Source organism: Endozoicomonas sp. ALD068 (assembly GCF_049310145.1).
Taxonomy (GTDB): Bacteria; Pseudomonadota; Gammaproteobacteria; order Pseudomonadales; family Endozoicomonadaceae; genus Endozoicomonas_A.
Window position 1 is genome coordinate 519,043 of the sequence record NZ_JBLYNU010000004.1, and the last position, 57,671, is coordinate 576,713.

The window sequence follows — 57,671 nt, forward strand, 5'->3', positions numbered from 1 at the left end:
TATTGACCGAAGCTATATCTCGCTTGCCTTCTGTGGCCGGTGTTTTTGCTTTTACAGCTTCTTCATCAGGCTTAACTTCAAAGACAGCCAGTCTTTTCGGGACTTTCTCATTGGTTACTTGTATGTCTTGTTGCAGCAGTTGTCGAATGAACTGAAGGTAACCCAGACCGTTTTCATCGATCGAAACAATACTGCACTCGCCTTCAGTGGCTACCGCTTTTGCTTTGACAGCTTCTTCATCAGACTGCCCTGTTACGGTAAATAGTGCGGCAACCAATTGGTTGATTTTGAGCACTTTTTTTTTGATGAGTCGGTCTTGTTCTCTAAATGGCTGGATATCATCCCAGTCATCAATACCAAGCTCTGCCGCCATTTGAGCGTTGCGAGCTGTTGTCAGGTCAAAACGCATTTGTTGTTTCTGCTCTGGAAATCGTTCAACTTCCGGCTGAAGTTTCTGTAACAGGTTGTTCTGTTGTTGCTGCTCATAACGAAGCTGCATAAGCTCTTCATCAATTCGTTTTTTGAGTTGAGCTATTCTGAGATGTTCTTTTTCACTGGTAGTGGTTTTTTCTATTTTAAACAGCACTTGCCGTCTAAGATGGGTGAGACCGTATTCTTTTAACAGCAATATTTTCTGATTGTTTTCCGTCTCAATTATCTGTCTGGTAGTCTCGCTTCCGACCTTGAAAACAAGCTTTTTTTTAGTCTCAGGAGTATCACCCAGCTCTTGGTTGATACGATTACAAGCAGGCATCAGGTCATGAATGTCCTGAATAAAGCGCTGGTTATTCAGAAGATTTTCAATTGCAGGTTTAAAGTTGAAGTTTTTTTCGAGTTGATTAAACATCAAGGCAGGCGTGAAGGCCGACGAAGCGACTCTAATCTGTCCTATTGAGAGGTCGAATTCATCTGCTCTATCTTGCATAGCAACGATCAACGCTTGCTGAAGATATTCATAGTATAAAAGCGTCGTCAGTTGCTGCTTGTATGAAAGCATTGACAGTTGCTTATTGATGGCAAGTGTCGTTTTTCCACCTTTGGCAGGTTCAGGGTTGTGCTGTTCAGCTATCCTCTCCAGCAGAGCCATTTGCTTGCTTCGAATGATTTTTTCGTAGCTTTTGACTTTGTCTTTTTTAACTCGTGTTATTGCTTCAGAAGGGGGGCAATTGCAGTCATACCATTGCAACCAGATGTCATATAGAAGCTCTACAAAAGCGACATCAGCCGGGTTCTGCTTCTGACCATGGAAAACAATAACCTCTCCCTGAGCCTCAGTCACTTCCAGTTTTGGACAATTCTCAGGCACAGCATAAGCCTGTGTGTCATCCTCGACGTGTATAACGTATCCGACGGGTTTATGGAATGATAACAGATCGTTCAGAGCTTCCTGTTGTAATTCTTTTCCCAGAACATGAACCTGGGTATAGGCAGAGGAAGCTGCTGCTAAAAGTGCTTCATCATTGATAAAGAGCGTTTGACCCAGACGCTGCAGCCCGGGAGGTTGATCGCCGACAGCGACAAGACGCATGAAGGTACGCCCATTCACTTCAACCCGGTCTACTTCAACTGTGGCAAGGGCAACATAGTCATCAACTTCGCCAAGCTTTCCTGCTCTTCCATGGGCCCCCTTCAGCACTGCAGCCAGTTGTTCGGGGCTGGCGATTTTTGTTAACGGATCTAATGGTTGAATGTCACCTGACTGAGTTCGAACAGCCTCAATTGAGCCCTGATCGGTCATTCCGTTTCTGACTTCAATGACCAGTTTCTTTTCTGCAAGGTTGTGGATGAACCTGAAGACCCCCTCATCACCCACCTTCAGGACTTTGGTGTATTTCCGGGCAGCGTCATTCTTGCCTGTTTCAAACTGATCAACGCTGGAAACGCCGCCATCAATGCCGGGAAGAACATCCGTGAAGCACTCATAAGGAAAATGATAGCCCGTTACGGTCTGAGTCTGGTAAGGGTAGATGGTTGTGAAAGATTTGGGTATTGGTTGCCGGTCGTCACCTACCGTTGGCTGAACTATGACCTCGCGCTGGGTAAACTCCACAGGTATTTTGGCATAAATACCGACAGATCTTGTCTGCAGTCGGCGTTCGGCCATTGCCTGTGCAGTAATGATGGAAGAGCTGATTGCAACGGCCACTGCAAGTCTTAACGCATTGGGGCGAACATTTGTCATTCTACTACCTCAGAGCTGCCAAACGCTCATGGCTGTTCTGTTAAACTGTTGAGTGAATTTAGTTCAGGATGGCAAAGTTGGATATTCCCGGTTTTACTCCCGTCATTCCCGGTTTCACTCCCGTCATTCCCGGTTTCACTCCCGTCATTCCCGCGAAGGCGGGAATCCACACTGACTCACCACCAGAACCATACTGCCTGGTTCCCCTGGCCTCGTCATTCCCGAGAAGGCAGAGATTCACCGTTGGCGCTGGATTCCCGCCTTCGCGGGAATGACGACCTTAGAGCATGAGAACGAGCTGTTGGAGTTTTGCGACACCCGCCTTCGCGGGAATGACGACCTTAGAGCATGAGAACGAGCTGTTGGAGTTTTGCGACACCCGCCTTCGCGGGAATGACGACCTCAGAGTGACTCGAAGAAGACACCCAGAGTGTAGGAGTAAGGAATACTTTCTGTATGAGAGAACGACCATTTAGGTACATTTTCCCTGAAGTATTTCTCCCAGCCATCCGCAAACAGTTTTATGGTGCGATCACGGCGTTCACGAAATTGCAGATAATTTTCGTGTCGCGTCCAGCCATACATCCTGTTGTTTGCTTTAACGCGGCTTGCATACTCTTCATCGGTTTCACTGAAGCCTTGAGGTGATGCAATAGCGGTACGTTTTAAATACGCATTGTCCGTTTCGCCAAGACCCCGCCAGCGATTAATTTTGTCAAGACTGCGTCCAAGAGGTCCAGCCAGCCATTGAGTGAGCATCTTGTTGTCGTTCATAAAAAAGTCGAAAGTGAGACTCGACGCCAGGGCGAATCCGAAGGTTTGGGCATAGGTGAACCCGGATATAAGACCATGGGCGTATGCTCCGACAGTGGCTACCGGACCCAGCACAAGCCCGGCGGTGGCAGAAGCCAGAGTTTTTACTTTTTGTGGTTTCACTCTGTGTAGCAGCGGTACCTGAACCCCTTGTCCGGAACCCATGGATTTCACTATTTCGGGCACCAGACGGGAAATACTGCGATACCTCCGGGGGTTGGCGTTGTGCTGTCTGGCAAACAGCATAGAGCCGGTTTTCAGCAGAATGACTGAGGATGCAGCTTTACCTAATGGCATGGCCAGTCCGCCCACTTCAGAGATTTGTTCAATGCTACTGTGATAGGCATATTGGCCGGTTCGGTCAAGATCAACTCGGTAGCGTTCCAGCCAGTACTGGAAAGGTGTGAGCATTCTGTGCAGATAATCCCCCTTGTTGGTCAGGTCCAGCAAATAGAGGAACGCCATGTTTGAGAGGGACAGCGTGGTAGCCTGCGAGGCGGTATGAGTCGCCAGTAACGGTTTGTAGCTGGAGAAGTACCAGGCGACAGCCTGTACCAGGAAGGCAGAAGGTTTGACCCAGTAATCCTTTAGCTGCTGCTCAACCGCTGCGGCATGGGCCTGCATCAATGCGTTATGGATAACCTTGATCAGGTCTGATTCAGACAGGTCGGCAGCATTAGCATAAGGTGTCAGGGTATCCTGAACATGGCTCAGGAAAGCTGCTGTCCTGCGGCCATTATCAAAGGCAATATCGTCAAGCACGTAGTTGGCGATGACTGCCGCTGCGTACTCTTGCATGCCGACAACCGATTCTTTCATTCCCGCCGGACCGGATGCCATTACGGTCACAGGCATAAAGGCACGCTGCATAAGTGCCTCAGCACCCTCATCGGACAGTTTCCAGACATGGCTCTCGAACTCAGACAATCTGACGCCATGTTGGTAACCAAGAAAGTGTTTAAATTCATCCACTGTCTGATAACTGTCGATTCTTTTGACGGCTTTTATGTAGTTCTCAAGTTCAACCTTGCTGATCAGACCTTCACGCAGCAGAGTGATGATCTTGTTACCAGTGGCAGAATGGCTGGCGAAGTATTCCGAGAAGCCTTTCAGGTCAACCGGTTCATGCTCGACGGAGTGAATACCTGCTGAGCCTGTTCTTTTAATCAGGTCGTCGTATTGTTGAGCCCCTGTTTTTATCTCATTCCGTGCTCTTTGAACCAGATTCTGAATTTCTTCCAGGATATTCACGTGCCGATCTTCTGAAGGCTCTGAGGGGTTTACCGGAAAGTTCCTCTTCAGACTTTTGAAGAATTCCACTACCCGGCTGGCCTGGTCAAACGTCAGATCTTTGCCAACCTCTGCCTGCAAGAGGATGGTTGCAAATTCATCGTCAAAATCGAAACCCTTGAGATATACCAGCCTCTTGCTGTTTGCTGCAAATATTTCCAGGCCTATTGCGACTTCCAGAGCTTGTTTCCTGAGAGGGTGCTGCTGCATGAATGTGTGGATGGCGTCCAGAACTTTTACCTGTTTCGGTGTGTACTGGAAGGGGCCACCGTCATTTTCGACCGTTTTCTCCGCAATCGCCAGGACTACTTTCAGTCTATCAATGTCTGCTTTCCTGGTTTCAATCTCAGCTTCCAACTGAACCTGAAGGTCAGTGCGGCTCCCTTCACACAACTTCTGATCGCGACGAAGAATAGCCAGTTTTAACTTCAGCACACTTTCAACCCATTCTATTTCCTCTCTGGCGCTGGCCACCTCACGATCAAGAACATATCGGGGCTTAGGTCCCAGGCGGGCCATTTGCCTGTCAAGCTCATTCTCAATGACGGCTACACGCTCATAAATGTCAGGCTCACCCGCCTTAAAAATTTCAACATCCAACTGTCGGAGTTTTTCATCAATCAGATCGGTCTGGAGGTCGATAATGGCATCATCTTGATAGTCTTTAATGTTGAGTTGATGAGCCATTTCATTGTTCCAGGCTCTTTTGGCAACTTCATCATCATAGTTTTTGTGAACTTGATTCAGTAATTCACGGATTTTTGCTCTCAGAACAGACTTCTGGCGACGCAGCAGGCTGACATGGTTTTCTGCAAAGGTTACCTCCAGGTCTCTGGCCAGTTTTGCAGTCAATGCCAGACCTCTTTCTTTAGCTGCAACGTTTTGATCAGAGCAGATTTTCAGTTTGCGTTCTGCATCGGTAAGATCAGGATAATAGCCATATCCTTCAATGGCTCGCTTATCGACCTCTTCGACTTTATAGGTAAGACACCTGCGAAGCATATCAAGCCATTTTGGCCGCCTTTTTTTCCCACGAGAAAAAGTAATATGGGCATCAGGGCTTTCAGGTTCGGGATCCTCTTTGAAGTACACAAGCTCAAAGGCCACACGCAGGTTGTCTGTCTGCCAGATATTTTGTAGCTTATCCCGCATGTACTCCGGGATATTATCGTCATTGAGCCTTGCACGAACCCTGGCAAGTCTTGCTGCATTGTCGTCATCTTCATCGATTTCGATGTTAAATACTTCTTCTATGGCTTCCAGCAGGTCCTCAGCTTTTTCCTCTGCCCACTCTCTTGATTTTGTGATGAATTCCTGCATTTCTTCAGAAATAGACTGGCGACGGAGATACACATCTTCGTTTTGATTGGGGTCATGTATCTCCATGGCTTCTTCTACGTCACTCAATATCTTGAGTACTTCAGGCATGGCTCTGGGGTGGCCTGGTGTTCTGATGTCTTCCAGTTGTTCTTCCAGCTCTTTAATTCTGGAGAGCTTGTCTCTTATTGTCGACTCCAGGATGGCGCGGTTGTCCAGTGTGGTGTCTTCCCCAGAGTGTGCTGTTGCAGCAGTTGATGTTGCGGCAACCATCGTTGCGGCAACCGCTGTTGAGCTAACCGGCGCTGTGCTAGCCGGGGTTGGGGCAATTGATGTTGTGGTAACCGGTTGCCTGATTTCATGAATTTTCTGGTTGATAAGCCTGGCTTTTTTTTCTGGTGGCCTGGTATTGTCCTGGTCATCAATACCGGGGTCCTCTGTCGTTTGAGCATTGAGAGCTTTTATGGCATCTGCTCTGGCATCATGAGTTTGTTGTTTCGGCGCTGTAATTCGATCGGTTATCTGCTGAAGTTTTTGTAACGGGTTTTTCTGTTCTTCCTGCTCTTGTCGATTCTGATCAGATTGTTGAATGAGCTTAATCGCCTTCTCGTGAAGGTACTGCAGAATTTCCTGGTGACGGGCTTCCAGGTCGTTTTCGCTTTTCGGAGTCAGACCGAACTCTTCTTCAATTTCAGCCAGCCGAATCTCTTCATCGATGGGGTCTGTATTCCGTTGCAGATGTCGTTGCATGTACTGAAAGAGGGCTCCCTGATCGATTTCATCGCTCAGGATAGGACCAAAACGGCCTTTAATGGCTGCATATGTTACTTTTACAGCTTCTTCATAAAACGGTCCTTTTCCAGTAATTGCTGCGACCCCCGTCTGATGGATTTGATCAATTCTTTTTTCGATGCATCTGGCTTGTTCTTCGAGTGGTTGGGTATCATCCCAGTCATCAATACCCAGTTCTACTGCCCTTCGGCTGTTGTAAGTTTTTCTGGCCTCTTCTCTGGCATCACAAAGTTGTTGTTCCAGCTTTGGCGTTCGTTTGATTTCCTGCTGAAGTTTATTTAACTGGTTTTGCAGTTCTCCTATCGCTTTTCGGGTCTCTGCAAGCCCATTCTCAATTCCCTGATTGAGCACAATTGCTAAGGGTTTTTCCGTTTCGGTGGCAGCGTCTTTCTCCGTGGCGTGTTTTAAGTGGACTCTAAGCTGGATCATTTGTCTTTCTTGTGTCTGCTGGGCTTCCAGTTGGCTTTCCACCTCAATCAGCTGTCTGGAAATATCTCTCATGACTTTGGAAGTAAACTTTTCCAAGTCCCCGGGAACATCGGTCTGTGCCTGATCGGTATGACTGCCATCCGGTATCACTTTCAGAATATTCTGAATAAATAACGGGTTAGTCAGAAGATTTCCAAGTGCAGGCTTGAAGCTGAAGTGTTTTTCGAGTTGATTATGAATCCAGGTTGGCGTGACGACCGATGAAGTGACCTCGATGTGTCCTATTGTGAGTTCAAATTCATCCACTCCATCCGAACTAGCACTGGTTAACAATGCCTGCTGGAGATATTCATAGTATGACAGTGTTCTCAGTTCATCTTCGTAAGCAAGCGTCGTTTGTCCACCTCCGTCAGGTTTAGCATTGTGCCCTGCAGCTAACTCTTCCAGCAGTGCCATCTGCCTGCTTCGAATGGTGTACTGGTAGCTTTTGACCTTGTCTTTTTTAACCTTTACTGCTGTTTCAGAGGAGGAGGTGCAGGCAAATCCTTTCGCCCAGGTGTCGTAAAGGCCATCCACAAATGCGATATCGGCCGGATTATGTTTCTGACCATGGAACACAATAGTTTCACCCGGAGCCTCAGTCACTTCCAGTTTCGGATAACCAGCAGGCACCGGATAAACCTTTGTGTCATCCTCAACGTTGACAACATAGCCGACGGGTGGATGATATGAAAACAGATCATTCAGGGCTTCCTGTTGTAAATCTTTCCCCAGAACATGAACCTGGGTATAAGCAGAGGTGGCTGCCGCGAAAAGTGCCTCATCATTGACAAAGAGCGATTGACCCAGGCGCTGCAACCCGGGAGGCTCATCGCCCGCTGCGATAAGACGCATGAAGGTGCGCCCGTTCACTTTCACGTCATCTACTTCAATGGTGGCAAGGGCAACATAATGATTAACTTCGCCAAGGTTTCCTGCTCTTTCATTCGCGCCTCTGAGTAATCCGGTCAGTTGTTGTGGGCTGGCGATTTTTGTTAACGGTTCTAATGGTTGGATATCACCTGATTGCGCACGAACAGCCGCAATTGAATCCAGAAGGGTCATTCCGTTTCTGACTTCAATGACCAGTTTGTCGTCTTCAAGGTTATGGCTGAACCTGAATACCCCCTCATTGCCAACCTTCAGGACTTTGGTGTACTTCAGAGCAGCATAATTTTCGTCTGTTTCAAACTCGTCAACACTGGAAACGCTGCCCTCAATGCCAGAAAGCACATCCGTGAAACCTTCAGAAGGAACCCTATAGCCTGCTCTTGCCCGAGTCAGATCAGGGTAGGTGGTTGTAAAGGATTTGGGTATAGGCTGCTGGTCATTCCCCAAAGTTGGCTTAACTATGATCTCACTCTGGGTAAATTCCACATGTCCAGTGCCCTGAATATCGACAGACCTGACTTGTAACCTGCGATCGGCCACTGCCTGTGTAGCAGCAATGGAAGAGCTGATTGCAATTGCCACTGCAAGTCTTAATGAATTGGGGCGGGCATTTGTCATTCTGCTGCCTCAGAGCTGGGTACTCTTATTACCGTGAAAAGTGATTGCCACAACCGGAGTGAAAGCAGCTTTCAATCAGGGTGGTCTGCCGGGGCGGCAAGTGGAAAGCTTGATTGAGGAGCATTTCTCTTGTCATGACCCTGAACTTTCTGATCATCGCCCTGTTGCTGCTCATAGAAGGCACCCAGAGTGTAGGAGTAAGGAATACTTTCTGCATGAGAAAATGACCATTTAGGCACTTTTTCCCTGAAGTATTTCTCCCAGCCATTCTCAAACAGTTTCATGGTGCGATCACGGCGTTCACGGAACTGCAGATAATTTTCGTGCAGAGTCCAGCCATGCATGGTGTTATTTGCCTTGACTCGGCTTGCGTACTCTTCATCGGTTTCAACATAGCGCTGAGGTGTGGCAATGGCCGTACGTTTCACATAATCGTCCTGCGTTTCACCGACGCCTCGCCAGCGATTAATCCTGTCAAGGCTACGACCCAGAGGTCCACCCAGCCATTGAGTGAGCATCTTGTTGTCGTTCATAAAAAAGTCGTAAGTGAGACTCGATGCCAGAGCGAAGCCGAAGGTTTGAGCGTAGGTAAACCCGGATACCAGACCGTGAACGTATGCTCCGACAGTGGCTACCGGACCCAGCACCAGACCGGCTGTGGCAGAGGCCAGGGTTTTCACTTTTTGTGGTGTCACCCTGTTCAGCAGCGGCACCTGAAACCCTTGTCCGGAGCCCATGGATTTCACTATTTCGGGTACCAGACGGGAAAGGCTGCGATACATGAGGGGGTTGGCGTTGTACTGTCTGGCAAACAGCATAGAGCCGGTTCTCAGCAGAATGACTGAGGAAGCGGCCTTGCCCAATGGCATTGTCAGCCCTGCGACTTCAGAGACTTGTTCAATGTCATTGTGTTCGGAATATTGGAAGGTTCGGTCAAGATCAATACCGTAGTGTTGCAACCAGTGCTGGAAAGGTGTCAGCATCCTGTGCAGGTAATCCCCCCTGTTGGTCAGATCCAGAAGATAGAGTAACGACATGTTTGAGAGGGAGAGTAAGTTAGCCTGCCAGGCGTTATGGGCTACCAGTAGCGGTTTGTAGCTCGAGAAGTACCAGGTAAAAGCCTGTACCAGAGCGGCTGAAGGTTTGACCCAGTAATCATTGAGTTGCTGTTCAACCGCTGCAGCATGAGCCTGCTTCAAGGTGCCATGAATAACCCGGATCAGTTCTGATTCAGATATTCCGGCAGCATTGGCGTAAGGTGTCAGGGTGTCCTTAACATTGGTCAGGAAAGCTGTCGTCCTGCGGCCATTGTCAAAAGCAATATCGTCAAGAACATAGTTGGCGATGACTGCAGCAGCGTACTCTGTCATGTCGGCAACCGACGCTTTCATAGCCACCGGGCCAGTTGCTGTCACAGGCGTAAAGGCATCCCGCATGAATTCCCTGGCAGCCGTGTCGGACAGCATCTGGACGGCATCTTTGAAGTGAGGCACATTGACGCCGTGCTTGTAGCCAAGGAAGTGCTCAAATTCTGCCACTGTCTGATAACCATAGGCGCCCCTGATGGCCTTCACGTAGTTCTCAAGTTCAACCTGACTGATCAGACCTTCACGCAGCAGAGCTATGATCTTGTTACCGGTGGCAGAATGGGTAGCGAAGTATTCCGAGAAGCTGCTTTTCAGGTCCTCTGGTTCACGCTCGACGAAGTGAATGCTTGCTAAGCCGATGGCATAAATATCGTCATCGTATTCTGGTGCTCCTGTTTCCATCTCATGCTTGGCCCTGTGTACCAGATTCTGGACTTCTTCCAGAATATTCATAGGCTGATCTTCTGCAGGCTGGGAAGGGGAGGGCAGGTAATCCCTCTTCAGGGCCTTGAAGACTTCCACAATCCGACTGGCTTGTTTAAACGTTAAGTCTCCGACCAGTGTCTGCAAGTGAATGGGCGCCAATTCATCGTCAAAATTGAAATCCGGAAGATGGGGTATTGTCTTACCGTTTATTACTGCCAGACCCATTGCGGCTTGCAGAGCTTGTCGTTTGAGAGGTTGTTGCCACGTGAATGTCTGGATAGCGTCCAGAACTTTTGCCTGCTTCGGCGTGTACTGGAAGGGACCGCCTTGATTTTTGACGGCTTTCCGGGCAGCCTCCAGGGCAGCCTTCGCTCTTTCAATGTCTGCTTTCCTGGTTGCAATTTCATCATTCAGGGAGGCCCTTTTCTGAATCAGTTGCCAGACCTTGCCGCTGATAACGTTTTCACTGCCCAGTTGTAACTGTCTGTTTCTCAGGGCATCAATCCGTTGTTCCAGGGGTGCAGTAGCGTCTGGTTTAAGACCCACGGCTTCTTCGACGGTTTCAAGAGCTGTTTTATGATAATCCGTTAGAGCGACTTCTGCTTTTGATACAGCTTCACTTTTCTGCTTCAGGGCTGAACCTGGATCCATGTCTCCAGAATGGATAATCTCCTGTCTTTTAGCAACCAGACCCTCCTGCGCATTCCCCTCTTCAAGCCGGGCATTGGTCAATTCCATACTTTTCCTGTCGTGCTCATTCAGGAATACTGTGACATCATCGTACTTTTTCCTGATTAAACTCTGTTCATCAAATACCTCATCGATTTCATCGATTGCTTTGTGAATAATCCTGTCTCTATAATTGCTGTCAGAATGAATGGAGGAATAAGCTTGTTTCAGTAAAATGGTGTCATCTGTTGTCTGAGTTTCATGATCTATTCTGGCTTTCACTTTCTGAGCGATTTCATCTCGACTTCCTTTGAAACTCCGCAGGAAATGTTTTACGGTTTTTTTTCGCTCTAACAGGAAGTGCTTGAAGTCCTTTGCTCGCTCTTCAAGGGTTTGCTCATCACTTGTAGTCTGACCCCACTCGACCTGAAGTTGTTTTATTGCCTGATTGAGAGCTTCTTTTTCTTCATCCAAGATTCCTTGGCGGACAACAGGGTTCAAGCTAAGCAAAAGCTGTGTGACATCAATAGCATCCCGTTTTTGATAAGCAGACCCCAGCTCACTTTTAGCTTTTTCTACTGCTTGCTCGGCTCTGGCTACCGCACGATCAAGAACGTGTCGGGGTTTTGGTCCCAGCCGGGCCATTTGCCTGTCAAGCTCATTCTCAATGGCCGTGATATGCTCATTAACCTCAGCAAAACCTGCCTGGTATACTTTTTGATCCAGCTGTTGCAGTTTTTTACTGATTAGAACGTTTTGGTCTTCTATGGTGGCGTCATCTTTATAGTCGTCAATGTTGAGTTGATGAGCAATTTCATTGTTTCTGTTTCTTCTGACATCCCCATGGACATAGGCTTCGTCAACTTCGTCCATTAATGCCATAATTTTTTCGCTAATTTGATACTTGTTGTAAGTCATGTGAGCATCGTTTTCATATTTCACCCCCAGATCATTGGCCAGCCTGGCAAGGAAGGCTTTACCCTTTTCTATAGCCTCATTTTTTACAACGGAGTCGACCTGCAGTTTCTCTTCTATTGCTATAAGCAGCTTTTTCTGTTGTCTTCTGGCTTGCCTGTCCGGCTCCTGGACATGAAAAGTAAGACGCCGATGAAGCTTCTCGCGTTGCAGATCCCTTTGGTCGGCAGGTGTGATGTCTTCTTTGCAGAGGGTTTGCTCTATGGTATCCAGAGTGGCTTGCGAAACACCATTGTTGTCAAGTTTTGTACAAACCCTTTCAAGTCGGATTGCTTTGTCATCAGCTTCGTTGACATTGATCTTGAGTATTTCTTCTGCGGTTTTCAGAGCAACCAGCGCTTGTTGCTCTGCCCTCTGGCTGGTTTCTGCAATGTATGTCTGAATTTTCTCAGAAATGGCATCACGACGGAGGTACTCACCATCGTTTTCATCAACGTCATTTATCTCAAGGACATTTTCTACGGATCTCAGTGTCTCGAGTACTTCAGGCCTGGCTCTGGGGTGGCCAGGGGTTATGATGTCTTGCAGTTCTGCTTCCAGTTCTGCAAGCCTGTGGAGCTCGAAGTTTACCCTTGATTCCAGTGTCTTCCGGTCTTCTGGCGTGCTGTCTTCACTCAGCTCAATACCAGAAACGGCTACCAGAGCAGCTTTTCTGGCCCTGGTGTAAGAATTCTCTATATCCAATTGATCATTCAATGTCTCAACTATTTGCAGCAGGCTTTTTTGTTGCGCAGCCATTGTCTCGATTTTATCAAGCAGGCATTCCAGCTGAACGTCAATATCTGCATTGCCATCAAAATCCTGAATGTTTAAATGTTCGGCAAGGGTTGCAAAGCGAGCTTTGGTTGCCGCTATTTTTTCGGCTTCAGCCGCCAGACTGGGTTCTACAGTTTCTTGCTGACGCGGTTCTGTTGCGACAACTGCTGCGAAGATGTCATTAATTCTTTCTATGATGCGTCTGGTTTGCTCTTCTAGTGGCAGGGAATCATCCCAGTCACCTATGCCAAGCTTTGCTGCTTTTTCAGAATTGTAAACATTTCTGGCATTATGAAATTGTTGTTCCAGAGCTGGAAGTCGTTTACTTTCCTGCCGAAGTTTCTGTTCCTGGTCTTTCAGGGATGCCAGTTTGAAACGGAGCTTTTCAAGCTCATCATTGATTCGTACCTTGATTTCCAGTGCTTCGAATTTTTCCTTTACTCCAGCAACCTGCGTATCCACTGCATGCTGCAACTCATTGTTGATCTCCAGGATTTTGGCTTCTTTTATATGTAGCTCCTCCATTAAGTTGTACATTTCAGGCAGCTGTCTGGCCATGTCGCTAATGACTTTGGTAGCAAACGGGTCGTCACCTGGAATATCAAGCTGCTCTTTGTTAATCACATTGACAACAGGTATTAACGTCCAAAAAGAGAGATGATCAGCCAGAAGATTTTTAAGTACGGGCTTGAAGCCGAAGTGTTTTTCGAGTTGAAAATGCAACCAGGATGACGTGATGACAGACGAAGCGGCTGTGATCTGTTCTAATGCGAATTCAAATTGAGAGGCACTATCGGGAGTAGCACTGGTTAATGCCTGCTGGAGATATTCATAGTATGCAAGCATCGCCATTGGATACCGGCTAAATTCACCATCGTGATGTTCGTATTTTGCAGCCATCTCCTCCAGCACTGCCATCTGCCTGCTCCGAATGATGTACTGGTAGTATCTGGTTTCATAGCTTTTAACCTGTGCTTTTATTGCATCAGGCAGGTTTTTACCATCAGCTTCTCGCCAGAATTTAAGGAGGGTTTCTATAAAAGCGACATTGGTCGGATACTGTGAATAACTCTTGAACACAATAACCTCCCCCGGCGCTTCTGTTACTTCCAGCTTTGGATAGCCGACAGGTACAGGGTAAGCCCGCGTGTCATCTTCGACGTGCACAACATATCCGACCGGTTTGCTGTGTGCTAACAGTTCATTAAGAGCCTGCTGTTGTATATCCCGTTCCAGTACATGAACCTGAAAATAGGCAGAGGTGGCGGCTGCCAGCAAAACATCATCATTGACAAAGAGTGACTGACCCAGACGCTGCAGATCAGGAGGGGAATCGCCTGCAGCGACAAGACGCATGAAGGTGCGCCCATTCACTGCAACCTTGTCTACTTCAATGGTGGCAAGGGCAACATAATGATCACTTGTGCCGAGTTTTCCTGCCCTGTTTCCGGCAGCTACGAGCACTTCGTCCAGTATGTAGGGTGAGGCAGTTTTTGTTAAGGGTTCCAGTGATTCGAAGCCTTCCATTTGCTCAAGCACAGCGGCAACTGAATCCCGATCGGTCATTCCGGCCCTGACTTCAATGACCAGTTCTTCTTCTTCAAGGTTATGGGTGAACCTGAAGACGCCCTCATCACCCACCTTCAGGGTTCTGGTGTATTTCTGAGCAACGCTATTCTTATCTGTTTCAAACAGATCAACAATGGAAACGCCCTCGTTGATGCCAGGAAGAACGCCTATAAAAGTAGGAAAGATATAGTCGTCACTGAAATGAGACATATCAGGGTAGGTGGTGGTAAAGGATTTAGGTATTGGCTGCTGGTTATCATCAAGAGTTGGTTTAACTATGACATTACTCCGGTAGAGCTGCACTTGTCCATTGTCCTGAATACCGACAAACTTTGTCTGAAGTCTGCGTGTCGCCAGTGCCTGTGTTGCCATGATGGAAGAGCCGATGGCAATGGCCACTGCAAGGGTTAATGCACGGGGGCGGGCATTTGTCATCCGGATACCTCAGCGCTGGGTAGAAAGTTTGATTGAGGGGGCGTTTCTCTCATTACCCTGTCGCCATTCGCAGAAGGCTCCAAGAGTGTAGAAGCAAGGAATACTTTCTGCATGGATGAACGACCATTCAGGCACATTTTCCCTGAAGTATTTCTCTCAGCCATTGGCAAACAGTTTTATAGTTAGGGAACTTCAGATAATTTTCGTGCCGGGTCCAGCCAGCCATTGAGTGAGTATTTTTTTTTACTGTGAAAAGTGCATATCAGGCGAGGAAGCCACTGTTCTGTTACTTGTGCCCATGGCTGTCAATTGTCCATGGCTTCAATTGTCCATGGCTGCTGGTGGAAAGCCTGATTGAGGGGCGTTTCTCTTATCATGATTGTGAAATTTTTGATCATCGCTCTTTTGCGATTCGAAAAAGGCTCCGAGAGTGTAGAAGTAAGGAATACTTTCTGCATGAGAAAACGACCATTTAGGTACATTTTCCCGGAAGTATTTCTCCCAGCCATTCTCAAACAGTTTCACGGTGCGATCACGGCGTTCACGGAACTGCAGATAATTTTCGTGCCGCGTCCAGCCATACATGATGTTGTTGGCTTTAACACGGCTTGCATATTCTTCATCGGTTTCACTGAAGCCCTGAGGCGAAGCAATAGCGGTACGCTGCAAATACTCATTGTACGTTTCACCCAGGCCGCACCAGCGATTAATTTTGTCAAGACTACGTCCAAGAGGTCCACCCAGCCATTGAGTGAGCATCTTGTTGTCGTTCATAAAAAAGTCGAAAGTGAGGCTTGACGCCAATACGAATCCGAAGGTTTGTGCATAGGTGATTCCGGATAAAAGTCTATGAACGTATGCTCCGAAAGTGGCTACCGGACCCAGCACCAGACCAGCTGTGGCCGAGGCCAGAGTCTTTATTTTTTGAGGTGTCGCCCGGTGCAGCAGAGGTACCTGAACCCCTTGCCTGGAACCCATGGATTTTACTATTTCGGGCACCAGACGGGTAATACTGCGATACATATGCGGGTTAGCATGGTCTTGTCTGGTAAACAGTATAGCGCCGGTTGCCTGCAGTATGAGTGAGGATTCGGTCCTGCCAAAGGGCATGGCCAGCCCAAGCATTTCAGAGACTTGTTCAACTCCGCCGTGATAGACATATTGGCCGGTTCGGTCAAGATCAATACCATAGTGTTCCAACCAGTGCTGAAAAGGTATGATCATTCTGTGCATGTAGTCCCCCCTGTTGGTGAGATCCAGAATGTAGATGCACAGAGTTTTTAACAGGGACACTTCGACAGCATCCCAGGTCTTGGTCGATGCCAGCAGTGGTTTGTAGCTGATGTAGTACCAGGTGACAGCCTGTACCAGAGAGGCTGAAGGTTTGACCCAGTAATCCTTTAGCTGAAGCTCAACTGCGGTGGCCTGAGACTTCATCAATCTGTCATGGATAACCTTGATCGGTTCTGATTCCAATATTCCGGCAGCATTGGCGTAAGGTGTCAGGGTATCCTGAATATTGGCCAGAAATGCTGCTGTCCTGCGGCCATTGTCAAAGGCAATATCATCCAGCACGTAGTTGGCGATAACAGCTGTTGCGTACTCCTTCATACCGGCAACAGACTCTTTCATACCTGTCGACCCGGTTGCAGTCACGGTCACGGGAATAAAGGCGCTGTGCATAAACTCTTCAGCGCCTTTTTCGGACAGCGTCCTGACAGCCCTCCAGAAGTGGTGCGTGTCGACGCCGTGTTTGTGGCTCATATAGTAACCAAGTTCGCCTTGTGCCGGATAACCGGGGGCACCTCCCTTGACGGGCTTTATAATTCTGATGATCTTTATGTAGTTCTCAAGTTCAACCTTGCTAATTAAACCTTCACGGAGCAAAGTCATAATCTTGTTACCACTGGCAGAATGGCTGGCGAAGTATTCCGGGAAGCTTTTCAGGTCCCCCGGTTCATGCTCTACGAAGTGAATGGCCGCTTTGCCCATGTCGCTAATGACATCGTCGTATTGTTGGGCCCCTGTTTTTTTCTGATGGATGGCCCAAGACGACAGAGATTCGACATGTTCGATGGCACTCTGAGGTCGAAATGAAATAGGCTTGAGAGTTGATTTCGGGAAGGTCTTCAGGCTCTTTAAAGCTTCCACAATCCGACCGGCTTGTGCAAACGTAATTTTGTCTCCGACCATTCCCTGCATGCGAATCGCTGCAAAATCATCGTCAAAATTGAAAGTCGAAAGCATCACTGTCAACTTACCGCTTTCTCTTGCCGCTTCTTCCAGGCCAATTGCGGCTTCCAGAGCCTGTTTTTTGAGAGGGTGCTGCTGCGTGAATTTACGGATAGTGTCCAAAACTTTTACCTGTTTCGGCGTGTACTGGAAGGGACCAGAGTCACTGTCGACAGCTTGCTCTGCAGCCTTAAGGACTCCTTTTATTCTCTCAATGTCTGCTTTCCTTAATTCAATCTTGCCTTGCAGATCAGCCTGTTCCTGAATCAGGTGTCGGACAGTGCCACCATAACCATCATTTCCTCCATACTCTACCTTTCTGTTTCTCAGGGCATTAAGCCTTTGTTCAAGGGTGTCAGCAGGGGCTGGTTCAAGACCCACGTCTTTTTCAGTGGTTTCAAGAACCGCTTTATGAAAATCCGTCAGAGCGGTTTCTGCTTTTGATACCGCATCACTGGATTGCTCAAGGGCTAAATTCAGCCAGGCCATTTCGTTTTCCCGTTCGGCTTTAGCCTGCTCATCGAAGTCTCCTGGATCGATAACCTCGCATTTTTTACGCTCCAGATACTCTTGTGCATTCTTTGCATCGGCCACTTTCATACTTTTCCTGTCGTGTTCACGCAGGAAGTCTGTGAGCTGAGTGTACCTTTTCCTGTTATAAAGCAGTTGACCCAAGGCTTCATCGTCTTCGTTCTGACCATGAGAATCTGCACAGGATGCGGTGGCAATCAAATAATCAGATGCTTCCTCTAAACCGGGGTCACCTGTTGTCTGGATGTCCAGACCTGATTTGATTCTCAGTTCCCCAAGGATTTCATCTCGTTTTTCTGCACTGCATTCCTGCAGGAAATGCCTGATGTCTTTTAGTCGCTCTTTAGTGGTTTGCTCGTCACTTGCAGCCAGACCCAACTCGATCTGAACTTCTTTCATTCTCTGGTTGAGAGCCAGGTTTTCTGTATCCGGGATATGTTGGAGATCAGCAAGGTTCCCCGCAAATACCAGGTTTTTGCCACGAAGCTTATTCAGTTTGTGATGAAAAGCTGCCAGATCATTTTCAGCTCCTTTAATTTCTCGTTTGGCCAAGGCGACATCACGATCAAGGACGAATCGGGGCTTGGGTCCCAGGCGAGCCATTTGTCTGTCAAGCTCATTCTCGATGGCTGCGATACGCTCATTAACCTCAGGCTGACCCGCTTTGAACACTTCTTTATCCCGATGTTGAGGTGAGATATTTAGCGCGTCTTCCAAAGCGATAAGCTGATTTGCCTGTCGTTTTCTGGCTCGCTGATCCGATTCGTTGATCAATAAGTTGAGACAGTCACGAATATCGGAGAGTAAGGCATCCACTGGCACCGGATCACCCTCCAGATCTGGCCTGTCAGTTGCCATCCGGAGAAGCTGGTCTATGTCAGCCAATTGGTCATTTGAGACATCACCGCCATCAAGTTTTGTACGAACCCTTGCCAGTTTTGCTTCTGTGCTATCACTTTCACTGACTCTGTGACCGATGCCGAGTTTGTCTTCCAGGAGTTGCAATATGATCCAGGCCCCTGACTCTTCCCGCTGTCTGGCCTCAGAGATGTATCGACGTATGTCTTCAGAAATGATCTGACGATTGTAATATATATCTTCCCTTTCATTGATGTGACTCTGCTGCAGAATTCTTTCTGCGGCACGAAGTGTCTCAAGAACTTCAGGCGTGGCTCTGGACTGGCCTGGTGTGATGATGTCTTTCAGTTGCTCTTCCAGTGCTGCATTCCTGAGAAGCGTGGAATGCATTGTTGACCTCAGAGCATTGAGTTCTTCTGTCGTGATGACTTCATTCAGCTCACTCTGGTCTTGGCCAGGGGGCGCTGCCAGAGCAGGTTTTTCGGGCCTGGTGTAAGAATTCTCTGAGTCCTGTTGTTTATTGATTGTTTGAGTACTGTGATGCAGGCGTTCTGGTTGGACATTCATTGTCTTGATTTTTTCGAGCAGGCATTCTTGTTGAGTCTCAATATCTGCATCGCTATCAAAATCCTGAATGTCTAAACGTGCGGCAATGGTTGCGAAGCGGGTTTTGATTTCAGCTGCTTTTGCAGTATCTGTTCTGGTGCAATGTTGCTGAAGATGTTGAAACACCTCCGATCCCTGCTGCCGAATGCGCTGCTGAATGGCCCAGTGACGGGCTTCAAGGTCAGCGTCGTTATCCGGGCTCAGACCGAGCTGACCTTCAATGGTAGCCAGTCTGCGCCGGGTTCTCTCATTGGCCAGTGTTGCCTGATGTTGCATATGCTGTTGAATAGACTGAAAGCGGGCATCCAGATTGTTTTCATCGACCGGGGTGATACTGAGCTCGCTTTCAATGGCTGCCAGTTTTGCTTTTACAGTTTCTTTATCAGGCTGTCCACTTGCAGTAAATGTTGCGGCTTTGGCCTGATTGTTTTCATGGATTTTATTTTTGATGAGTCTGGTTTGTTCTTCGGGTGGCTGAGTATCATCCCAGTCAGCCATGCCAAGCTCTATTGCCAGTTCTGTGTTGCGAGCCCTTATGGTTTTTGCTGCAACGTCAAGCACCTCTTGTTTCAGGTATGGAATTCGATCGACTTCCTGCTGAAGCATCTGATTCTGATTTTTCAGATCTTTCAGTTTGGTACAATGCAGTTCAATATTATCCTCAAGTCTCTGTTCGAGCTCCTCTACTCTGAGCTTTATCTCATTATGTTCAATGGCAATAGCCCTTCTTTCAACGGCTTCCGACATTGCGTGAAGTGATTTTTTGTTTTGCTCGTTGAGTTCGGCCGTTTTTGCCAGCTGCTCTTTCAGCGTGTCCAGCTCGGCGAGTTGGGCCTCTTTTGCCCGCCGCTCTTCCGGCGTGTTTTCTAACTCAAGATGCTGACGGGCCATATTACCCATCACTTTTTTAACAAATGTTGTATCTTCTCCAATAGCAAATTGCTGCATCAGTTTGTTGACAAAGTCTGTACCTTTTTGAACGTTGTGAAGAAAATGTCGACTCGTCAGAAGATCCTTGAATGCGGGTTTGAAACTGAAGCGTTTTTCGAGTTGAAACAACATCCAGCCCGGCGCAATAGCCGATGACGCAGCACCGACATGTCCTACTTTGAGTTCAAATTCATCGGTTCCGTATGAAGTAGCAATGGTTAATGCCTGCTGAACAGATTCATAGTACGCAAGCAATACCATTTTATCCTCTTCAAGTTCAGCATCGTGCTGCATAGCTAAATCAGCAGCAAACTTCTCCAGCAGCTCCATCTGCCTGCTTCGAATGACGTATTGGTAGCTTTTGACCTTACCTTTTTTAAACTGTGCAATGTGGTCATTATCATTAAGGTCGAATCCATCCAAGGGGGCATAGAGGCTTTCCACAAAAGTGAGATCGGTCGGATTCTGCTTCTGACCACGGAAAACAATAACCTTTCCCGTAGCCTCAGTCAGTTCCAGTTTTGGATAACCCCAAGGCACAGGATAAGCCTGAGTGTCATCCTCGACAGTGACAACATAGCCAAGAGGCTGATTGTAGTAGAAGAGCTTATCCAGAGCTCGCTGTTGTAAATCTTCTCCGAGAAGATAAACCTGGGTATAGGCAGAGGTGGCTGCTGCGAAAAGCGCCTCATCATTGACAAAGAGCGATTCACCCAAACGCTCCGGTTCAGGAGGCTGATCGCCTGCAGCGATAAGACGCATAAAAGTGCGCCCGTTCACTTCAATCTCACCTACTGTAAGGGCGGCAAGGGTGACATAGTGATCAGCTTCGCCAAGATTTCCCGCTCTTTCATGCGCGCCTTTCAGCACCCCGGCCAGTTGCTCGGGACTGGCGACTTTTGTTAACGGTTCCAATGGTCGGATACCACCTGGTTGAGTGCGAACAGCCTCAATTGAATCCTGACGGGTCATTCCATCTCTGACTTCAATGACCAGTTTGCTGTCTTCAAGGTTATGGGTGAACCTGAATATCCCCTCATTACCCACCTTCAGGATTTTGGTGTACTTCTGAGCAACGTCATTGTCGTCTGTTTCAAACTGATCAACAGTTGAAACGCCACCCTGGATGTCAGAAAGAACGTCTGTGAAGCCTTCGGAAGGAACGTCATAGCCTGCTCTGACTTGAGTCTGATCAGGGTAAGTGGTGGTAAAGGATTTGGCTATTGGCTGCTGGTCATGATCCAAAGTTGGCTTAACCATGACCTCACTCTGGATAAACTCCACATGTTTATTGCCCTGAATATCGACAGATTTTATCTGTAGCCTGCGATCAGCGAGTGCCTCTGTTCCAATAACAGAAGAACTGATTGCAATGGCCACTGCAAGGCTTAATGCATTGGGGCCGACATTTGTCATTCTGCTGCCTCAGAGTAGGGTGCTTTTATTGCTGTGAAAAATATTGCTGTGAAAAATGATTGGACGGACAAGCAGCTTTTAATCAAGACTGTATGCCGCCGAGGTTGCAGGTAAAAAGCCTGATTGAGGGGCATTTCTCTTATCATGATTGTGAAACTTCTGATCATCGCCCTTTTGCGATTGGTAAAAGGCGCCAAGAGTATAGGAGTAAGGGATACTTTCTGCATGGGAAAACGACCATTTAGGTACATTTTCCCGGAAGTATTTCTCCCAGCCATTCTCAAATAGTCTCATGGTGCGATCACGGCGTTCACGGAACTGCAGGTAATTTTCGTGTCGAGTCCAGCCATACATCGTGTTGTTGGCTTTAACACGGCTTGCATATTCTTCATCGGTCTCACTGAAGCCCTGAGGCGAAGCAACAGCGGTGCGTTGCAAATACTCATCGTCTGTTTCACCCAGGCCCCACCAGCGATCAATCCTGTCAAGACTTCGCCCCAGAGGTCCACCCAGCCAATGAGTGAGCATCTTGTTGTCGTTCATGAAGAAATCAAAAGCGAGACTCGACGCCAGAGCGAATCCAAAGGTTTGAGCATAGGTGAACCCAGATAGAAGTCCGTGGGCGTATGATCCGACTGTGGCTACCGGACCTAATACGACACCGGCTGCGGCAGAGGCAAGCGTTTTCACTTTTTGTGGGGTCACCCTGTGCAGCAGCGGTACCTGAACCCCCTGTCCGGAACCCATGGATTTCACTATTTCGGGTACCAGACGGGAAATGCTGCGATACATCCGGGGGTTGGCATGGTGCTGTCTGGCAAACAACATGGAGCCGGTTCTGAGCAGAATGACTGAAGAAGCAGCCTTACCCAGCGGCATTGCAAGCCCGCCCAGTTCAGAGAGTTTTTCAAGTTCAGTGTGCCGGAAATATTGGCCAGTTCGGTCAAGATCAACACGGTAGCGCTCCATCCAGTGCTGGAAAGGTGTCAGCATCCTGTGCGTGTAATCACCCCTGTTGGTCAGGTCCAGGAGATAGAGGAAAGACATGTTTGTGAGCGATAGTACTGCAGCCTGCCAGGCGTCAGCCAACACCAGTAGAGGTTTGTAGCTGGAGTAGTACCAGGTGACAGCCTGTACCAGAAAGGCTGAAGGCTTAACCCAGTAATCCTTTAGCTGGCGCTCAACCGCTGCAGCATGAGCCTGCATCAATGTGTCATGAATAGCCTTGATCAGTTCTGATTCCGATAGTCCGGCAGCATTGGCGTAAGGTGTCAGGGTATCCTGAGTATTGGCCAGAAATGCTGCTGTCCTGCGGCCATTTTCAAAGGCAATATCGTCAAGCACGTAGTTGGCGATGACAGCCGCTGCATAATCTTTCATACCGGCAACAGACTCCTTCATACCTGCCGGGCTAGGGGCAGTCACGGTCACAGGAATAAAGGCACTCTGCATAAACTCCTCAGCACCCTTGTCGGACAGCATCCTGACAACCTTGCAGAAGTGAAGAATGTCGGCACCGTGTCTGCAGGCAATAAAGTGTCCAAATTCACCCTCTACCTCATAACCATCGACACCTCTGACGGCCTTCATAAAGTTCTCAAGTTCAACCTTGCTGATCAAACCTTCACGGAGCAAAGTGATGAGCTTGTTACCACTGGCAGAATGGCTGGCGAAGTATTCCGGGAAGCTTTTCTGGTCCCCTGGTTCATGCGCTACGTAATGAATGGCTGCTGAGCCCATGCCAAAGATTTCATCGTCGTATAGCTGTGTGCCTTTTTTCAACTCCATTCTGGCACTGTCCATCAGACGCTGGACTTCTTCCAGGGCACTTAGAGGCTGATCTTCCAGTGGGGTTGCCGGGGATTGAGTCTTCAGACTCCTGAAGATTTCCACAATCCGTCCGGCCTGATCAAACGTTAGGTCGTCTCCGACCATAGCCCGCAAGCGAATCGGTGCAAATTCACCGTCAAAATTAAAAGTCGCAAGGTAGGGTACTAACTTACCATTCCTTTCTGCAGACTCTGCCAAACCCATTGCGGCTTCCAGAGCCTGCTTCTTGAGAGAGTGCTGCTGCATGAACAGGAGCATAGCTTTGCGGGCTTTTTCCTGCTTCAGTGTAAACTGAGAGGGGCCACCCTCATTCTGGACGGCGTTTTCTGCAGTCTTAAGAGTTTCCTTCATTCTTTCAATGTTTACTTTCCCGGCTTCAATCTTGGCTTCCAGACGAGCCTGTTCCTGAATCAGTTGCTGGATCTTGCCACCAGTACCATCAATCCCGCCCAGTTCTATCTGTTTGTTCATCAGGGCAATAAGCCGTTGTGCTCTGGTGTCAGAAGCACCTGGCTTGAGGCCCAGGGCTTTTTCAGTGACCTCAAGAGCCTCTTCATTCTCCGACAGAATTTTTTTCGCTCTTGAAAAAAATTCACTTTTCTTCCTCGGGGTGGGATTCAGCTGCTCTATTTCGTTCTTATTTCTGGTTTCAGCCTTCTCATCAATGCTTCCAAAATCGGTAGTCTTCTGCTTTTCAGGATCCGGATTCTCTTGTGCAGAATTCACTCCAATCAGTTCAGAGGCCAGACCGATAATTTTCCTGTCGTAATCACGCAGGAATTGCGTGATCAGAGAGTACTTTTTCCTGGTTAAAGGCAGTTCCCCCAATGCCTCATCGACGGTATTGATTTCGTCAGGCGTATGAGAACTTGTGGAGACTTTAATGAGATAACCAGATGCTTTCAGTGATCCGAAGTCATCTTTTATCTGGATGTTCAGATCTTTTGCGGCAGCTTCCAGTGTATCAATGGCCTGATCTTGTAATTTGGCATCGATCATCTCAATTAAACGTGTTAGGTAGTCTAAACGTTCTTCGAGGTTTTTCTTATTATCTGTATACAGAACCAATTTGCTCTGAGTTCGTTTCGTTACCTGATTGAGAGCCCTGCCGTCCTCATTCGAGACAGGCTGGACATCATCGTGAATCTCAGACAACCATGGTTTGCGATGAGGAGTCAGAGTCGCCAGTTTACGATGATCATCTGTCAGTTCACTTTCAGCTTCATTTATTGCTCGCCTGACGGTGGCCAGTTCACGATCAAGAACGTATCGGGGTTTAGGTCCCAGGCCTGCCATTAGCCTGTCAAGCTCATCATCAATGGCGGCGATACGCTCATCGACATCAGGCTCAGCCGTTTTTTTAACTTCGACATCCAGCTGGTACAGTTTTTGCTCAATCAGACTGTTCTGTTCGTCGATGCTGGCATCGTCCTTATAGTCTTCAACGTTGAGTTGACGAGCCATTGCATTATTTCTGTCTCTTCTGACACTTTCATCTTCATAGACTTCATTTACTTCATCCAATAATGCGTAAATTCTGGCTTTCAGAACATCCTTCTGGTCAGACAGGTTGGTATCTTTTTCTAATTCCACCTTCAGATCCCTGGCCAGTCTAAAAACCAATACCTCGTCTCTTTCTTTGGCAAAAGCGTTTTCATCCGGTTTGATGTTCAACTTTTCCTCTATTGCTTTAAGCCATTTTGTCTGTTGATCTCTGGCTCGCTCCTCCCAACTCTCGACTTTATAGTCAAGACGCACTCGAAGCCAATCGAGTTTCATAGCCTTCTCATCCAGTAGTGTTCTGACTTCTACTCCGAGGGCATTATGTATCTGATCCAGCAGGTCTTCTGAAACATCTTCGCCGTCAAGTTTTAAGCGCACGTTGCAAAGCCTTGCTGCTTTGTCATCATCTTCATTGACTTTGATGTTGAGTATTTCCTCCATTGTTTCCAGTATTTCCAGAGCCTCTTCCTCTGCCCGCTGGGCAGCTTCTTTGATGTATGTCTGCATGTCATCAGCAATAGCCTGACGACGGTGGTAGACATCGTCCTCTTCATTGAGGTCTTTCATCTTCAGAGCTTTTTCTACAGCACCCAGTTTCCGGAGGACTTCCGGTTTGGCTCTGGGGTGCCCCGGAGTTCTGATGTCTTTCAGTTTTTCTTGCAAATCTGCAAACTCGATAACCTTGCTATAGGCTGCATCTATCAGGGCGCTTCGATCCTCTAATGTGCGCTCTTCATTCATCTCTATACCGAGAATGTTCGCCAGAGCATTTTCCCTGACCTTGAGGGAAGCTTCTTTCATCCCGTCCTGAACATTGATTGCCTCAAGTTTCTTAAGCCTGTGTTTTTGATGAACATTGATGGTCTGTAGTTTCATAAGCAGGCGATCCTGCTGCGCAAAAATTTCGGCATTGCCGTCAAAATCCTCAATGTTTAGTTGCGCAGCAATGGTTAAATAGCGGGCTTTGACTGCAGTCAGTTCTTCAGTATATGTTCCGGTGCTCTGAAGAAGTTCCTTATCGACCTGAGCCAGCTTCAGCTTCTGCTTCAATTGTTTTTGAATGGTCTGGCAACGGACTTCCGGCTCATTGTCGTTATTCGGGATCAGTCCGAGCTGATCTTCAATGGTAGCCAGTCTGTTGTCGATTGCCTTATCAGTGAGTTCTAACTTTTCTTGCAGGTGCTCTTGAATAAAATGGTAGCGGGCATCCAGATCGTTTTCACTGGCTGGATTAATCTCAAGCTCGTTTTCAATGGCTGCCAGTTTTGCTTTTACAGCGTCTCCCCGAGGCTGTTCTGTCGGGGCATCTGTTGTCGCAACAGGTCGGCTGATTTCATTAATTTTCTGTCTGATGAGTCTGGCTTGCTCTTCTGGTGGTTCAGTATTATCCCAGTTCTCAATACCAAGCTCTTTTGCCATTTGAGTGTTGTAATCTTCTCTTTCTGTCAGTATTGAGTCACGAAATTCTTTTTGCAGCGCTGGAATTCGACTGACTTCTTCCTGAAGATCCTTTAACCATAATCGGTTTTCCAGTTGTTGATGCTGAAAAACTTGATGACCTGCCTGAGCTACCCGTTGCTCAAGTTGCTGATTAATGGCCTGATGACGAGCTTCCAGATCATCCTGGTTATCCGGATCCAGACCCAGCAGATCCTCAATAGCCGCGAGTTTTGTTTTAACTGTCTTTTCCTTAGACTTTTCTGTTACGGCAGCTGTTGAGGCAACTGCTCTGATGATTTCATCAATCCTCTCTATGATGAGTCTCTCTTGCTCATTGTCGGGCTGGGTATCATCCCAGTCATCAATGCCAAGTTCTGCTGCCAGTTGAGAGTTGCGAAATTTTGTGGCTTTCGCTCTGGCGACACGAACTTGTTGTTCCAGCTCCGGGATTTGATCGGCTTCCTGGCGAAGTTTATCGACCCATTTTTTCACGTGTTTCCAATCTTGAAAAAGCCATTCCAGCTGCTCGTCAATTAGCCTCTTGAGTTCTTGTGCTCTCTGCTTTTTCGCTACGCTGATATTGGCTATTTCACTTAAATACTGTAAGAAGTTTTTAAGCTCGCCGAGTTTGCCTGCTTTTAAACTCAGCCCCTCCAGCTTGTCTTCCATCTCAAGCAGCTGTCTGGTCATGTCGCCAAAGACTCGGGTAGCAAACCTGGCGTCGTCTCCAAAAGTATCGGCAGACAATTCCGTTGCAACGGGTATAACTTTCTGAACTTGTTGAACAAATTGCTCGCTGGTCAGAAGATCTCTCAGTAACGGTTTGAAGTTGAAGTGCTTTTCGAGTTGCACCTGTATCCAGATTGGCGTCATGACCGAGGAAGCGACTTTGATATGTGCTGGTGTGAATTCAAATTCATCTGCATTATCGGGATTAGCACTGGTCAATGCCTGCTGAAGCGCTTCATAGCGTGCAAGCATCAACAGTTTATTTTCTTTAAATTCAACACCGAAATAGGCAGCCAGATCCGTAGCAAACTCCTCAAGCATTGCCATCTGCCTGCTTCGGATGATGTACTGATAGCTTTTGAGCCTGTCTTTTTTAACCTTTACCCTGACTGCTGGAGCGGGGGTATCAGCGATATCTTCCTCTCTCAGGTTTAAGAGGCCTTGTACAAAAGCAATATCGGTCGGATTCTGCTTCTGACCCCGGAAAACAATAATCTCCCCCGGAGTCTGTGTCACTTCCAGTCTTGGATGACCATCAGGCACATAATAAGCCTCTGTTTCATCCTCAGCGTGTACAACATATCCGACAGGTTTCTGGTATGCCAAAAGTTCATTCAGAGCTTCCTGTTGTAAAATCTCTCCCAGAACATAAACCTGGGTATAGGCTGAGGTGGCTGCGGCTAAAAGAACCTCATCATTGATATAGAGCGATTTATCCAGCCGCTGCAGTTCAGGAGGCTGATCGCCTGAAGCGACGAGACGCATGAAGGTGCGCCGGTTCACTTCAACGTCGTCTACTTTAATGGAGGCAAGAACAGTGTACTTATCCGCTGCGCCAAGGCTTCCTGCTCTTTCACTGGCGGCTTTCAATACTCCGGCCAGTTGTTCGGGGTCGGCAATTTTTGTCAGAGGTTCTAAACGTTCGGTGTCGGCCAATTGAGCGCGAACAGCCCTGATTGAATTCCGGGATGTCATCCTGTCTCTGACTTCAATGATCAGTTCCTCTTCTGCAAGGTTATGGGTAAACCTGAAGATCCCCTCATTACCAACCTTCAGAACTTTGGTGTATTTCTGAGCAACGTCATTGTCACCTGTTTCAAACTGATCAACACTGGAAACACCACCCTCGATGCCAGAAAGAACGTCCGTGAAACCTTCAGAAGGAACGTTATAGCCTGCTCTGGCCTGAGTCTGATCAGGGTAGGTAGTTGTGAAGGATTTGGGTATGGGTTGCTGGTCATCACCTAAAGTTGGCTGAATCCTGACCTCGCTGTGGGTAAACTCTACATGTTTATTGTCGGAAATATCGACAGATTTTGTCTGCAGCCTGCGATCGGCCAGTGCCTGGGTAGCAATAATGAAAGAGCTGATTGCAACGGCCACTGCAAGGCTCAGCGCATTGGGGCGAGCATTTGTCATTCTACCACCTCAGAGCTAAGTATTTTCAGTACTGTGAAAATCGATTGCCACAAATTGCCACAACCAATGAGGAAGCGGCTTTTAATCGCTTGTTTGATTGGCTTCAGACTTTGCTGGCTCAGAAGTCGGGCTCAGAAGGAAAGGTGACACTTGACGTTAGCGTCTTAGCGGTCATTGCAGGTCGTTGCCTGTTGCCTGATTAATTCAACAGGACTTTTCCGCTTATGCGACTTTTCCTGCTTGCCCCACTTGTCATCAGTTTCGAGCTCGCCTGAGGTGGTCGATATAAAGCTTTATTGAGATGCGTTTCTCTTACCATGAACAGGCGCCTTCTTGTCATCGCCCTGTTGCCAATTGTAGAAGGTGCCCAGAGTGTAGGAGTAAGGAATACTTTCTGCATGGGAAAACGACCATTTAGGCACATTTTCCCTGAAGTATTTCTCCCAGCCATTCTCAAACAGTTTCATCGTGCGATCACGGCGTTCACGAAACTGCAGATAATTTTCATGTCGAGTCCAGCCGAACATCGTGTTGTTTGCTTTAACACGGTTTGCGTATTCTTCATCGGTTTCAGTGAAGCGTTGAGGAGAGGCAACAGCCGTACGTTGCAAATATTCATCGTGCGTTTCACCCACGCCCCGCCAGCGATTAATCTTGTCGAGACCTCGGCCCAAGGGTCCACCCAGCCATTGAGTGAGCATCTTGTTGTCGTTCATAAAGAAGTCGAAAGTGAGACTCGACGCCAGTGCAATTCCTAACGCTTGAACGTAGGTAATTCCGAATATAAGACCATGAGCGTATGCTCCAACAGTGGAAACCGGGCCCAGAACCAGACCGGCTGTGGCGGAGGCCAGCGTTTTCACTGTTTGTGGTGTTACCCTGTGCAGCAGGGGTACCTGAACCCCCTGTCCGGAACCTATGGATTTCACTATTTCGGGCACCAGACGGGAAATACTGCGATACATATGCGGGTTGGCATGGCACTGTCTGGTGAACAACCTGGAGCCGATTGTCAACAGTATGACTGAAGAAGCAGTCCTGCCATACGGCATGTACAGCCCGCCGAGCACTTCAGAGACTTTTTCAACTCCGCCGTGGTAGGCATATTGGCCGGTTCGGTCAAGATCAATACCGTAGTGTTCCAACCAGTGCTGAAAAGGTATGATCATTCTGTGCGTGTAATCACCCCTGTTAGTGAGATCCAGAATGTAGAGATCCACCGTGCTTAACAAGGACGCTTTGGCAGCTTTCCAGGCCCCAGTCACTGCCAGTAGTGGTTTGTAGCTGGTGTAGTACCAGGTGACAGCTTGTACCAGAGAGGCTGAAGGTTTGACCCAGTAATCCATTAGCTGGTACTCAACCGCAGCGGCGTGAGCCTGCATCAATACGCTATGGATAATCTTTATCAGGTCTGACTCAAACAGGTCAGCAGCATTGACGTAAGGTGTCAGGGTATCCTGAATATTGGCCAGATAGGCTGCCGTCCTGCGGCCATTTTCAAAGGCAATATCATCAAGTATGTAGTTGGCGACGACAGCGGTGGCATACTCTTTCATGCCGGCAACAGACTCTTTCATCGCTACCGGACCAGTTGCGATCGTGGGCACAGGTGTAAAGGCACTTTTCATAAATTCCTCAACACCCTTGTCGGACAGCATCCGGACAACCATTTTAAACTGATGCACATGGACGCCTTGTCTACAGCCAATGAAGTGTTCAAATTCGTTCCCTGTCAGATAACCATCAATACTTCTGCTGATCTTCATATAGTTCTCAAGTTCAACCTTGCTGATCAGACCCTCCCGTAGCAGAGCTATGATCTTGTTACCACTGACCGAATGGCTGGCGAAGTATTCCGAGAAGCCTTTCAAATTCTCTGTTTCGTACCCGAAGTGTTGAATGCCTGTTGAGCCTATGCGTTTAATGACATCGTCGTAATGTTGAGCCCCTGTTTCCATCTCATTCCTGGCTCTGAAAACCAGATACTCGAGTTCTTCCAGCGCATCCACAGGCTGATTTTCCAGAGGCTTGTAAAGGCTTACCGGGAAGTCCCTCTGCAAAATCCTGAAGACTTCCACAATCTGACTGGCCTGCTCAAACGTCAGTCTGTCTCCGACCAATGCCTGTAAGCGAATGGGTGCAAATTCATCGTCAAAATGGAAAGTTGTAAGGAAAGGTGTTCCGTACTCTATTGCTGCTTCTGTCAGGCCAAATGCAGCCTCCAGGGCTTGTTTTTTGAGAGGGTGCTGCTGCATGAATTCGAGGATAGCGTCCAAAACTTTTACTTGTCTCGGCGTGTGTTGGAAGGGAGCGCGATAATTATCGACGGCTTCCTGAGCAGTCTTCAGGTTTTCCGTCATTTTCTTAATGTCTGCTTTCCAGGCTTCTCTCTCAAATGTCAGACGGGCCTTTTCCTGAATCAGTTGCTGAATCTTGCAGCCATGACCATCATTACCACCCAGTTCTACCCTTTTGATTCTAAGGGCATTAACCCTTTTTCTGATGTCACTGGTGCCTGGTTTGAGACCCACGGCTTCTTCAGTGGTTTTAATATCCGCTTCATGAGCCTCCAGAACTTCCAAAGCTTTTGCTGCAGCGTCACTTTTCTTCTTCAGGACTGCATTCAGCGGTTCAATTTCGTTCTCAGTCTCCTCTCTACTATGATCCGGATTCTTCAACGCAATACTCTTTTGAAATTCTGCTAATGCCGCGTCCATACTTTCTCGGTCATGCTTATCCAGGAATTCCCTGACCTGAGGTTTGTTTCTCAGGGCATTAACCCGTTTTCTGTTCTCAGTAAAGTCTGGTTCAGGACCCTGGGCATCTTCAGTGGCTTTAATCTCTGCCTCATGAGCCTCCGGGGTTTTCAATGTTTCTGGTTCAGTGTCACTTTTTTGTTCCGGGGCTGTCTTCGGCAGTGCCATTTTGTTTTCAAGTCCGGTTTTAGCCTTTTGATCTGCGTCTCCGAAACGGTTAATCCCCTCCTTTTTAAGATCCAGATTCTCTTGTGCACTAATTTTTTGCAACAATGCGAATGCTGCGTCCTTAGCTTTTCTGTCATGCTCATGGAGGAATTCTTTGGCCTGAGAATATTTTTTCCTGGTTAAAGACAGTTCACCCAATGCTTCATCGGCTGCATTGATTTCGTCCCAATCATGAGCCTCTGCAGAGGCGGAAATGGCAATAATGTAGTCAGCTTTTAGCGGTGATCCCGGGCCGCCTTTTATCCGGATGTTCAGAGCTTTTGCGACAGCTCCCAGTTGCTCAACGATTTCATCTCGTCTATCTGCACCTTGCTCCCCCATGAAATGTCTGATGTCGTCTACTCGTTCTTCAGGGGTTTGCTCATCACCCACAGGCAGACCCAGTTCGGTCTGAATTTGTTTCATGGCCTGATTGAAAGCTCTGTCGTCTTCATCCGAGATGGGTTCAACGTCATCACGACTCACAAAAACGACTTGTTTGTGACCAATAGCATTCAGTTTGCGATTAACATCTGCCAGTTCACTTTCAGCTTCTTCCAGTCCTCGTCTGGCTTTAGCCAGACAACGATCAAGCACGAATCGGGGCTTGGATCCCTGAGGAGCCATTCGCCTGTCAAGCTCATCTTCAATGGCGGCGATACGTTCATCAATATCAGGCTGGCCCGCTACAATGACGTCTTTGTCCAGCTGTTGGAGTTTTGCATCAATCAGACTGTTTTGGTCGGCTATAGTGGCATCATCCTGATAGTCTTCAATGTTAAGTCGATGAGCAATTCTATGGTTATAGACTCTCTTGATAGATTCATCATTTTTATCTTTAACGGCTGTGTTTACTTTATTCCGTACTACCTTAATTCTGCGTCTCAGATCATACTGATGGTCAGACAGGCTGGCACCTGCAGCAAACTTTACCTCTAGAATACTGGCCAGTTTAGTTGTCAAAGTTCTGCCTCTTTCTTTAGCGGCAGGGTTTTCATAAGGATCGATATTTAGCTCATCCTCCACAGTGGCAAGATATTCTGCCTGTTTTTCTCTGGCTCGTTGCTGCGATTCTTCGACTTTAAAGGTAAGACGCTCACGAAACCTGCCGAGTCTGATATCCCTCTCTGCCGGATCCTCCTGAGCAGTGCTGTCAGCTTCCCAAAACAGGATCTTGTCCATCTCGTCCAGCTCATAGGGCGTGATATCACCACCATCATCAAGCCTTGTACGAAGCCTTTGAAGTCTTACTGCTTTGTCATCCCCTTCATTGATTTTGATGTTGAATAAACTTTCCAGGTTTTCCAGTACGATCAGGGCTTCTTCCTCTGAATGCTTTCTGGCTTCTCTGATGTATTTCTTGATGTCTTCAGAAATGACCATGCTATGGAAATACAAATCTTTTTCTTCACCGAGGCGCTTCTGCAAAGCCATTTTTAAAGCTCCCAGCTCTCTGATGACTTCAGGCCTGGCTTTGGAAGGGGGCGGTCTCCTGGTGTCGTCCAGTTGTTCTTTAGAATTTGTAGGACTGTAGGAACGGCCATGTATTCCTTCTATCAGCGTGTCGCGTTGTTCTATTGTGCTTTCTTCATCCATTGGAACGGGTAAATCTTTTGCCACAGCATCTTGCTTGACTTTGACGTCATCTTCTTGCGAACTGTATTTGGTATCGGGTTTCCGAATACTCCAAAGCAGCTTTTCCAGATATTCGTCGATTGCAGCATTCATTGATTGAAATCTGTTAAACAGTTGATCTTGTTCAACATTCATTTCATCAAGACGCTTTAATGCAGCATTCAGTGACTTAAATCTGTGAAACAGCCGCTTTTGTTGAGAGTCAATGTCTGCATTGCTATCAAAATCCTTAATGTTTAAATGTCTGGCAGTGGCTGCATTGAAGGCTTTGATTTCAGCTTCTTTTTTAGCATCTGTTCTGGCGCCCTGTTGCGGAAAAGAATGTTCCTGGTCGAGCGGAACTGTCGACTGCTTGAGGCACTGCTCAATGGCCTGATAAATGGCATATTGACGGCCTATCAGGTCATCATTGTTTTTCGGAGCCAGACCCAGCACTCTTTCAACGATACCCATTTTCTCAAGGAGCACCTCATGGTTCTGTTCTGCGTATTTATGAAATTGTCTTTGAATGAACTCAAAGTGGGCAGCCGGATCCTTTTCAGTGACCAGAAAAATACCAAGCCGTAATTCCAGGGCCGCCAGTATTTCTTTGGGAGAATCTCCCACAGGCGGATCCATTGAGGCCGTCAGCCTGAAGACTTCATCAATTTTTTTTCTGATCAGTCTGACTTGTTCTTTGAGTGGCTTGCTAGTATCCCAGTCATCAATACCAAGATCGTCTGCCAGTTCAGCGTTGAATGCTTTTTTGGCATTTGCTCTGACAGCTGCGATATCTGCTCTGGTATCACGTACGCGTTGTTCCAGCTTTGGAATTCCTCTGACTTCCTGCTGAAGTTTCTGTGACTGGTTTTGCAGTCCTCTCATCAGGTTACGAACCTCTAAAAACTCATCCTCAACTTGTTTCCTGCGTTGAAGAAGTCTGACTTTACTCTTTACATCATCAGAGACTCTGTTCCTTATGAGCATTAACTCCTTTTCAAGCTGGATGAGTCTGACTTCTTTTACCTGCTGCTGCTCTTCCAGCTCGCTTTCTATCTTATTCAGCTGTCTGGCCATGTCGTCTGTGACTTTGGAAGCAAACTTTCTGTTGTCTTCAAAGACATCGGCCTGCACTTCGTTGATACGGCTTATAATGGTTGTTACTTCCTGAATATTCTGAATAAAGAGCTGACTGGTCAGAAAATTTTTAATGGCGGGTTTGAAACCGAAGTGTTTTACGAGTTGACTGTGCATCCAGGTTGGCGTGACCATTGACGAAGCCAATCTGATGTGTCCTGATGCGAATTCAAAGTTATCTGTTTTTTCCGGAGTAGCACTGCTTAATGCCTGCTGGAGAGATTCATAGTATGCAAGCGTAATCAGTTTTGCTCTGCCAGGCTCACTATTGAGCTGAACAGCTATCTCCTCCAGCAATGCCATTTGCCTGCTTCGAATGACGTACTGGTAACTTTTGACCTTATCTTTTTCTACCTGAGCTGTTGCCGGAGGAATGCTGTTGTCAGTGATGTCTTTTTGAAGGAGGTTATAGAGGCTTTCCACAAAAGCGATGTCAGTCGGATTCTGCTTCTGACTATGGAAAACAATAGCTTCCCCCGGAGCCTGTTTCACTTCCAGCTTTGGATAACCAGCGGGCACAGGATAAGCCTGTGAGTCATCCTCAATGTATACAACGTAGCCGATGGGTTTATGGTAGGACAACAGATCATTCAGGGCTTCCTGTTGTAAATCCTTCCCCAGAAGATGAACCTGGGTATAGGCAGATGTGGCGGCTGCGAAAAGAGCTTCATCATTGACAAAGAGCGATTGACCCAGGCGTTGCAGATCCGGGGGCTGATCGTCGGTTGCGATAAGACGCATGAAGGTACGCCCGTCAACTTTAACTTCGTCTACTTCAATAGTGGCAAGGGCAACGTAATTATCAACTTCGCCAAGGTTTCCTATACTTCCACTGACGCCTTTCAGTACTGCGGTTAGTAGTTCGGGGCTGGCAACTTTTGTTAAGGGTTCTAATGGTTGGGTGTCGCCTGATTGAGTTAAAATAGCTTCAATTAAATTCTGATCGGTCATTTCGTTTCTGACTTCAATGACCAGTTCCTTTTTGGCAAGGTTATGGGTAAACCTGAAGACCCCCTCATTACCTACCTTGAGGACTTTGGTGTATTTGCGGGCAACGTCATTCTCGTCTGTTTCAAACAGATCAACACTGGAAACACCTCCCTCGATGCCAGAAAGGACGTCCGTGAAGCCTTGAGAAGGAACCTCGTAGCCTGCTCTGGTTTGAGTCAGATAAGTGTAGGTGGTTGTGAAGGATTTGGGTATGGGTTGTCGGTCATCACCTAAGGTTGGCTGAACCATGACCTCGCTCTGGGTATACTCTACGTGTACACTGTCCAGAATATCGACAGACTTTATTAGCAGCCTGCGATCACCCAGTGCCTGGCTGGCAATGATGGAAGAGCTGATTGCAACGGCCACAGCCAGGCTTAATACATTGAGGCGAGCACTTGTCATTCTACTACCTCAGAGCTAAGTATTTTTAGCACTGTGAAAAGTGACTGGCACAACAGGTGGGGAAGCGGCTGCTAATCCCTTATGGCTGTCAATCGCTTATTTTCTGTTCATCGCCCTGTTGCAAATTGTAGAAGGCACCCAGAGTGTAGGAGTAAGGAATACTTTCTGCATGGGAAAACGACCATTTAGGCACATTTTTCTTGAAGTAATTCTCCCAGCCATTCTCAAACAGTTTCATGGTACGATCACGACGTTCACGGAACTGCAGGTAATTTTCGTGTCGAGTCCAGCCATGCATCATGTCATTTTCTTTAACACGGTTTGCGTACTCTTCATCGTTTTCACTGAAACCTTGAGGTGAGGCAATAGCCGTACGTTTCAAATATTCAGCGTCCGTTTCACCCACGCCCCGCCAGCGGTTAATCTTGTCGAGACCTCGGCCCAGAGGTCCACCCAGCCATTGAGTAAGCATCCTGTTGTCGTTCATGAAGAAGTCGAAAGTGAGACTCGACGCCAGAGCAAACCCGAATGCCTGAGCATAGGTGAACCAGGAGACAAGACCATGAGCGTATGCTCCGACAGTGGCTACCGGACCCAGCACCAGACCGGCAGTAGCCGAGGCCAGAGTTTTCACTTTTTGTGGTGTCAGACTGTGCAGCAGCGGTACCTGAACCCCTTGTCCGGAACCCATGGATTTCATTATTTCCGGTACCAGACGGGAAATGCTGCGATACCTGTGCGGGCTGGCGTTGTATTGTCTGGCAAACAGCATGGAGCCGGTTTTCAGCAGAATGACTGAGGAAGCCGCCTTGCCCAATGGCATGGCCAGCCGCCCGGCCGCTTCAGAGAATTTTTCAATTCCGCTGTGGTAGGCATATTGCCCGGTTCGATCAGGATCAACACCGTAAAGTTCCAACCAGTGCTGAAAAGGTGTGAGCATTCTGTGGGCGTAATCACCCCTGTTGGTCAGATCCAGAAGATAGAGTAACAACATGTTTGAGAAGGACAGCTCGGCAGCCTGCCATACGTCATGGGTCACCAATAGTGGCTTGTGGCTGGAGTAGTACCAGGTCACAGCCTGTACCAGAAAGGCTGAAGGTTTGAGCCAGTAATCATTGAGCTGTTGCTCGACCGCTGTGGCATGAGCCTGTAACAATGTGCCATGAATGGCTTTGATCAGTTCTGATTCAGATATTCCGGCAGCATGGGCGTAAGGTGTCAGGGTATCCTGAACATTGGCCAGAAATGCTGCCGTCCTGCGGCTGTTTTCAAAGGCAATATCATCAAGCACGTAGTTGGCGATGACAGCAGTGGCGTACTCTTTCATGCCGACAACCGACTCTTTAATAGCTGCCGGGCCAGTCGTGGTCACGGACACTGGTGTAAAGGCACTCAGCATGAATTTCTCAGCACCCTGGTCGGACAGCATCCGGACAACAGCTTTGAAGTGGGGCACATTGACCTCGTGTCTGTAGCCAAGGAAATGTTCAAATTCGTCCACTGTCTGATAACCATCAACATCTCTGACGACCTTTATGTAGTTCTCAAGTTCAGCCTTGCTGAGCAGACCTTCATGTAGCAAAGTGATTATCTTGTTGCCACTGGCAGAATGGCTAGCGAAGTATTCCGGGAAGCTTTTCAGATCCTCCGGTTCAGGATCTTCGCTGTGAATACCTGCTAAGCCTATACCGTGAATTTCGTTGTCGTATTCTTGTGCCCCATTTCCTGTCTCATCCCATGCCCGGTGCGCCAGAGAGTTGACTTCTTTGATGGCATTCCGGGGTTGCTCGGGAGTGGTTTCCGGGAAGGTTGTCGTCTTCAGTCTCTTGAAAACTTCTACAATCCGGCTGGCCTGTTTAAACGTCAGTTTGTCTCCGACCCCTGCCTGCAAGCGAATGGGTGCAAACTCATCGTCAAAATCGAAAGTGACAAGGCCAGGTAATGCCTTACCGCTTTCTTTTGCTGCTTTTCTCAGGCCAATAGCGGCTTCCAGAGCCTGTTTTATGAGAGGGTGCTGCTGTGTGAGTTTGTGAATGTCCTTCAGAACTTTTGCCTGTTCCAGCGTGAACTGGAAGGGACCGCCGTCACTTTCGATGGCTTTCTCTGTCGCCATCAGGACTCCTTTCATTCTCTCAATATCTGCTTTCCTGGTTTCAATCTCGTCCTCCAGACGGGCCTGTTCCCGCTCTGGGAGGGTTTGCACTTTACCAGACAGATTCAACTCGCTCTGAAGTGCCTTAATGCTTCGTATACTGTCATTGTCGTCTTTATTGTTACTAAGCCTGTTTAGTCTGCAATGAACATCTGCCAGCTCGCTTTCGGCTTTTGCTATCATTCGTCTGGCTCTGCCTGCATCACTGTCAAGAATGTATCGGGGTTTAGGTCCCAGACGAGCCACTTGCCTGTCAAGCTCTTCATCAATGGCTGCCAGACGCTCATTAACGTCAGGCTGACCGGCTTTGAAAACTTCTTCATCCAGCTGTTGGAGCTTTGCTCTAATTAAACGGTTCTGGTCGTCGATGCTGGCATCATCCTCATAATCTATAACCTTGAGTTGATGTGCAATGTTATTGTTCCAGGCTCTCCTGGCATCTTCATCTTCATGGACTTCAAGCAGTTCATCCCGTAATTCCTGAATTCTGCCTCCCAGAGCATACTGCCGGTCAGTCAGTTGTGCATCGTCTTCAAATCCTATATTCAGATCACTGGCCAGTTTGTCTGTTAAACTTTTGCCTCTCCCTCTGGCAGCAGGGTTTTCATAAGGGGCGATATTTAACTGGTCCTCCAGAACGATAAGATGACCTGCCTGTCGTATTCTGGCCCGCTGATCCGGTTCTTCAACAACATACCTGAGGCGATGACGAATGCTGTTGAGCTTGATTTTTATCTCTTCTGGATTCCCCTCCAGATCTCTCCAGCCTGGCCCGCCAGCTTCCCAGAGTATCCTGCGCATTTCATCCAGCTCAAAATTTGCAACATGACGGGCATCAAGTCTTGCAAGAAGCCTTTCCAGTCTTGCAGCTTTGTTCTCACCTGCATTGACTTTGATGTTGAGTAATATTTCCAGGCCGTGCAGTGCGTTCAGGGCCTCTTCCTCTGACCGCTTTCTGGCTTCTCTGATGCGTAGATCCATTTTTTTAGAAAGAGACTGACGAAGGTCATAGATATTCTCCTTTTCTCTGCAATGGAAATAACTCTTTCCCTCCAGACCTGTTAACGTGGCAAGAAGTCTCCCCAATACTTCAGGCATGACTTTGGGATGGCCTGGTGTTTTGATGTCTTCCAGTTCTGTTTCCAGCTCTGAAAGCTCGAAGAGCTTGTCATTTACCATTGATTCCAGGCTGGCACGGTCCTCCAGAAAGGGGTCTTCACCCGGACTGATCCCAAGGACCTCTGCCAGAGCGTCTTTTCTGGCCCTGGTGTAAAAAGCTTCCCTATCGAGCAGGTTTCTCATTGCGTTAAGTTGTTCGCGCAGACTTTCTTCCTGAGCACTCATTGCCTTAAGTTGCTGACGCAGAGTTTCTCCCTGAACATTCATTGTCTTAAGTTTTTGAATCAGGCGTTCTTGTTGAACTTCAACATCTGCATCGCTATCAAAATCCTGAATGTTTAAATACCTGGCAACGGTTGCACAGAGGGCTTTGATGTCAGCGTCATTTTCAGACTCTGTAATGCTGCTCACTTGCGTGTCCATTTTGTTATCAGGGACCAGACCAAGCTGACCTTCAAAAAAGATAGCCAGTTTATGCTGGACTGGCCCATGGATTAGTCCTTCATTTTGATGCAGGTATTGTTGGATACCCTGATAGCGTAAATCCAGATCGTTTTCATTGTCAGGAGTGATTTCGAGTGTGTTCTCAAGATCCGTCAGTATTTCTTTTATAGCTTTTTTCCGAGACTTTCCTGTTGCAGGAACCGGTCGCATTTTCTTTCTGATGAGCCTGGCTTTTTCTTCGGGGGGTTGGATATCGTTCCAGTCATCAATACCAGGCTCTGCTGCCATTGCGCGAAGCAATTTTTTGTTTGGCTTACGTATTTCGGGTTGTTTTGCCCTAAGCTCCTCCAGTTTGTTGTAAATTTCAAGCAGCTGTCTGTCCTTGTTGTTCATGACTTCGGAAGTAAACTCTTCGTATTCCTCGGGAATCCTTGTTCGATTGATATCGGCGAGAAAGGTTGTGATCTCCTGAATTTTCTCAACAAAGTGCGGATTATTCAGAAGATTTCTGAGTCTGGGTTTGAAGCGGAAGTGTTTTGCGAGTTGAATTTGCAGCCAGCTTGGCGTGGTGACCGAGGCAGCGACTCTGATATGTCCTAATGTCAATTCAAATTCATCTGCCTTGTCTGGAGTAGCAATGATCAATGCCTGCAGAAGAGATTCATAGTACGCAAGCATCTCCGGTTGATATGCATCAAATTTAATATCCTGATATGCAGCTAATTCCTCCAGCATTTGCATCTGCCTGCTTCGAATGGAGTACTGGTAGCTTCTGAGCTTGTCTTTTTTAACCAGTGTTGTTATCGCAGGATCGGGGTCATCGCCGAGATATTTCTCCCAGGTGTAAAAGAGAGTTTCCGCAAGAGCTATGTCGGCTGGATTCTGTTTCTGACCACGGAAAACAATCATCTTTTCCGAAATCTCAGCCACTTCCAGTGTTGGATAAAGTTCAGGTACATGATATGCCTGAGTGTCATCCTCAACGTATACAACATAGCCGACGGGTTTATGATCAAACAACAGATCCTGCAGGACCTGCTGTTGTATATCTCCCCCCAGAACATGAACCTGGGTATAGGCAGAGGTGGCTGCTGCAAAAAGCGCCTCATCATTGACAAAGAGCGATTGTCCCAGGCGTTTAAGTTCAGGAGGCTGATCGCCTGCAGCAATAAGACGCATGAAGGTGCGCCCGTTTACTGCAACCTTTTTTACTTCAACGGTGGCAAGGGCAACATAGTGATCAGCTTCGCCAAGACTTCCTGCTCTTTCGTTGGCACCTTTGAGCACTCCGGCCAGTTGTTCGGGATTGGCAATTTTTGTAAAAGGGTCTAATGGTTGAATGTCACCTGATTGAGCACGAACAGCCGCAATTGAATTCTGATCGGTCATTCCTTTTCTGACTTCAATGACCAGTTTATCCTCTGCAAGGTTATGGGAGAACCTGAAGACACCCTCATCGCCGACCTTGAGAACTTTGGTGTACTTCTGAGCAACGTCATTCTCGCCGGTTGCAAACAGGTCAACGCTGGTAACGCCACCCTCGATGCCAGAAAGAATGTCTGTGAAGCCTTCAGAAGGTACGTCGAAGCCCGCTCTGACTTCTGTCTGATCAGGGTAGGTGGTGGTAAAGGATTTGGGAATGGGCTGCTGGTCATCACCTGGAGTTGGCTGAACCAGGACCTCACTCTGGATAAACTCCACATGTTCACTGCCCGAAATATCCACAGATCTTGTCTGCAGCCTGCGATCGGCCAGTGTCTGTGTACTAACGATGGAAGAGCTGATTGCAACGGCCACTGTAAGGCTTAATGCATTGGGGCGAGCATTTGTCATTCTAAAACCATAGAGCTGAGTATTTTTATTACCGTGAAGAGTGATTGTCACACCCGGCGGGTTTTAATTAAGTGAGTCTGCTGAGGCAGCAGGTAGAAAGCTTGATTGAGGGGCATTTGTCTTTTCACCAGCAGGTGCTTTCTTATTATTGCCCTGTTGCCAGTCGTAGAAGGTTCCGAGAGTGTAAATGTAAGGAATACTTTCTGCATGGGAGAATGACCATTTGGGCAAATTTTCCCTGAAGTATTTCTCCCAGCCATTCTCAAACAGTTTCATGGTGCGATCCCGGCGTTCACGGAACTGCAGGTAATTTTCATGTCGAGTCCAGCCATACAGGGTGTTATTTGCTTTAACGAGGTTTGCATAGGCTTCATCGGTTTCATCGGAGTGTTGGGGTCTGGCAATAGTCGTACGTTTCACATAGTCGTCTGTCGTTTCCCCAACGCCTGTCCAGCGATTAATCTTGTCAAGACTGCGGCCCAGAGGACCACCCAGCCATTGAGTGAGCATCTTGTTGTCGTTCATAAAGAAGTCGAAAGTGAGGCTCGACGCCAGAGCGAATCCGAAGCTCTGAGCGTAGGTAAACCCGGATATCAGACCCTGGGCGTATGCTCCGACAGTGGCTACCGGACCCAGCACCAGACTGGCTGTGACAGAGGCCAGAGTTTTCACTTTTTGTGGTGTCACCCTGTGCAGCAGCGGCACCTGAACTCCCTGTCCTGAACCCATGGATTTCACTATTTCCGGCACCAGACGGGAAATGCTGCGATACATTTGAGGATTAGCGCTGTGCTGCCGGGCAAATAACATAGAGCCGGTTCTCAGCAGAATGACTGAGGAAGCGGCCTTGCCCAATGGCATGGCCAGCCCGCCCACTTCAGAGATTTGTTCAATGCCACTGTGATAGGCATATTGGCCGGTTCGCTCAGGATCAATGCCGTAATGTTGCAACCAGCGCTGGAAAGGTATGAGCATTCTGTGCAGGTAATCACCCCGGTTGGTCAGATCCAGAAGGTAGAGGTACGACATACCTGAGAGAGACAGTTTGGCAGCATTCCGGCTGTCAGTGGTGGTCAGCAGCGGTTTGTAGCTGGAGTAGTACCAGGTGACAGCCTGTACCAGGGAGGCAGAAGGTTTGACCCAGAAATCCGACAGTTGCCGTTCAACTGCGGCGGCATGAGCCTGCTTCAACGTACCATGGACCACCTTGATCAGGTCTGATTCAGACAGGCCAGCAGCATTGGCATAAGGTGTCAGTGTGTCCTGAACATTGGTCAGGAATGCTGCCGTCCTGCGGCCGTTGTCAAAGGCAATATCATCAAGCACGTAATTGGCGATGACAGCAGCGGCGTATTCTTTCATGCCGGCAACAGATTCTTTCATACCCGCCGGACCAGTTGCTGTTATGCTCACAGGAGTAATGGCACTCTGCATGAATTTCTCAACCCCCTTGTCAGACAGCATCTGGACAACGGCTTTGAAGTGGGGCACATTGACGCCGTGTTTGTAGCCAAGGAAGTGTTCAAATTCAGCCACTGTCGGATAACCTTCGACAAATCTGACGGCTTTTATATAGTTCTCAAGTTCAACTTTACTGATCAGACCTTCCTGCAGCAGGGCTATGATCTTGTTGCCACTGGCAGAACGGGTATTGAGGTATTCCGAGAAGCCTTTCAGGTCCCCTGATTCATGTTGGACGTAGTGACTATCTGCTGAGCCCATGTCACGAATTTCTTCGTCGTATTCCTGTGCTCCTGTTTCTATCTCTTGCCTGGACAATTGCACAAGCCTGTGGACTTCTTCCAGGACATTCAGGGTCCGATATCCTGCAGGCTCGTCAGGGCTTTGCGGAAAGCTGGTTTTCAGATTCCTGAAGACCTCCACAATCTGGCGGGTCTCATCAAAGGTCAGAGCGTCTCCGGCCATTGCCTGCAAACGAATGGGTGCAAATTCATCGTCAAAATCGAAAGCCGTAAGGAGTGGCATTGGTTTACCGCTCAGGGTTGTTGCCTCTGCCAGAACCATTGCAGCTTCCAGGGCTTGTTTTTTGAGAGGGTTTTGCGTGAATCTTTGGATAGCGTCCAGAACTTTTACCTGTTCCGGCGTGTATTGAAAGGGCCTGTCATCATTGTTGACGGCTTCTTCGGCAGCCTCCAGGACTTTTTTCAGTCTCTCTATGTCTGCTTTCCTAACTTTAATCTCAGCTTTCAGACGACCATGACGGACCAGTTCCTGAATCGGTTGTCGGATCCTGCGGTCGTTAACGCCCAGTTGTCTCTGTGTGTTTCTGAGGGCATTAATCCGTTGTTCATGGGTGCCAGAGGGGGCTGGTTTAAGGCCCAGGGCTTCTTCAGTGGCGTCAAGAGTCGCTTCATGATGATCTGCCAGAGCTTTTTCTGCTTCTGATACAGCTTCTCTTTTCTGATCCAGGGCTGAACTCAGCAGATCCCACTCGAGCTTATTTGAGCTTGTCGATTGCTCATTAATGTTTTCAGATTCGAACATCTCCGGTTCTTTAGGAACGGTATTCGCTCGCGCAAAAATCTCCTGCTCTTTACGAACCAGATTCTTTCGCGCAACAGCTTCTTCAGTGATTGCCTCGGCTAAATCCTTACTTTTCCTGTCGTGCTCACGCAGGAATTCTGTGACCTGGGCGAACTTTTTCCCGGTTAAAGGCAATCCATCCCGCGCTTCATCGATTTCATCGGTTGTGTCCCGGCCATGACTATCTGAATTGTATTCAATAGACATAATGCATTCACCTTCTCCCACTGATTCGGGGTTGGGATGCATCTGGATGTTCAGATGGGTTCTGACTCTCAGTTCCTTCAGGACTTCATCTCGTATTTCTGCACTCTGTTCCAGCAGGAAATTCTCGATCATGAGTAATCGATCTGCATCGGTTTGCTCGTCACCTGCAGGCAGACCCAGCTCAATCTGAATCTTTTTTACCGGCTGATTGTCAGCCGGGTCATCTTCATCCGAGGGATGTTGGAGGTCTGCAGGGCTCTGTGCAGATAGCCATTGTTTGCGACCCATAGCATCCAGTTTGCGATGAGCTGTCTCCAGCTCACTTTCGGCTGCTTTCAGTGCTCGCCTGGCTCCGGCTACTTCACGATCAAGAACGTATCGGGGCTTGGGCCCCAGGCGGGCCATTTGCCTGTCAAGCTCATCCTCAATGGCGGAGATACGCTCATTAACATCAGGTTGACCCGCTTTGAAAACTTCTTCATCCAGCCATTGAAGTTTTGCATTAATCAGGCCGTTCTGGTCGTCGATTCTTTCATGCCCTTTATAGTCCCAGATGTTGAGTTGATGAGCTATTTGATTGTTCCGGATTCTTTTCACAGCTTCATCGTCATAGACTTCGTTGACTTCATCCCGAATTGCCTGAATTCTGGCTGTTAAAGCATCCTTCAGGTCAGACAGGCTGACGTCGTGTTCAAACTTTACCTGCAGAACACTGGCCAGTTCAGTAGTAAAAACCTTGCCCCTTTCTCTGGCAGCAATGTATACAGAAGGGTATATCTCCAGATTGTACTCTACGGCTGCAAGCAAACGATTTTGTTGTTCCCTGGCACGCTGATCCACTTCTTCGACTTTATAGGTCAGACGCCTGGCAATCAGATCAAGCCATTCTTGCCTTCCTTTTTTCTCATCAGGAAGAGTAATACTTTTGTGAGGGCTCTCGACCACGGGTTTGAAGTTTTTCATCATCACCAATGTGTCGTCTTGCCAGAGAATGTTAACGATCTCATCCAGCATCTGTTTTGAGACGTCATCGCCAAGCCTTGCATGAACCCTGACAAGTCTTTCTGCTTTGCCATCATCTTCATTGACATTGATGTCGAAAACCTGTTCTATGGCTGCCAGTAGGCTCAGGGCCTTTTCCTCTGCCCGCTGTCTGGCCTCTGCGATGTGTGACTTGATGTCGTCAGAAATGGCCTGGCGGCGTTGATACTCATCCTGCTCTTCACCGGGCGGATTCATCGCCAGGGCTTTTTCCACGGCAAGCAGCTTCCAAAGCACCACAGGCGTGGCTCTGGGGTGGCCTGGTGTTCTGATGTCATCCAGTTCTTTTTCCAGATCCCTGAGCCTGAAGAGTTTGGAACGTATTGTTAACTCCAGGCCGGCGCGATCTTTCAGTGTCTTGTCTTCAGTCAGATCAATACCCGGAACCACTGCCAGAGCATTTTTTCTGGCCCTGGTGTAGGAATTCTCTGAATCGCGTTCAACGGCCATTGTATAAAGTCGTTGACGCTGCCGTTGCAGTTGAGCCTTCATTCTATCAAGCCTTTGAATCAGGCGTTCTTGTTGAGCGTCTTTATCTGTATTGCTATCAAAATTCTCAATGTTTAAATGTGCGGCGATGATTGCATAACGGGCTTTTATTTCAGCGTCTTTTCCAGTCTCTGTGCTGGTGCTCCCTGGCTGCGGGTGCTGTTGAAGGAACCGATGGCGGGCATCCGGATTGTTTTCATTGTCTGGAGTAATACCCTGTTCGCTTTCAATGGCTGCCAGTTTTGCTTTTGCGGCGTCTTCGTCGGGTGTCGCGGCCAGTTCTGTTGCGGCTAAGAATGGGTTGACTTCAGCAATTCTTTCTCTGATGAGCCTGGCTTGTTCTTCGGGTGGCTGGGCATTATCCCAGTCATCAATACCAAGTTCTGCTGCCAATTGAGCGTTGCGGGCTTTTATGGCATCTGCTCTGGTATCCCGAACAAGTTGTTCCAGCTCTGGAGTTTGTCTGGCTTCCTGTTGTTGATCCTGGAAGGGTTGTTGAACAATCTCGGTTGTCTGCTGCTTCAGGTGCTGCGCAATGGCTTGGTGACGGGCATTAAGGTCATCTTTATTTTCCGGAACCAGACCGAGATAATTCTCAAAGATAGTCAGCCTTTCCAATACTTCCTGCTCGGGTCGTATAATGTTTTGTTGCAGCCGTTGTTGAATGAACAGAAGGGTGCGCGGATTGATTTTATTGACCGGAGCAATGCCTCGCCAGCCACCAATAGCCGTTGGTTCTGCGGCTAGAGTTTCTTCATCAGGCTGCCCTGTTGCGGCCATCGATCTGTAAATTTCATTAATTATCTTTTGTATGAGTGTGAATTGTTCGTCCAGTGGCAGGGTATCATCCCAGTCATCAATACCCAGCTTGGCTGCTGTATAAGCGTAGTGAGTTTTTCTGGCAATTTTCCTGACGGTAAGAAGTATCCTTTCCAGGTCGGGAACCTGATCGGCTTGCTGCTGAAGTTTCTGTAACCGGTTTTTCAGTTCTGCGTGCTGCTCAAAGTTTTCCAGAAGCCTCTCGTGACGAGCTTTCAGGTCATCTTCTTTATCCGGGACAATGCCCAGCTGAGCTTCCAGGGCCGCCAGCTCATCTTCATTGACCAAAATAAAGCAATCCTTGTTTCCAATGCCCGCCGTTTTTGCTTTTACAGTTTCTTCTTCAGACTGTTCGGTAACCGATGGATTTATTTCCTGGATTTTATTTCTGATGAGTCTGGCCTGTTCTTCGAGTGGCAGGGCATCATCCCAGTCATCAATACCAAGCTCTGCTGCCAGTTGAGCGTTGCGGGCTTTTATGGCACCTGCTCTGGTATCCCGAACGAGTTGTTCCAGCTCTGGAGTTTGTCTGGCTTCCTGTTGTTGATCCTGGAAGGGTTGTTGAACGATTTCGGTCGCCTGCTGCCTCAGGTGCCGATGAATGGCTTGGTGTCGGGCATTAAGGTCATCTTTGTTTTCCGGAACCAGACCGAGATAATTCTCAAAGATAGTCAGCCTTTCCGATACTTCCTGCTCGGGTCGTATAATGTTTTGTTGCAGCCGTTTTTGAATGAACAGAAGGGTGCGCGGATTGATTTTATTGACCGGGGCAATGCCTCGCCAGCTAGCAATGGCCGTTGGTTCTGCTGTTAGAGTTTCTTCATCAGGCTGTTCTGTTGCGGCCATCGATCTGTATATTTCATTAATTTTCTTTTCTATGAGTGTGAATTGTTCGTTGAGTGGCAGGGTATCATCCCAGTTGTCAATACCAAGCTCTGCAGCCATTTGAGCGTTAATCGCTTTTGTGGGCTCTGTTCTGATAATATGAACTTTTGTTTCCGGATTCGGGACTTGTCGAACTTCCAGCAGACGTTTCAGCTTCAGATTTTCCAGATCTTCCAGTTCGACATGAAGCTTTGCAAGCTTATCCTCAATTTTCCGATACTGGCATTGTGCTTTCAGTTTTTCCTTTCGACTGACATAGACTTGCTCTAAAGTGTCCTTTAAGTTGTTTCGAATTCCGAGGAGTTTATTTTCTTCTTCCTGCAGCTTGTCCAGTTTCTTTAACAGCTGTTTGGCCATGTCTCCTATGACTTGGGCAGCAAACTTTTTGTCCTTCTCAAGAGGACCCGTCTGCGCATAGTTTATATCTTTGAAAAAGGGTATAAGATTCTGAAGATTCTGAACAAAATGCAGGTTAATCAGAAGATTTCTAAATGCGGGTCTGAAGCCGAAGTGCTCTACCAGTTGAGTTTGCATCCAGGGCGGCGTGATAACCGCCGAAGCAACTCTGATGTGTTCCATTGTGAATTCAAATTTACTGAGATCCGTCGAGCGAGCTGCACCAGCACTCGCTAATGCCTGCTGGAGATATTCGTAGTCAACAAGCGCACGCATTGCCAGTTTATCTTCGTTTGTGAGCGTCATCGGTTGATCTTCGTGAACTTCAGCATCGTGCCGCGCAACAAACTCCTCCAATATTGTCATTTGCCTGCTTCGAATGACGTACCGGTAGCTTTTGACATCATGTCTTACTACTTTTGCTGCCACTGCAGGGGCGAGGGCGAGGTCATTAGCCTCAGCTTCTTTCCAGAGGTTATAGAGGCTTTCTACAAAAGCGATATCATCCGGTTTCGGCATCTGACCGTGAAAAACGATGACCTCTCCCGGAGCTTCTGTAACTTCCAGCTTTGGATAACCCGCAGGCACGGGATAAACCTTTGCATCATCGTCGGCGTGTACAACATAGCCGACGGGTTTGCTGTGTGCCAAGAGTTCATTAAGCGCCTGCTGTTGTAAATCCTTTCCCGCAACATGAACCTGGTAATAGGCTGAGGTGGCTGCTGCCAGGAGGGCATCGTCGTTGATAAAGAGTGATTGATCCAGCCGCTGTAATTCAGGGGGGTGATCGCCCGAAGCGATAAGACGCATGAAGGTACGTCCGTTCACTGCAACTTTTTCTACCTCAATGGTTGCAAGGGCAACATAGTGATTGCTTGCGCCCAGGTTTCCTGTTCTCTCATAGACAGCTTCCAGTAATCCAACCAGTCCTAAGGGAGCGGCGCTTTTCGTCAAGGGTTCTAATGCTTCAGCATCATCTACCCAATGATATGCACTAACAGCATCAACTGAATCCTGATCGGTCATTCCGGCCCTGACTTCAATGACCAGTTCCGTTTCTTCAAGGTTATGGGTGAACCTGAAGACTCCCTCATTACCTACCTTCAGGATTTTGGTGTATTTCTGAGCAACGTTATTCTCGTCAGTTTCAAACAGATCAACAATGGAAGCGTCGCCATTTAGACCAGAAAGAATTTGTGTAAATGTTAACGAAGGACGGTCAGGGTTTATGCTTATTCTGTCTACAGCAGGGTAGGTGGTCGTAACGGACTTGGGTATTGGCTGCTTGTCATGACCTAAAGTCGGTCGAACCATGATTTCACTATTGGTAAACTCCTTATGCCCATTGACCAGAATATCGATAGATCTGGTCTGCAGCTTCCGATCGGCCAGTGCCTGTGTGCCAATGATGCAAGAGCTGATTACAGCGATTACAGCAAGGCTTAATGCATTGGGGCAAGCATTTGTCATTCGACTACCTCAGGGCTGGTAGATTGATTACCGTGAAAAGTGATTTTCACAGCAGGCAAAGAAGCAACTTAGAATAGACCATGGCTGGCAACCCATACCTTATCTCGCGTGTAAAATCAGTTTTTCACCTGGGGGTATGCATTCCCACGCAGAGCGTGGGAACGAGTTGTATGGCCGTGGACTTTTTTATCATCGCCTCGTCGCCATTCGTAGAAAGTTCCGAGGGTATAGAAGTAAGGAACACTTTCTGCATGGGAAAACGACCATTTAGGTACATTTTCCCTGAAGTATTTTTCCCAGCCATTCTCAAACAGTTTCATGGTGCGATCACGGCGCTCACGGAACTGCAGATAATTTTCCTGTCGAGTCCAGCCATACATCGTGCTATTTGCTTTGATCTGATTTGCATAGGCTTCATCGGTCTCACTAAAACCCTGAGGCGAGGCAATAGCCGTACGTTTCAAATACTCATCGTCCGTTTCACCTTCGCCCCACCAGCGATTAATTTTGTCAAGACTACGTCCAAGAGGTCCGCCCAGCCATTGAGTAAGCATCTTGTTGTCGTTCATAAAAAAGTCGAAAGTGAGACTCGATGCCAGAGCAAACCCGAAGGTTTGTGCATAGGTGAATCCGGATATAAGACTATGAGCGTATGCTCCGATAGTGGCTACCGGTCCCAGCACAAGACCAGTGGTGGCAGAAGCCAGAGTTTTCACTTTCTGTGGCGTCGCCCTGTGCAGCAGCGGTACCTGAATCCCTTGTCCGGACCCCATGGACTTCACTATTTCGGGCGCCAGGCGGAGAATGCTGCGATACATCTGCGGGTTGGCGTTGTGCTGTCTGGTAAACAGCGCAGAGCCGGTTTTCAACAGAATGACTGAGGACGCGGTTTTACCCAATGGCATGGCCAGTCCGCCCACTTCAGAGATTTGTTCAATGCCACTGTGATAGGCATATTGGCTGGTTCGGTCAAGATCAACACCATAGCGTTCCAACCAGTGCTGAAAAGGTGTCAGCATCCGGTGCAGGTAATCCCCCCTGTTGGTCAGGTCCAGAAGATACAGGAACGACATGTTTGAGAGGGAGAGCGCTCTGGCCTGCCAGGCAGTATGGCTTACCAGTAGCGGTTTGTAGCTGGAGAAGTACCAGGTGACAGCCTGTACCAGAAAAGCTGAAGGTTTGACCCAGTCATCATTGAGCTGCTGCTCAACCGCTGCGGCGTGAGCCTGTATCAACGTGCCATGGATAGCCTTGATCAGTTCTGATTCAGAAAGTCCGGCCGCATTGGCATAAGGTGTCAGGGTATCCTGAACATTGGCCAGAAACGCTGCCGTCCTGCGGCCATTATCAAAGGCAATATCGTCAAGAACATAGTTGGCGATGACCGCAACTGCGTACTCTTTCATACCGGCAACCGACTCTTTCATTGCTGCCGGGCCAATCGCAGTCACGGACACTGGTGTAAAGGCACTGTGCATGAATTCCTCAGCACCTTTGTCGGACAGCATCCGGACAACAGCCTTGAAGTGAGGGACATTGACGCCCTGTTTGTAGCCAAGGAAATGTTCAAATTCGTCCACTGTCTGATAACCATCAATTCCTCTGACGGCCTTTATGTAGTTTCCAAGTTCAATCTTGCTGATCAGTCCTTCACGCAGCAGAGCCATGATCTTGTTGCCACTGGCAGAACGGGCGGCGAAGTATTCCGAGAAGCCTTTCAAATCCCCTGGTTCATGCCCGACAAAGTGAATGGCTCTTTCGCCCATGCCGCGTATTTCGTCGTCGTATTGTCGAGCCCCGGTTTTCATCTCATTCCTGGCCCTGGCTGCCAGAGTCTGGACTTGTTCAATGAGATTCTGAGGCTGACTTTCTAAAGGCTCAACAGGGGAGGGCGGGAAGCTCGCCTTCAGGTTTTTGAAAACTTCCACAATCCGGCTGGCCTGGTTAAACGTCAGATCGTCTCCGACCTCTGCCTGCAAGCGCATCGGTGCAAATTCATCGTCAAAATCGAAAGTTACAAGGTCTGGTATCAGCTTACCGCTGTTTACTGCTGATTCTGTCAGGCCGATTGCGGCATCCAGCGCTTGTTGCCGGAGAGACTGCTGCTGCGTGAAGGTGTTTATAGCGGCCAGAACATTGACCTGTCCCGGCGAGAACTGGAAGGGGCCACCATCATTTTCGACAGCTTCCTGTGCAGCCTTCAGGGTTTCCTTCATTCTCTCAAGGTCTGCTTGTCTGTTTTTAATCTCCCTTTCCAGACGAACCTGTTCCTTGGTCAGTTGCTCGATTTTTCCGCCGGTGCCATCATGTCCACCCAGTTGTATCTGTTTGTTTCTCAGGGCATTAATCCGTTGTTCATTGGTGTCAGCAGGATCTGGTGTAAGACCCACGGCTTTTTCAGCAGCGCCAAGAAGTGCTTCCTGATTCGCCAGAGCCTTTTTCGCAACGGATACATCTTCACTTTTCTGATCCAGAACTGAATCCAGCATAGCTATTTCGTTCTTATGGACGGTTTTAGCCTGCTTAGCGGTGTTTTCAGGGTTGCTAAACAGCTTTTTTTTTCGATCCAGATTCTCCTGTGCAACAGCTTCTTCAAGCAGTGCAAGAGCCACTTCTGCACTTTTCCTGTCGTGTTCATGGAGGAATTTTGTGACCCGATTGTAGTTTTTCCTGGTCAAAGGCAGTTCACCCTCAACTGCATGGTTTTCATCACGACCACAGGTTTTTTCAGAGGCTGTATTGGCACTAAAGTAATCAGCTTCTTCCGGTAAACCGAGCTCACCTTTTATTCGCAGGTTCATGGCTTTTGTGGTTTTCTCAATGACTTCATCGCGTTTTTCTGCACTGCATCCACTCAGGAAGTATTTGATGTCGTCTACTCGCTCTTTGAAGGTTTGCTCATTATCTGTAGCCAGTCCCAACTCAGTCTGAATATCCTTCATTGCCTGATTGAGGGATGTGTCGCCTTCATCCGGAACAGTTTGGAGGTCAGTATGGCTCTGGGCGAATACCCAATTTGTGCTACGAATAGCATCCAGTTTTTGACGAGCAGCTTCCTGCTCACTTTCAGCGTCTTGTACTGCTTGTCTGGCTACTGCAAGCTCACGATCAAGAACGTATCTTGGTTTAGGTCCCAGGCGAGCTATTTGCCTGTCAAGCTCATTTTCAATGGCTTCTGTACGATCATAAATATTAGGCCAACTCATCATGCAAATTTCTTCATCCAGCTCCCGAAGTCTGTCTTCAATGAGGCAAGCCTGTTCATCCTCAGAGGCATCATCTTTATAGTCCTCGATGCACAGAAGACGAGCAATTTCATTGTGTGTCTCTCTTGTGAGATCCTCATTGTCGAAGAGGTTGTTTAGTTCTTCCTTTAATGCCAGAATTTTGCCTCTCAGGGCATCCTTCTGGTCATTCAGGCTGGCTCCTTCTTCAAATTCCACTTTTAGATCCGAAGCCAGTTCAGCAATAAAATCCATGTCTCTTCTTCTGGCAGCAGGATTTTCACTTGTGTCAATGTTCAGCTCTTCCTCTATGGCTTCAAGCATCTTTCTCTCTTCTCTTATGGTGCGTTCATCCAGATCCGGGATTTCGATATAAAAGGAAAGACGCCCTTTAAGTTTCTCGAGTTTTCTTTCCCATTTTTCCCTCACAGGTGGGATGTCTTCTTGCCAGAGGGTATCTTCTATCTCATCCACCATGGATTCTGAGAAATCACCTGTGTCCAGTTTTGTAAAAATCCTCTCAAGCCTTGCTGCTGTGTGATCATCTTTGTTGACATCGATTTTGAATATTTCTTCTACTTTTTCCAGTATTGCCAGAGCCTCTTTCTCTGCCTTCTGCCTGAATTTTGCCATGTATAACTCCATTTCCATAGGAATGGCGTTACGACGTTTATACACATCGTCCTCGCCATTGAGGTCATCCATCTTCAGGGCTTTTTCCAGGGCAGCCAGTTTAGCAAGTACTTCAGGCTTGACTCCGGGGTGGCCCGGGGGCTGACCTATTTCTTCTTCCAGGTCAGCAAGCCTGAGCAGCCTGGAATGTACTGCCAATTCCAGGGCTTTGAGACCTTCTGGTGTGATGTCATCACTCAGCTCAACACCGGGCATCGCTGCCAGAACACCTTTTTTGGCCCGATTGTAAACATCCTCTGGGTCTGGTTGCTCACTCGTTGACGGAACTTTCTGAAGCAGGAGCTCATATTGAGCATACATTGTCTTAATTTGTTGACGCTGACGTTCATCCCGGGCTTTCATTGTCGTAAGTTTTTTAAGCAGTTGTTCCTGTTGAGCGTCAACATTTGTATCGCTGTCAAAATCCTGAATGTTTAAATGTGCGGCAATAGTTCTATAACGGGCTTTGATTTCAGCATCTGTTCTGGTGCCCTGCTGCTGACGAAGGTGTTGAGCGACCAATGCTTGCTGTTGCCCGAGCTGTTGCTTAATGATCTGTCGACGGACTTCGGGGTCCTTTTCGTTGTCTGAGGCCAGACCGAGCTTACTTTCCAAGTCAGTCAGTGATTTCTGAATGGCCACATTGTTCAGTTTTTCCTTTTGTTGCAGCTGTTGTTGAATGGACTGATAGTAGGTATCCAGATCATCTTCATTGTTCAAAGTAATGTCTAACCTGCTTTTAATGGGCGCCAGTCTTGCTTTTACAGCTTCTTCCCATGGCTGTCCTGTTGCGGCATTTCTTTCGTCAGGAGATGTTTTGATTTCAAGAATTTTCTCCCTGATGATTCTTTCTTGTTCCTCCAGTGGCCGGGTATCGTCCCAGTGATCAGTACCCAGCTCTGCTGCCAGTTGAGTGTTGATATCTACTCTTGCTTTTGCTGCGGCATCACGAAGGTTTTTGTCAATCGTTGGAAGTAGATTGACCAGGTGCTGAAGTTGCTGTAGATGACTTTTCTTTGCTTCCAGTTTTTGTTGATATTGACGCTGAAAATGTGGCTGTTGACCCACCTTGGCCAGTCTTAGCAGAAGGTGCATTCGAATGATCTTTTGACGGGCCGCCGGGTCATCTTTCTTAGTTGGAGCCAGACCGAGCTGACCTTCGATTATCGTCAGTTTATCCCCGAATAACTCACCAGTCTGGTCTGGATGTTGTTGCAGATGCTTCAGAATGAGATCAGTGCGACCACCCAGATCGTCTTCATTGTCTGAAACAATGCCGAGCTGGCCTTCAATCGCTGCCAGTGTTTTTTTTGCAGCTTGCTCCGGAGTCAATTCTGTGCCGATAAATGTTGCCGCCACCGACTGGTTTATTTCATCAATTTTCTTGCTGAGGAGTCTGGCTTGTTCTTCTGATGACCAGGTATCATCCCAGTCATCAACACCCAGTGCTGCAGCTATATGAGCGTGGCGAGCTTTTGTGACATCTGCTGAAGAATCAGTGACTTGTTCTGCGGTCAGTTCGGCCTCTTTTGCCCGCAGCTTTTCCAGCGTTCTTACCGTCTCAAGCATCTGTGTGGCAATGTCGCCCACAACTTTTTGGGAAAATTTTGTGCCTTTGCCAAGCGCAACCGCGTTTATCATTTCGGTGACATAGGGCATCAGGCTCTGAATATTCTGAATAAAATTATGGTGAGTCAGAAGATTTTTAAGGACGGGTTTGAAGCTGAAGTTTTTTATGAGTTGAAACTGCACCCAGGTGGGCGTGATGACTGATGAAGCCTCCCTGATGTGCCCTGTTGCGAATTCAAATTCATCGGTTTCATCTGGAGTAGCACTGGTTAATGCCTGCTGAAGAGATTCGTAGTAGGTAAGCTTCGACAGTTTATCCAGGTCAAGTCCGGCATCTTGCTGTGTGGCCAACCCGGCAGCAAGCTCTTCCAGCAGCGCCATCTGCCTGCTTCTGATCACGTACTGGTAGTTTTTGATTCTGGCTTTTTTAACTTCTGCAGTGAGTTCTTGAACACTATATACATCCCATAATTCATAGTGGCTTTCGACAAAAGCGATATCGGTCGGATTCTGTTTCTGACCACGGAAAATAATGATCTCCTCCGAAGCCTGTTCCACTTCCAGCTTTGGATAATCAGCAGGCACAGGATAAGCCTTTGTGTCATCCTCGACGTGGACAACATAGCCGACAGGTTTATGGTATGACAATAGTTCATTCAGAGCTTCATACTGTAATTCTTCCCCCAGAACATGAACCTGGGTATAGGCAGTGGTGGCTGCTGCGAAAAGCGCCTCATCATTGACAAAGAGCGATTGACCCAGGTGCTGCAGTTCAGGAGATTGGTCGCCTGCAGCGACAAGACGCATAAAGGTGCGCCCGTCCACTTTCACTTGCTCGACTTCAATACTGGCAAGATGAACGAAGTCATTACTTGCGCCAAGGTTTCCCGCTCTTTCATTGGCGCCTTTCAGCACTCCGGCCAGGTGTTCGGGACGGGCGATTTTTGTCAAAGGTTCTAAATGCAGGTCGTTACCTGATTGAGCACGAACAGTTGCAACTGAGTCAGGATCGATCATCCCGATTCTGACTTCAATGAGCAGTAGGTTGCTTTCAAGGCAATGAGTGAACCTGAAGACTTCCTCATTAGCGACCTTCAGAACTTTGGTGTATTTCTGAGCAACGCTATTCTCGTCTGTTTCAAATTGATCAACACTGGAAACGCTGCCTTCGATGCCGGAAAGAACGTCTGTGAAGCCCCTGGAAGGAACGTCGTAGCCAGCCCTGGCCTGATCCTGATCGGGGTAAGTGGTTGTAAAGGACTTGGGTATTGGCTGCTGGTCATCACCTAAAGTTGGCCGAACCATAACCTCGCTCTGGATAAACTTCACATGTCCATTGTCCGGAAAATCGACAGATTTTGTCTGTAGCCTGCGATCGGCCAGTGCCTGTGTAGCAATGATCGAAGAACTGATTGCAATGGCCGCTGCAAGGCTCAATGCATCGGGGCGAGCAGTTGTCATTCTTCTACCTCAGAGCTGAGTATTTTTATCACCGTGAAAAGAGATTGCTGGCAGGCGAGGAAGTAATTTTTAAAATCGCTCATTCCTGTTCCGGCATGAAACGTTCACCAGACCTGTCATGTTGGTCTGCCAGGGTTGCAGGTGGAAGGCTTAATTGAGAGGCACTTCTCTAATTATGACCGTGAACTCTCTGATCATCGCCCTTTTGCAAACCGTAAAAAGCTCCAAGAGTGTAGAAGTAAGGAATACTTTCTGCATGGGAGAATGACCATCTGGGGACATTTTCCATGAAGTATTGCTCCCAGCCATTGTCAAACAGTTTCATGGTGCGATCACGGCGTTCACGGAACTGCAGATAATTTTCCTGTCGAGTCCAGCCAGGTATCGTGTTGTTGGTCTTTACACGGTTTGCATAGGCTTCATCGGTTTCACTGAAGCCTTGAGGTGAAGCAATAGCCGTACGTTGCAAATATCTATCTTGCGTCTCCCCCAGGCCTGTCCAGCGATTAATCTTGTCAAGACTCCGGCCCAGAGGCCCGCCCAGCCATTGAGTGAGCATTTTGTTGTCGTTCATAAAAAAGTCGAAAGTGAGACTAGACGCCAGGGCGAATCCGAAGGTTTGTGCATAGGTGAACCCGGATATAAGTCCGTGGACGTATGCTCCGACAGTGGCGACCGGACCCAGTACCAGGCCGGTGGTGGCTGAAGCCAGGGTTTTCACTTTTTGTGGAGTCATCCTGTGCAGCAGTGGTATCTGAACTCCCTGTCCTGAACCCATGGATTTCACTATTTTCGGCACCAGCCGGGAAATGCTGCGATAACTATGAGGATTGGCATTGTGCTGTCGGGCAAATAACATAGAGCCGGTTTTCAATAGAATGACTGAGGACGCGGCTTTACCCAATGGCATGGCCAGCCCGCCCACTTCAGCGATTTGTTCAATGCCATTGTGGCAGGCATATTGCCCGGTTCGGTCAGGATCAACACTGAAGTGTTCTAGCCACTGCCGGAAAGGTGTCAGCATCCGGTGCAGGTAATCACCCCTGTTGGTCAGATCCAGAAGATAGAGGAACGACATGTTTGAAAGAGACTGCTCGGCAGCCTGCAAGGTTGTATGGGTCGCCAGTAGCGGTTTGTAGCTGGAGTAATACCAGGTCACAGCCTGTACCAGGAAGGCGGACGGTTTGACCCAGTAATCGGACAGCTGTCGTTCAACTGCTGTGGTGTGAGCCTGTATTAATGTGTTGTGGATAGCTTTGATCAGGTCTGACTCAGACAGGCCAGCGGCATTGGCGTAAGGTGTCAGGGTTTCCTGAATATTGCCCAGAAATGCTGCCGTTCTGCGGCCATTGTCAAAAGCAATATCATCAAGAACATAGTTGGCGATGACTGCAGCTGCATACTCTTTCATGTCGGCAACAGATTCTTTCATACCCGCCGGGCCAGTGGCAGTGAGGGGCACAGGGTTAAAGGCCATCTGCATGAATTCCTCAGCACCTCTGTCGGACAGCATCTGGATAATGCTATTGAAGTGAGGCAAATTGACGCGGTGTTTGTAGCCCAGGAAATGTTCAAATTCATCCACTGTCTGATAACCATCGACACCTCTGACGGCCTTCATGTAGTTCTCGAGTTCAACCTTGCTGATCAGACCTTCACGCAGCAGAGCGATGATCCTGTTAGCACTGGCATAGCGGGCAGCCAGGTAGTCCGGGAAGCTGTTCAGGTCTCCCGGTTCATAGTTGACGTAGTGAATGGCTGTTTTGGCCATGCCGTGAATTTCGTCGTCGTATTGTTTAGCTCCGCTTTGCAGCTCATGCCTGGCGCTGTTTACCAGCTGCTGGATTATTTTCAGGACATTCGAAGGCTGATTTTCCAAAGGCTCAAAAAGGGGGGCCGGGAAGGTCTTCTTCAGACTCTTGAAAATTTTCACAATCCGATTGGCCTGATCAAAGGTCAGAGCGTCTCCGACCAATGCCCGCAGGTGAACCGGCGCAAATTCTTCGCCAAAATCGAAAGTCGTAAAGTCGGGTATGGCCTCACCGCTTTGCAGGGCTAATTCTGCCAGACCCATGGCGGCTTCCAGGGCCTGTTTCTTGAGTGAGTGCTGCTGCGTGAAGGTGTGGATAGCGTCCAGAACTTCTGCCTGCTCCGGCGTGTACTGGAAGGGGCCGT

At 48.0% G+C, this 57,671-nt stretch carries 12 protein-coding genes (2 of these 12 only partly in view); 2 read left to right on the forward strand and 10 right to left on the reverse strand.

The features are described from left to right. On the reverse strand, positions 1–2,182 hold the 5' portion of the coding sequence (locus ACO6V5_RS01740) for a hypothetical protein (RefSeq protein WP_422411850.1). 2,216 nt of this gene lie to the left of the window's left edge; 2,182 of the gene's 4,398 nt are visible here — the first part of the coding sequence; its start codon is at positions 2,180–2,182; its stop codon lies off the left edge, out of view. Between the two features lie 68 nt (positions 2,183–2,250). Here ACO6V5_RS01740 and ACO6V5_RS01745 point away from each other — a divergent pair, with 68 nt between their 5' ends. Next, positions 2,251–2,457 carry a hypothetical protein gene (locus ACO6V5_RS01745; protein WP_422441918.1) on the forward strand — a complete coding sequence of 69 codons (207 nt, stop codon included), beginning with the start codon at positions 2,251–2,253 and terminating at the stop codon, positions 2,455–2,457. Positions 2,458–2,584: 127 nt separating this feature from the next. On the opposite strand, the gene ACO6V5_RS01750 is transcribed toward ACO6V5_RS01745, so the two are convergent. The 4 genes from ACO6V5_RS01750 to ACO6V5_RS01765 all read right to left on the reverse strand — a co-directional run bounded on the left by ACO6V5_RS01750 (position 2,585) and on the right by ACO6V5_RS01765 (position 28,062). Continuing rightward, positions 2,585–8,371: a hypothetical protein gene (locus tag ACO6V5_RS01750; protein WP_422411854.1), complete on the reverse strand. Its 5,787-nt coding sequence runs from the start codon at positions 8,369–8,371 to the stop codon at positions 2,585–2,587. Positions 8,372–8,442: 71 nt separating this feature from the next. Next, positions 8,443–14,568, reverse strand: coding sequence for a hypothetical protein (locus ACO6V5_RS01755; protein WP_422441917.1), 6,126 nt, complete (start codon positions 14,566–14,568; stop codon positions 8,443–8,445). Positions 14,569–14,889: 321 nt separating this feature from the next. Next, positions 14,890–21,141: a hypothetical protein gene (locus ACO6V5_RS01760; RefSeq protein WP_422411617.1), complete on the reverse strand. Its 6,252-nt coding sequence runs from the start codon at positions 21,139–21,141 to the stop codon at positions 14,890–14,892. Between the two features lie 78 nt (positions 21,142–21,219). After that, the gene (locus ACO6V5_RS01765) at positions 21,220–28,062 is read right to left on the reverse strand and encodes a hypothetical protein (protein WP_422411615.1); all 6,843 of its coding nucleotides are present in this window, start codon (positions 28,060–28,062) and stop codon (positions 21,220–21,222) included. Positions 28,063–28,106: 44 nt separating this feature from the next. Between ACO6V5_RS01765 and ACO6V5_RS01770 the strand changes: the two genes are divergently transcribed. Next, on the forward strand, positions 28,107–28,265 hold the full coding sequence (locus ACO6V5_RS01770) for a hypothetical protein (RefSeq protein ID WP_422411613.1): 159 nt from the start codon (positions 28,107–28,109) through the stop codon (positions 28,263–28,265). 90 nt (positions 28,266–28,355) lie between these two features. On the opposite strand, the gene ACO6V5_RS01775 is transcribed toward ACO6V5_RS01770, so the two are convergent. From ACO6V5_RS01775 to ACO6V5_RS01795, 5 genes are all read right to left on the reverse strand, one after another. Continuing rightward, complete coding sequence (locus ACO6V5_RS01775) at positions 28,356–35,171, reverse strand: hypothetical protein (protein ID WP_422411611.1); 6,816 nt, start codon at positions 35,169–35,171, stop codon at positions 28,356–28,358. Positions 35,172–35,259: 88 nt separating this feature from the next. Continuing rightward, positions 35,260–40,719: a hypothetical protein gene (locus ACO6V5_RS01780; protein ID WP_422411609.1), complete on the reverse strand. Its 5,460-nt coding sequence runs from the start codon at positions 40,717–40,719 to the stop codon at positions 35,260–35,262. A 63-nt stretch (positions 40,720–40,782) separates the two neighbouring features. Further along, the gene (locus ACO6V5_RS01785; RefSeq protein ID WP_422441916.1) at positions 40,783–48,570 is read right to left on the reverse strand and encodes a hypothetical protein; all 7,788 of its coding nucleotides are present in this window, start codon (positions 48,568–48,570) and stop codon (positions 40,783–40,785) included. A gap of 116 nt (positions 48,571–48,686) precedes the next feature. Continuing rightward, positions 48,687–55,496, reverse strand: coding sequence for a hypothetical protein (locus ACO6V5_RS01790; RefSeq protein ID WP_422409621.1), 6,810 nt, complete (start codon positions 55,494–55,496; stop codon positions 48,687–48,689). A gap of 169 nt (positions 55,497–55,665) precedes the next feature. Then, a protein-coding gene (locus tag ACO6V5_RS01795) for a hypothetical protein (RefSeq protein WP_422409619.1) crosses the window boundary here: on the reverse strand, positions 55,666–57,671 show its end. Its footprint extends 3,508 nt past the window's final position; only the last 2,006 of its 5,514 coding nucleotides appear in the window; the start codon falls outside the window, past its right edge — the gene reads right to left on this strand; the stop codon is at positions 55,666–55,668.

What these genes read in the sequence shown, in the direction of transcription:
- ACO6V5_RS01780 (WP_422411609.1), bottom strand. Translation starts at nt 40,719, where the DNA reads ATGACAAATGCTCGCCCCAATGCATTAAGCCTTACAGTGGCCGTTGCA.
- ACO6V5_RS01755 (WP_422441917.1), bottom strand. Translation starts at nt 14,568, where the DNA reads ATGACAAATGCCCGCCCCCGTGCATTAACCCTTGCAGTGGCCATTGCC.
- ACO6V5_RS01785 (WP_422441916.1), bottom strand. Translation starts at nt 48,570, where the DNA reads ATGACAAATGCTTGCCCCAATGCATTAAGCCTTGCTGTAATCGCTGTA.
- ACO6V5_RS01745 (WP_422441918.1), top strand. Translation starts at nt 2,251, where the DNA reads ATGGCAAAGTTGGATATTCCCGGTTTTACTCCCGTCATTCCCGGTTTC.
- ACO6V5_RS01790 (WP_422409621.1), bottom strand. Translation starts at nt 55,496, where the DNA reads ATGACAACTGCTCGCCCCGATGCATTGAGCCTTGCAGCGGCCATTGCA.
- ACO6V5_RS01775 (WP_422411611.1), bottom strand. Translation starts at nt 35,171, where the DNA reads ATGACAAGTGCTCGCCTCAATGTATTAAGCCTGGCTGTGGCCGTTGCA.
- ACO6V5_RS01765 (WP_422411615.1), bottom strand. Translation starts at nt 28,062, where the DNA reads ATGACAAATGCTCGCCCCAATGCGCTGAGCCTTGCAGTGGCCGTTGCA.
- ACO6V5_RS01760 (WP_422411617.1), bottom strand. Translation starts at nt 21,141, where the DNA reads ATGACAAATGTCGGCCCCAATGCATTAAGCCTTGCAGTGGCCATTGCA.
- ACO6V5_RS01750 (WP_422411854.1), bottom strand. Translation starts at nt 8,371, where the DNA reads ATGACAAATGCCCGCCCCAATTCATTAAGACTTGCAGTGGCAATTGCA.